Annotated in this window: 41 protein-coding genes and 2 tRNA genes (1 of these 43 running past the window's edge); 25 read left to right on the top strand and 18 right to left on the bottom strand. The window is 64.3% G+C overall.

The features are described 5' to 3' along the window. Positions 1 to 604, bottom strand: the start of a protein-coding gene (gene clpB / locus ABWP89_RS07790; protein WP_353228394.1) for an ATP-dependent chaperone ClpB. The gene continues 1,976 nt to the left of window position 1, outside the view; only the first 604 of its 2,580 coding nucleotides appear in the window; the start codon lies at positions 602 to 604; its stop codon lies off the left edge, out of view. Between the two features lie 160 nt (positions 605 to 764). Here clpB and ABWP89_RS07795 point away from each other — a divergent pair, with 160 nt between their 5' ends. The 4 genes from ABWP89_RS07795 to ABWP89_RS07810 are packed head-to-tail and all read left to right on the top strand — an operon-like array spanning position 765 to position 3,178. Next, positions 765 to 2,153: a phenylacetate--CoA ligase family protein gene (locus ABWP89_RS07795; protein ID WP_353228395.1), complete on the top strand. Its 1,389-nt coding sequence runs from the start codon at positions 765 to 767 to the stop codon at positions 2,151 to 2,153. Next, positions 2,150 to 2,512, top strand: a complete 363-nt coding sequence (locus ABWP89_RS07800) for a hypothetical protein (RefSeq protein WP_353228396.1) — start codon at positions 2,150 to 2,152, stop codon at positions 2,510 to 2,512. Before ABWP89_RS07795 ends, ABWP89_RS07800 begins: the two co-directional genes overlap by 4 nt. Continuing rightward, positions 2,509 to 3,027 (top strand): hypothetical protein, encoded by a 519-nt coding sequence (locus ABWP89_RS07805; protein ID WP_353228397.1) that lies wholly within the window; start codon positions 2,509 to 2,511, stop codon positions 3,025 to 3,027. The genes ABWP89_RS07800 and ABWP89_RS07805 overlap by 4 nt, the downstream gene beginning before the upstream one ends. Next, the gene (locus tag ABWP89_RS07810; protein WP_353228399.1) at positions 2,972 to 3,178 is read left to right on the top strand and encodes a hypothetical protein; all 207 of its coding nucleotides are present in this window, start codon (positions 2,972 to 2,974) and stop codon (positions 3,176 to 3,178) included. The genes ABWP89_RS07805 and ABWP89_RS07810 overlap by 56 nt, the downstream gene beginning before the upstream one ends. Before the next feature lie 27 nt (positions 3,179 to 3,205). Here ABWP89_RS07810 and ABWP89_RS07815 read toward each other — a convergent pair whose 3' ends face one another. Next, on the bottom strand, positions 3,206 to 4,855 hold the full coding sequence (locus ABWP89_RS07815; RefSeq protein ID WP_353228400.1) for a M28 family metallopeptidase: 1,650 nt from the start codon (positions 4,853 to 4,855) through the stop codon (positions 3,206 to 3,208). 177 nt (positions 4,856 to 5,032) lie between these two features. On the opposite strand from ABWP89_RS07815, the gene ABWP89_RS07820 reads away from it, so the two are divergent. After that, entirely contained in the window at positions 5,033 to 7,882 is a 2,850-nt protein-coding gene (locus ABWP89_RS07820; RefSeq protein WP_353228401.1) for a M16 family metallopeptidase, read from the top strand. Here ABWP89_RS07820 and ABWP89_RS07825 read toward each other — a convergent pair. Next, positions 7,866 to 8,588, bottom strand: a complete 723-nt coding sequence (locus ABWP89_RS07825; protein WP_353228403.1) for an arylesterase — start codon at positions 8,586 to 8,588, stop codon at positions 7,866 to 7,868. The genes ABWP89_RS07820 and ABWP89_RS07825 overlap by 17 nt on opposite strands. A gap of 81 nt (positions 8,589 to 8,669) precedes the next feature. On the opposite strand from ABWP89_RS07825, the gene ABWP89_RS07830 reads away from it, so the two are divergent. The 4 genes from ABWP89_RS07830 to ABWP89_RS07845 are packed head-to-tail and all read left to right on the top strand — an operon-like array spanning position 8,670 to position 12,570. Further along, positions 8,670 to 9,362 (top strand): ABC transporter ATP-binding protein, encoded by a 693-nt coding sequence (locus ABWP89_RS07830; RefSeq protein ID WP_353228404.1) that lies wholly within the window; start codon positions 8,670 to 8,672, stop codon positions 9,360 to 9,362. Continuing rightward, on the top strand, positions 9,359 to 11,926 hold the full coding sequence (locus ABWP89_RS07835) for an ABC transporter permease (RefSeq protein ID WP_353228405.1): 2,568 nt from the start codon (positions 9,359 to 9,361) through the stop codon (positions 11,924 to 11,926). Before ABWP89_RS07830 ends, ABWP89_RS07835 begins: the two co-directional genes overlap by 4 nt. Positions 11,927 to 11,950: 24 nt before the next feature. Beyond that, a complete protein-coding gene (locus tag ABWP89_RS07840) occupies positions 11,951 to 12,268 on the top strand; it encodes a type II toxin-antitoxin system ParD family antitoxin (protein WP_502915260.1) in 318 nt (105 codons plus the stop codon). Then, a complete protein-coding gene (locus ABWP89_RS07845; RefSeq protein WP_353228406.1) occupies positions 12,265 to 12,570 on the top strand; it encodes a type II toxin-antitoxin system RelE/ParE family toxin in 306 nt (101 codons plus the stop codon). Before ABWP89_RS07840 ends, ABWP89_RS07845 begins: the two co-directional genes overlap by 4 nt. Positions 12,571 to 12,576: 6 nt before the next feature. On the opposite strand, the gene ABWP89_RS07850 is transcribed toward ABWP89_RS07845, so the two are convergent. Next, on the bottom strand, positions 12,577 to 12,996 hold the full coding sequence (locus ABWP89_RS07850; RefSeq protein WP_353228408.1) for a DUF805 domain-containing protein: 420 nt from the start codon (positions 12,994 to 12,996) through the stop codon (positions 12,577 to 12,579). Between the two features lie 15 nt (positions 12,997 to 13,011). Then, complete coding sequence (locus ABWP89_RS07855; protein WP_353228409.1) at positions 13,012 to 13,440, bottom strand: DUF805 domain-containing protein; 429 nt, start codon at positions 13,438 to 13,440, stop codon at positions 13,012 to 13,014. Positions 13,441 to 13,743: 303 nt separating this feature from the next. On the opposite strand from ABWP89_RS07855, the gene typA reads away from it, so the two are divergent. The 4 genes from typA (at position 13,744) to ABWP89_RS07875 (ending at position 20,770) form a co-directional block, all read left to right on the top strand. Continuing rightward, entirely contained in the window at positions 13,744 to 15,588 is a 1,845-nt protein-coding gene (typA, locus tag ABWP89_RS07860; RefSeq protein WP_353228411.1) for a translational GTPase TypA, read from the top strand. Between the two features lie 212 nt (positions 15,589 to 15,800). Next, the gene (locus tag ABWP89_RS07865) at positions 15,801 to 16,766 is read left to right on the top strand and encodes a CsgG/HfaB family protein (protein WP_353228412.1); all 966 of its coding nucleotides are present in this window, start codon (positions 15,801 to 15,803) and stop codon (positions 16,764 to 16,766) included. A gap of 263 nt (positions 16,767 to 17,029) precedes the next feature. Then, positions 17,030 to 19,372, top strand: coding sequence for a TonB-dependent receptor (locus ABWP89_RS07870; RefSeq protein ID WP_353228414.1), 2,343 nt, complete (start codon positions 17,030 to 17,032; stop codon positions 19,370 to 19,372). 144 nt (positions 19,373 to 19,516) lie between these two features. Beyond that, positions 19,517 to 20,770 (top strand): glycosyltransferase family 4 protein, encoded by a 1,254-nt coding sequence (locus tag ABWP89_RS07875; protein WP_353228415.1) that lies wholly within the window; start codon positions 19,517 to 19,519, stop codon positions 20,768 to 20,770. Between the two features lie 32 nt (positions 20,771 to 20,802). Here ABWP89_RS07875 and ABWP89_RS07880 read toward each other — a convergent pair whose 3' ends face one another. Next, on the bottom strand, positions 20,803 to 21,414 hold the full coding sequence (locus tag ABWP89_RS07880; protein WP_353228417.1) for a PadR family transcriptional regulator: 612 nt from the start codon (positions 21,412 to 21,414) through the stop codon (positions 20,803 to 20,805). Positions 21,415 to 21,590: 176 nt separating this feature from the next. On the opposite strand from ABWP89_RS07880, the gene ABWP89_RS07885 reads away from it, so the two are divergent. The 4 genes from ABWP89_RS07885 (at position 21,591) to ABWP89_RS07900 (ending at position 24,809) form a co-directional block, all read left to right on the top strand. After that, positions 21,591 to 22,922, top strand: a complete 1,332-nt coding sequence (locus ABWP89_RS07885) for a replication-associated recombination protein A (RefSeq protein WP_353228418.1) — start codon at positions 21,591 to 21,593, stop codon at positions 22,920 to 22,922. After that, a complete protein-coding gene (locus ABWP89_RS07890; protein ID WP_353228419.1) occupies positions 22,919 to 23,791 on the top strand; it encodes a hypothetical protein in 873 nt (290 codons plus the stop codon). The genes ABWP89_RS07885 and ABWP89_RS07890 overlap by 4 nt, the downstream gene beginning before the upstream one ends. A gap of 24 nt (positions 23,792 to 23,815) precedes the next feature. Then, positions 23,816 to 23,891 (top strand) — tRNA-Thr (locus tag ABWP89_RS07895). A gap of 204 nt (positions 23,892 to 24,095) precedes the next feature. Beyond that, positions 24,096 to 24,809, top strand: coding sequence for a M35 family metalloendopeptidase (locus ABWP89_RS07900; protein WP_353228421.1), 714 nt, complete (start codon positions 24,096 to 24,098; stop codon positions 24,807 to 24,809). 70 nt (positions 24,810 to 24,879) lie between these two features. On the opposite strand, the gene ABWP89_RS07905 is transcribed toward ABWP89_RS07900, so the two are convergent. The 5 genes from ABWP89_RS07905 to aspS all read right to left on the bottom strand — a co-directional run bounded on the left by ABWP89_RS07905 (position 24,880) and on the right by aspS (position 30,466). After that, a complete protein-coding gene (locus ABWP89_RS07905) occupies positions 24,880 to 25,407 on the bottom strand; it encodes a 2'-5' RNA ligase family protein (RefSeq protein ID WP_353228422.1) in 528 nt (175 codons plus the stop codon). Between the two features lie 178 nt (positions 25,408 to 25,585). Further along, entirely contained in the window at positions 25,586 to 26,563 is a 978-nt protein-coding gene (gene mltG / locus ABWP89_RS07910; protein ID WP_353228454.1) for an endolytic transglycosylase MltG, read from the bottom strand. Positions 26,564 to 26,642: 79 nt separating this feature from the next. After that, the gene (fabF, locus tag ABWP89_RS07915; RefSeq protein WP_353228423.1) at positions 26,643 to 27,899 is read right to left on the bottom strand and encodes a beta-ketoacyl-ACP synthase II; all 1,257 of its coding nucleotides are present in this window, start codon (positions 27,897 to 27,899) and stop codon (positions 26,643 to 26,645) included. A gap of 273 nt (positions 27,900 to 28,172) precedes the next feature. Beyond that, on the bottom strand, positions 28,173 to 28,409 hold the full coding sequence (locus ABWP89_RS07920) for an acyl carrier protein (RefSeq protein ID WP_008071537.1): 237 nt from the start codon (positions 28,407 to 28,409) through the stop codon (positions 28,173 to 28,175). A gap of 275 nt (positions 28,410 to 28,684) precedes the next feature. Then, entirely contained in the window at positions 28,685 to 30,466 is a 1,782-nt protein-coding gene (gene aspS, locus ABWP89_RS07925; protein WP_353228424.1) for an aspartate--tRNA ligase, read from the bottom strand. Positions 30,467 to 30,625: 159 nt separating this feature from the next. Between aspS and rnd the strand changes: the two genes are divergently transcribed. Both rnd and ABWP89_RS07935 read left to right on the top strand, forming a co-directional pair. Further along, complete coding sequence (rnd, locus tag ABWP89_RS07930) at positions 30,626 to 31,894, top strand: ribonuclease D (protein ID WP_353228425.1); 1,269 nt, start codon at positions 30,626 to 30,628, stop codon at positions 31,892 to 31,894. Beyond that, positions 31,891 to 32,787: a hydrogen peroxide-inducible genes activator gene (locus ABWP89_RS07935; protein WP_353228426.1), complete on the top strand. Its 897-nt coding sequence runs from the start codon at positions 31,891 to 31,893 to the stop codon at positions 32,785 to 32,787. The genes rnd and ABWP89_RS07935 overlap by 4 nt, the downstream gene beginning before the upstream one ends. Positions 32,788 to 32,927: 140 nt before the next feature. Here the strand turns inward: ABWP89_RS07935 and pgsA are convergent, their stop codons facing one another. Further along, positions 32,928 to 33,521 carry a CDP-diacylglycerol--glycerol-3-phosphate 3-phosphatidyltransferase gene (gene pgsA / locus ABWP89_RS07940; RefSeq protein WP_353228428.1) on the bottom strand — a complete coding sequence of 198 codons (594 nt, stop codon included), beginning with the start codon at positions 33,519 to 33,521 and terminating at the stop codon, positions 32,928 to 32,930. Positions 33,522 to 33,652: 131 nt separating this feature from the next. On the opposite strand from pgsA, the gene ABWP89_RS07945 reads away from it, so the two are divergent. Next, positions 33,653 to 34,978 (top strand): MFS transporter, encoded by a 1,326-nt coding sequence (locus ABWP89_RS07945; protein ID WP_353228430.1) that lies wholly within the window; start codon positions 33,653 to 33,655, stop codon positions 34,976 to 34,978. 21 nt (positions 34,979 to 34,999) lie between these two features. Here the strand turns inward: ABWP89_RS07945 and ABWP89_RS07950 are convergent, their stop codons facing one another. Together ABWP89_RS07950 and ABWP89_RS07955 are read right to left on the bottom strand one after the other, a co-directional pair. Next, positions 35,000 to 35,263 carry a hypothetical protein gene (locus ABWP89_RS07950; RefSeq protein ID WP_353228432.1) on the bottom strand — a complete coding sequence of 88 codons (264 nt, stop codon included), beginning with the start codon at positions 35,261 to 35,263 and terminating at the stop codon, positions 35,000 to 35,002. A 65-nt stretch (positions 35,264 to 35,328) separates the two neighbouring features. Beyond that, positions 35,329 to 35,784 carry an EVE domain-containing protein gene (locus ABWP89_RS07955; protein WP_353228456.1) on the bottom strand — a complete coding sequence of 152 codons (456 nt, stop codon included), beginning with the start codon at positions 35,782 to 35,784 and terminating at the stop codon, positions 35,329 to 35,331. A 37-nt stretch (positions 35,785 to 35,821) separates the two neighbouring features. Between ABWP89_RS07955 and ABWP89_RS07960 the strand changes: the two genes are divergently transcribed. Beyond that, positions 35,822 to 36,772 carry an isopenicillin N synthase family dioxygenase gene (locus tag ABWP89_RS07960; RefSeq protein ID WP_353228434.1) on the top strand — a complete coding sequence of 317 codons (951 nt, stop codon included), beginning with the start codon at positions 35,822 to 35,824 and terminating at the stop codon, positions 36,770 to 36,772. A gap of 3 nt (positions 36,773 to 36,775) precedes the next feature. Here ABWP89_RS07960 and ABWP89_RS07965 read toward each other — a convergent pair whose 3' ends face one another. After that, positions 36,776 to 38,830: a M13 family metallopeptidase gene (locus ABWP89_RS07965; protein WP_353228435.1), complete on the bottom strand. Its 2,055-nt coding sequence runs from the start codon at positions 38,828 to 38,830 to the stop codon at positions 36,776 to 36,778. A 105-nt stretch (positions 38,831 to 38,935) separates the two neighbouring features. Continuing rightward, the gene (locus ABWP89_RS07970; RefSeq protein ID WP_353228437.1) at positions 38,936 to 39,694 is read right to left on the bottom strand and encodes an enoyl-CoA hydratase/isomerase family protein; all 759 of its coding nucleotides are present in this window, start codon (positions 39,692 to 39,694) and stop codon (positions 38,936 to 38,938) included. A gap of 104 nt (positions 39,695 to 39,798) precedes the next feature. Here ABWP89_RS07970 and ABWP89_RS07975 point away from each other — a divergent pair, with 104 nt between their 5' ends. Continuing rightward, a complete protein-coding gene (locus ABWP89_RS07975) occupies positions 39,799 to 41,130 on the top strand; it encodes an APC family permease (RefSeq protein ID WP_353228439.1) in 1,332 nt (443 codons plus the stop codon). 18 nt (positions 41,131 to 41,148) lie between these two features. On the opposite strand, the gene ABWP89_RS07980 is transcribed toward ABWP89_RS07975, so the two are convergent. Next, positions 41,149 to 41,224: transfer RNA gene (locus ABWP89_RS07980), tRNA-Ala, on the bottom strand. Positions 41,225 to 41,421: 197 nt separating this feature from the next. After that, positions 41,422 to 41,739, bottom strand: a complete 318-nt coding sequence (locus ABWP89_RS07985) for an FYDLN acid domain-containing protein (RefSeq protein ID WP_353228441.1) — start codon at positions 41,737 to 41,739, stop codon at positions 41,422 to 41,424. 226 nt (positions 41,740 to 41,965) lie between these two features. Between ABWP89_RS07985 and aroA the strand changes: the two genes are divergently transcribed. The 3 genes from aroA to ABWP89_RS08000 all read left to right on the top strand — a co-directional run bounded on the left by aroA (position 41,966) and on the right by ABWP89_RS08000 (position 44,363). Beyond that, on the top strand, positions 41,966 to 43,255 hold the full coding sequence (aroA, locus tag ABWP89_RS07990) for a 3-phosphoshikimate 1-carboxyvinyltransferase (RefSeq protein ID WP_353228443.1): 1,290 nt from the start codon (positions 41,966 to 41,968) through the stop codon (positions 43,253 to 43,255). After that, entirely contained in the window at positions 43,252 to 43,875 is a 624-nt protein-coding gene (locus tag ABWP89_RS07995; protein ID WP_353228445.1) for a (d)CMP kinase, read from the top strand. The genes aroA and ABWP89_RS07995 overlap by 4 nt, the downstream gene beginning before the upstream one ends. A gap of 128 nt (positions 43,876 to 44,003) precedes the next feature. Then, positions 44,004 to 44,363, top strand: a complete 360-nt coding sequence (locus ABWP89_RS08000; protein WP_353228447.1) for a PilZ domain-containing protein — start codon at positions 44,004 to 44,006, stop codon at positions 44,361 to 44,363. The last annotated feature ends 86 nt before the right edge of the window (positions 44,364 to 44,449 follow it).

The raw sequence follows: 44,449 nt of genomic DNA on the forward strand, positions 1-44,449 counted from the left end.
TGGTGCGGCGGGCCAGGATCTGGATGGTGCGGCGGATTTCCTCATCACGGCCGATGACCGGATCAAGCTTGCCCGCGCGCGCCGCCTCGGTCAGGTCGCGCGCATATTTCTTCATCGCGTCATAGGCGTTTTCGGCGCCGGCGCTGTCGGCATTGCGCCCGCCGCGCAGCGCGGCAATCGCCGCCTCCAGCGCGGGCGCAGTGACATTGGCGGCCTTCAGCGCGGCACCGGCGGCAGTGGTGGTGGCCAGCGTCAGCGCCACCAGAATGCGTTCGACCGTGACATAGCTGTCGCCCGATTTGGTGGCGATCTGTTCGGCCTGATCCAGCAGGCGCACGGCATCGTTGTCGAGGCCTGGCGAATTTTGCGCGCCCGACCCGCTGACCGCAGGCAGTTTGGCGAGCGCCTTGTCGATTTCGGCCTGCGCGATCGCGGGATTGCCGCCGGCGCGGCTGATCAGCCCGCTGGCCATGCCTTCGCTGTCTTCCAGCAGGACCTTCAACAGATGATCGGGGCCGATCCGCTGGTGGTTCAGCCGGATGGCGAGCGTAAGGGCAGCCTGGATAAAGCCTTTGGCGCGATCGGTGAATTTTTCGAGGTTCATGGGGCGAAACTCCTTCTTTGACCTCCAAAGTAGTGTGGCATTTTCGCCACACAAGGACATAGGTCAAATTTCCCGCCAGAACGTTGTTGCTGGCCGGGCAGAATGTGGGCAGTTTCGGTTTTGCGATTGATGCGGGAAGATCGGGCGGTTGCTGTAAACAATGCAATTTAGATCAGCCATTCCCGCCGCAACGTTCCCCGCCATCCTGACCGGACGCGCGGCAGAATTGATGGCGTTGCAACGTCAGTATGACGAAAGCCAGTTCTGGCCGATCGAACAGATGCAATCGGTGCAGTTCACGCAGCTTTCCGCACTGCTTGACCATTGTGCACACAACGTTCCGTTTTATGCCAAACGGCTGCGCAGCGTCGGGATCGATCCTGCCCGCCCGATAACCGCGCAGGACTGGCGGCGCATGCCGATCCTGACCCGGGTCGACGTGCAGGAATTGGGCGACAGGCTGCATGCGCGTGCCATCCCGCCCGGTTTTGGCCAGGTCTCCACGATTGCCAGCGGGGGTTCAACCGGCGTGCCCGTGCGCGTGCGCAAAACCGCAGTCGATGGCTTGTTGTGGGAATCGATCAATATCCGTGAAGAACTGTGGCACCGTGACCGGCCCGATGCCGATATGGTCCGGCTGCGCGGGGTGCCCGATGGATTGCCAGCGGAAATGGCCGCCGCCGCCCGATCCAGCGACGGGCTGATCCTGCCCGACTATGGCCATCCATCGGTGCAGCTGTGGAAAACCGGGCGGCTGGGGGTGCTGAGCCCAAAGGTGCCGGTTGCCGACCAGGTTGCCTTTTTGAACAAGCTGCAACCCGGCTATATGATGATTTTCCCGTCGTATCTGCGGCTGCTGATATCCTTTATCCGCGACACCGGCACCCCGATCAGCCCGATGCGGGCCGTGTTCACCATGTCCGAACAGGTCAGCGATGAACTGCGCGAAGATTGCCAGTCGGTGTTCGGCTGCAAGATCGTCGACAATTACAGCAGCGCCGAAACCGGCTATATCGCCCTGCAATGCCCGCAGACCACCAATCTGCACGTGCAGTCCGAAATCGTGCTGACAGAGGTGCTCAACAGCGATGGAATGCCGTGCCAGCCCGGCGAAATCGGCAAAGTCGTGCTGACGCCGCTGCACAATTTTGCGATGCCATTGTTGCGCTATGCCATCGGCGATGAGGCAGAGGTGGCAGAACCCTGTGCCTGCGGTCGCGGGCTGCAGACGCTGAAGCGCATTGTCGGTCGCGAAGAAGACTATCTGGTCTATCCCAATGGCGAACGGACGCGCGCGCACCTGTCGCATTATCGCCTGTCCAGAATTCCGCCGGTCCGCGAATTCCGGCTGGTCCAGCGCAGTCATACCGAACTGGTTTTGCAACTGGTGGTGTCACGAGCCCTGACCGATGGCGAACGGTCAGAGATCATGGCGATCATGGCGCTGGCATCCGGCGGCCATTTTGCGACCGACATTGAAATCGTGCCCGAACTGGACCGCACGGCCGTTGGAAAATTGCGTGCCTTCAAATCCGAAATCACCCGGTGAAACGCGGGCCGGTAGCGCCATCACAGCCGTTGTGGGTGATCACATCGTACTACAATCCGGCGCATTATCGCCGGCGGTTGCAGAATTTTCGCGCATTCCGCCGCAATCTGGCGGCGCCCTTGCTGGTGGTCGAACTGGCGCCGGCGGGCCACGGACAGTTGCACGATGACGATGCGGATATGGTCGTGCGCCTGAACGGTGATGATCGCATCTGGCAAAAGGAACGCCTGCTCAACCTGGCCGCGTCGCTGTTGCCGCCGCATGTCGAATATGTCGCCTGGGTCGATGCCGATATCCTGTTTGCCGATCCGCACTGGGCTGACGCTGCGCGCGCGGTGCTGACCGGGACGGCGGGATGATGCAGCTGTTCGACACCGCCGTGCACCTGCCGCCCGACATCGATCCGCAGACCATCACCACCGCACAGTGTGCCGAACACACGCCGCTGCTGAACGGCATTTCGATCGCCCGTGCGGTGCGCGAAGGGCAGATGGAGCGGATGGAGCAGGATTGGGCACGCAAAGGCCGGCGGCTGGAAACAACGGCAGCCAGCTATCACGTGCTCGGCTTTGCCTGGGCGGCGCGGCGCGACACCTTTGTGGCGAGCGGCCTTTACGATGGCAACGTGATCGGCGGCAGCGATTCGGTCGCGGTGTTTGCCACGCTCGGGCAGCTGGAAACCTGCTGGATCAACCGCCCTTATACCGAACCGCACAAGGCGCATGCGCGGGCCTGGGCCGATCGTGCGCGCCGGGCCGGGCTGTTCGCCAGCCTGAACGACCTGCCGCAGACCGCCTGGCACCCTGTGGCACGGCACGATGGCGGATCGCAACTATGCGGGCCGATACCGGATTCTGGTCGATCACGGTTATGATCCGCAGCGCGATCTGGTGCAGGAACCCGGCCAGCCCCTGCGCTGGGCAAAACCCGACCATCCGCTGGCAAAGGCGGTCGGCGACTATTTCTTTGCGCGCCGCGAAGATGGTGAGCCAACAGCGGGCAAAGCCCAATCCACTGGTGGTTAAGCCGTCTTTTCCTGCACTGATACCCCCTTACGGCTTTGGCGCGGTGGGCGCGGCGGCGGCGTATTCGTGGCCAAAGAAATCGCCCTGATACCAGCGCGGGGCCTGATCGGCATTGGCCAATCCCTCCACAATATGGGTGTTGACCCGCGCGAACAGCGCGCCGGCCTGCCAATCGAACGGCAGCGACAGATCATCGCCCGGCTGGTGATAATGGTCCTTCAAAAAGGCGCGGAACTGCTTTTCGCCTTCTCCGGTAAAGCCCGGCACCATGAACACCGATGGAATCCCCTGCTGCACAAAGCGGAAATGGTCGGACCGGGTAAAGATGCCCTCTTCGGGGATCGGATCGGGTGACAGCGCAATGCCGTCGCGCTTTGCCGCTGCCGCAACAATGGGACCCATGCTGGAATGCTGCGCGCCGAACGCCACCACGTCAGAAAAACGGTACAGCAGGATCGGCATGTCGAAATTGACATCGGCGATCATCGTGCCGGCCGCCGGCAGTGGATGGCGCGCCAGATAGTCCGACCCCAGCAAGCCGGATTCCTCTCCGGTCAAGGCCGCAAACAGCACCGAACGGCGCGGATGGCTGGGCGATGCTGCCAGCGCGCGCGCCGATGCCAGCATGGTCGCCACCCCGGCGGCGTTGTCCATCGCGCCGTTATAGATGGCGTCGGCGCCTTTGCCGCCCGCACCCAGGTGGTCCAGATGCGCGCTCAGCACCACGGTTTCCCGCGCCAGCGCGGGATCGCTGCCCGGCAGCAGCGCCACCACGTTTTCGGTATGGATATCGCGCCATTCGTTGATCGAAACGATCTGCGCCGCAGCCTTAAGCTCAAACCCGCGCGGCCGCCCGCCAGCCTGATCTGCCGCAGCCAGCACGCCATCCAGCGGATGCCCGGATGCGGCAAACAGCGCCGTGGCGACATCGGGGTGCAGCGTGACCGAAGCCTTGATCCCGCCCGCCCGCACAAACGCCTGGCCGTCGCTGCCGACCCAGCCGCGCGATGGCCGGCCTGCGGATTCGATCAGGCGTTCCCACGGCATGCGTTTGCGGTCCTGCAGCGTCTGCACGGTGATCACCGCGACCGCGCCACGCTTCATCGCCATGACCGCCTTTTCCGAACCGAGGAACGCCCCCAGTTCGCTGTCCGTGCCCTTGGGAAATCCCGACAGCACCACCACGATCTTGCCGCGCACATCGATCCCGCGATAATCGTCAAAGCCCAGATCGGCGCGGTCCAGGCCATAGCCGGCAAACACCAGCGGCGCTTCGATCATCAGCGCCCGATCAGTCAGGCTGGCGCGCAACAGCGCCTGGTCCGCCGCAATCGGCATGGCCGCCCCACCATACGTCAGCTTTACCGCTGACGCCGCCCCGCGACGCGCCTCTCGCATGACAACCGGCTGGTACCAGCTGCCATCAGGGCCGGCAGGTTTCAGCCCCAGCGCCTGAAACCGCGTGGCAACAAAGCGCGCGGCGATATCAAACCCCGGCGTGCCCGGTTCCCGCCCCAGCAGCAGGTCGTCGGCCAGAAAGGTGACATCGGCCTGCACCGCAGACGCGGGGAATGGCGGTTCTTCGGCACGGAGCGCGGGCGCTCCCAGCAAGGCCAGCGCGGACGCTCCCAGCATGGCCAGCGCGGCTGACAGGACGATCCGGGTGGTGGCAGTCATTCAGGGCCTCGTATCTGCTGTTGGTCGAAAGACCATCGCAAGTCCGGCCCGGCGCTGTCAAACCCCAAGGTTGGTAATCCCTTTGGGGACAATCCACGGGCTGGCACGGTTTGGGCTCTGTTCATTGCCGGTCTGGTCTGAAAGATACCATCCTTCGATCTTGCACACGGGAATTCCATGCGTCGCTCCATCCTGCTTGCCTCCGCCCTGTCCACGGTTTCACTGGCGCTTGCCCCGATCGGCGCCGCGCATGCTGCACCACCCCCGCCAGCCCCGGCACCGGTGGCCGATCTGGTGCGGGGGATCGACATTCCCTATGACCGGTTCACGCTGCCCAACGGGCTGACCGTGCTGGTGCATACCGACCGCAAGGCGCCGGTGGTGGCGATATCGGTGTGGTATGCGGTGGGATCAAAAAACGAACCGCGCGGGCGCACGGGTTTTGCGCACTTGTTCGAACATCTGATGTTCTATGGCTCCGAACATGTGCCCGGCAATTTCATGAACGGGCTGACCGAACTGGGCGCGACCGATTACAACGGTACCACCTGGCTGGACCGCACCAACTATTTCGAGACGGTGCCGACCGTGGCGCTTGACCGCGCGTTGATGATGGAAAGCGACCGCATGGGCTGGCTGCTGCCATCGATGACCCAGGCGCGGGTCGATGCGCAGCGCGCGGTGGTCAAAAACGAAAAGCGCGAAGGCGACAACCAGCCCTATGGCCTGGTGCAATACGAACAGTCGGAAACGCTGTATCCCGCCGGGCACCCCTATCACCATTCCACGATCGGATCGATGGAAGACCTCGACAACGCATCGCTGGACGATGTGAAGGGCTGGTTCCACGACCATTACGGCCCCAACAACGCCATCCTGGTGCTGGCCGGCGACATCGACCTGGCCACTGCCAAGGCCAAGGCCATGACCTGGTTTGGCGCGATCCCGGCCGGGCCGGTGGTGCGGCCGGTCAGCGCGCCAGTGGTGCCGCTGACGGCACCGGTGGTCAAAACCATCCACGATCAGGTTGCCACCACGCGCGTGATGCGGATGTGGGCGGTCCCCGGCCTCGACAATCCGGATTACCTGCCGTTGCAGATCGGCGCGACAGTGCTGGGCGGGCTGTCCAGCTCGCGGCTGGCCGACCAGCTGGTGCACGGGCGTGAACTGGCGAACGACGCCGGCGCCGATACCGAGGTGTTTGCCCAGGGCGCGCAGTTCATCGCCACCGCCGATGTCAAACCGGGTGGCAATGCCGCGGTGGTGGGCGCCGCGCTGGATGGCGAAATCACGCGGCTGATCGACGAAGGCCCGACCGCAGACGAATTGCAGCGGGCGACGATGGCCTATGTCAGCCGCACCATCCGCGCGCTCGAATCGGTCGGTGGTTTCAGCGGCGTGGCGCCGACGCTGGCGCAAGGGCTGCTCTATTCAAACGATCCGGCGCAATACCGCCACGAACTGGAACGCGCGGCGCAGATAACCCCGGCCGACGTGCGCGCGGTGATGGCCAAATGGCTGCGCAACCCGGCCTTTGCGCTGACCATCGTGCCCGGTGCGCGCACCGCAGGCGGCGAAAGCCGCGGTGGCGATGCCGCGTTGCCTGTTAGCACCCCGCCCCCGCCGCCACCGGCAAGCCTGACCGCCAACGGTACCGGCGGCGATCGCACGCATATGCCTGCCGCCGCCGATGTGGCCGCGCTGCCATTTCCGACGATCGAACGCGCGACTTTGTCCAACGGGATAAAGGTGGTGTTTGCCCGGCGCAGCGCGGTGCCGGTGGTTACGGTACGGCTGGCCTTTGATGCCGGCTATGCCGCCGATCCGGTCGATGCGCGCGGGACCGCGGGCCTGCTGCTGAAACTGATGGATGAAGGCACCACCACGCTGACCGCGACCGACCTGGCGCGTGCGCGCGAACGGCTGGGCGCATCGATCAGCGCCACCTCTGGCCCCGACCAGACCGCCTTTCAGCTTGACGCGCTGGTGCCCAACCTGGGGGCGTCGCTGGCGCTGCTGAGCGATGTGGTGCGCCATCCCGGCCTGCGCCCGGCCGATCTTGACCGCGTGCGCGGCCAGCAGTTGTCGGCCATCGATGCCGAAGTGCAGGACCCGGATGGCGCCGGGCTGCGCGTGTTGGGCCCGGCGCTGTATGGCCCGAACAACCCCTATGGCACATCGCCCAGCGGGTCCGGAACAAAGGCAGTGGTGGCCCGCCTGACCCGCGCAGACCTGGAAAACTGGCATCACGCCTGGCTGCGCCCCGATCGTGCCACGCTGCTGGTGGTGGGTGATACGACGCTGGATGCGGTGCGGCCGCTGCTGGAAAAAAGCTTTGGCGACTGGCAGGGCTCGGCTGGCCCGGCGCCGGCCAAATCCTTTGCCGGCGCGCTGCCGCCCCCGCGCGAACGCGTGCTGCTGGTTGACCGGCCGGGCACGCCGCAGGCGCAGATTGCCGGTGGCCAGGTGCTGGACGCCACGGGTTCGGATGATCTGCTGGCGCTGCGCACCGCCAACGATGTGCTGGGCGGAACCCCAGTCGCCCGGTTCAATCAGAACCTGCGCGAAGCCAAAGGCTGGTCCTATGGCGTGTTTACCGGTGTGTCAGAGCGCGAACACAGCGCGACATTCCGCATTTACGCCCCCGTGCAGACCGATCAGGCCGGGCCCTCCATTGCCGAGATGCGCAAGGAAATCAGGGACTATATCGGCGCAAAGGGTACCACGGCGACCGAACTCGGCCTGGCCGCCAAGGGGTCTGCGCGCGGATTGCCGGGCGAGTTTGAAACATCGGGCGCCGTGCTCGATGCAATTGGCAAGATCGTGCAATACCACCGCCCCGATGATTATTACACGCGCCTGCCCGACCGCTATCGCGCGATGACCCCCGCCGATCTTGATACCGCTGTCCGCGCACGGATCGATCCGGCGCGCATCGTGTGGGTGGTGGTGGGTGACGCCGCCAAGATCCGGCCGCAGCTGGCCGCACTTGGCCTGCCGGTCGAAGAGGTCAAGGTGCCGGAATAGGCTTGATCGCCGCCTGCAGCGCGGCGGCCACGGTCGGTTTGGTGGCTTTGACGATCGCGGCCACGCCGGCGCGGTTGGGGTGGATGTGGTCGTCCAATTGCAGCGCATTGTTGCCGACCACCGCGCTCATGAAAAACGGCACCAGCGTTGCATGATGCGCGCGTGCCAATTGCGGCCAGATCGGGTTGAACGCGGCGACATAATCGGCGCCCAGGTTGTGCCCGGCCAGCATGCCGGTCAGCAGCACGGGAATGTGGCGCGCTTCGATACCGGCGATGATCGCGTCAAGATTGGCGCGGGTTTGCGCCGGCGGCAGGCCGCGCAGCATGTCATTGCCGCCCAGCCCGACCATCACCAGCGCCGGCTTTTTGGGCTGGTTGTCCAGCGTGAAGGCCAGCCGTTGCAGCCCGGCGGCAGTGGTATCGCCCGATACCCCGGCGTTGACCACGCGCGCGGGCACGCCATCGGCATTCAATGCCGCCTCCAGCTGCGCGGGATAGCTGTCGTTGGGGTCGAGGCGGTATCCGGCATAGAGGCTGTCGCCGAACGCCAGAATCACCGGGTCATCGGCCGGCACAGGCGTACGCGGGCTGTTGGGCGCCGCTGCGGTCGGATTGCCGACCAGCGCGGCATCGGGCGCCGCGCCCTCTCCCTCTGGCGCGGGCGGCGCGGCGTGGCATGCGGCCAGCGCCAGACAAGCGGTCATCACAATCGACATTCGGGGGGAAAGCATGGGCGGCCTTTGCGGGAACTTGGCGTGGCCACCAATCTATGTCACGAAAGCGCGGTGACAAGCACCCCCCCCATTATCGTCGCCCGCAATCTGTCGCTCGTGCTGGGCGAAGGTGACGGGCAAGTCCAGGTGCTGAACGGCATCGACCTGACCGTTTCCAGTGGCGAAACGCTGGCGCTGCTGGGCCCGTCGGGATCGGGCAAATCATCGCTGCTGGCAATCATGGCCGGGCTGGAACGCGCCAGCGGCGGCACGCTGCAAGTGGCGGGCGCGGATTTTGTGGGCATGGACGAGGACGGCCTGGCTACCGCGCGGCGCGGCCGGATCGGCGTGGTGCTGCAGGCGTTTCATCTGTTGCCGACGATGACCGCGCTGGAAAATGTCGCCACCCCGCTGGAACTGGCCGGCATGCCCGATGCCATGGCGCGCGCGCAGGCACAGCTGTTGGCGGTCGGGCTGGGTGCGCGGTTGCACCATTACCCGGCGCAATTGTCGGGCGGCGAACAACAGCGCGTGGCGATCGCGCGCGCGCTGGCCCCGGCCCCGGCGCTGCTGTTTGCCGATGAACCGACCGGCAATCTGGACCACACCAATGGTGCGGCGGTGGCCGACCTGCTGTTTGCGCGCGCCGCCGATGCCGGCGCGACGCTGGTGATGGTCACCCATGACGAGGCGCTGGCGCGCCGCTGTGGCCGGATCGTGCGGCTGGCCGACGGGCATATCGTCAGCGACGACAGCACAGTATGAGAGCGTCTGAACCCGCCCGGCTGGGCTGGGCGATGGCCTGGCGCATCGCCCGGCGCGGGCTGGACTGGCGGTTTCAGGGCCTGCGCCTGCTGGTGGTGTGCCTGGTGCTGGGCGCGGCGGCGCTGTCGGCGATCGGCACACTGACCGGGGCGATCGACCATGAACTGGCCACGCGCGGCCGCATGATGCTGGGTGGGGATGTCGAATTCACGCTGGCCGCCCGCCCCGCGACCGGCCGCGAATATGCCGCGATTGCGCGCGCGGGCACGGTGTCCGCCGGGGTGCGCATGCAGGCCATGGCGCAGACCGCGCGCGGCGATGGCGTGGCGGTGCCGGTGGAATTGAAGGCGGTGGATGCGCATTGGCCGCTGTACGGCAGTTTTACGCTGGCCACCCCCGACGGCAAAGGCCGCAGCGCGGGTGCACCGGCAGGCATGGCCGCGTGGATTGCACCCGGAGTGGCCGACCGGCTGGGGGTCGGCCCGGGTGATCATCTGCGCATTGGCGCGGCCGATCTGGTGATCGGCGGGGTGATCGCCAACGAACCGGACCGGCTGGGCGAAGGGTTTGCACTGGGGCCGACGGTGATCATCAGCACCGCCGCACTGACCCAGACCGGGCTGGTTTCCACCGGCGCGATGGCGCGGTGGAAATACCGCGTGCGGATGGGCGCCGATGCCGCACCACAGGATGTTATCGCCGCGTTCAAGCGCGCGTTTCCGGCATCGGGGTTCGAATTTCGCGACCGCAGCCGCGCCTCACCCGGGCTGGACCGGTTCGTGTCGCGGATGGGGCAGTTTCTGGTGCTGGTGGCGCTGGCGGCGCTGGCGATTGCCGGGATCGGCATCGGCAACGGCGTGACCGGGTTTCTGGATGCGCGGCGCGGCACGATTGCCACGCTGAAAATTCTGGGCGCGACCAGTGCCGATATTGGCCGCGTGTTCGGCCTGCAGATCGCGGTGACCAGTGTGGCGGCGATCGCGCTGGGGCTGGCGATCGGCCTGCTGAGCACGCCGCTGATCGGCACCGCGCTGAGCGGGGTGCTGCCGGTGGCGGCCGGGCTGGTGTTCGATCCCGTCGCGCTGGCGACCGCGGCTGGTTATGGCCTGTTGATCACCATGACGTTTGCCGCGCCGCCGCTGCTGCGCGCGCGCAGCTTTCCGGCGATGGCGCTGATGCGTGCGCGGATCGTGCCGCTGGCCTTGCCCTGGCGAACGCTGGCGCTGCCGGTGGGCGGCGGGCTGGCCGGGATCGTGGCGCTGGCGGTGCTGCCGGCGGCGCAGCCGTTGCTGGCGCTGGGCTTTCTGGGCGGGGCGGCGGCGTTGTTTGCGCTGCTGGCGCTGCTGGGGTGGGGATTGACGCGGATCGCGGCTCGGGTGCCACGCCCGCGCGGAACGATCGCACGGATGGCACTGGCCAATCTGCATCGCCCCGGCGCGCAGACCCCGGCGCTGGTGGTGGCGCTGGGGTTTGCGCTGGCGGCATTTGTCATGCTGGCTGGCGTCGAATCCAGCCTGGATGGCAATATCGCGCGGCGTGTGCCGGCGCGCGCGCCCGATTATTTCGTGCTCGACGTGCCACGCCCCAGCGAAGCGACGTTCCGCGATCTGGTCACCCGCATTGTGCCCGGCGCGACGGTGCGCACGGTGCCGGCGCTGCGCGGGTCGATCCTGGCTTATGGCGCGCCCGGCCACATGACGCGGGTGGCCGATCTGAAGGCGATCCCCGATGACGCCTGGGCGCTGCGCGGCGATCGCGGGCTGACTTATGCCGACGCGCTGCCGGCGGGCAATGTGCTGACCGCAGGGGCCTGGTGGCCGCGCGGGCTGACCGGGCCGCCACAAGTGTCGATCGATGAAAGCCTGGCCAAAGTGCTGCACCTGCAGCTGGGCGACCGGCTGACGATTTCGCTGCTGGGGGTGGAACGCAGCGCGACGATCACGTCGTTCCGGCGGATCGACTGGGATTCGTTCGGATTCAACTATGTCATGGTGTTCAGCCCCAATGCGATTGCCGATGCGCCGCACAACCTGGCCGCGACGGTGGAATTGCCCGCCGACCGCCGCACCGCGCCAGTTCGCCGCGCGATCCTGACTGCGCTGGTGCGCGCACTGCCATCAAGCTCGGTGATCGAGGTTGGCCCGGTGCTGGCGCAGGCACGGCAGATCCTGTCTGAGGTGGGCGCCGCGGTGCTGGCGGCGGCGTCAGTGGCGGTGCTGGCGGGCCTTGCGGTGCTGGCCGGGGCGATTGCCGCGCAACGCGCCGCGCGCGCCTATGACACGGTCATCCTGCGCGTGCTGGGCGCCAGCCAGCGCCAATTGCTGACGCTGGTACTGGCCGAATACGGGCTGTTGTGCGCGGTGCTGGGCACGGTGGCGCTGGCGCTGGGCCTGGCCATCGCGTGGGGCGTGGTGGTGGTGCTGTTCGGCTTTGCGTGGTTGCCCGATTGGTGGCGGATTGGCGGCGTGCTGGTGCTGGGGCTGACGCTGGTCATGGCGCTGGCGCTGGGCGGATCGCTGTCGGTGTTGCGCACGCGGCCGGCCAAAGTGCTGCGGGAGTTGTGACCAAAGAATTGTTGATGGCAATATATGGCAAAACATGCCATATATTGCCATCAGGAGAACGCCATGGCCTCGATGAATGTGTCCGTGCCCGATACCATGCGCGATTGGGTGCAATCGCGGATCGATAGTGGACGTTATGCCAGCATAAGCGATTATGTGCGGGATCTGATCCGCCGGGATCAGAGTCTGGCTGACCAGGACATAAAGTTTGCGGCACTGGATGATGCGCTAATACGCGGGCTGTCCGATGCCGATGCCGGTCTGGTTTTACCGGCCGACACAGTATTTGACCGGTTGACTGAAAAATACGCTGCCATGGCCGCCACACGCGAAACCCGGTGAAGGTCGTCTTTGCGTTGTCTGCTGTGCAAAGCCTTGAACAGATTGGCGATTATATTGCGCGGGACAATCCGGCGCGGGCACTGTCATTCATAGCGGAACTGCGGAGAGCGGCGCTGACGCTTGGCCAATATCCGCAACGCCATCCACTCGTCCCGCGCTATGAACGGTGGGGAATACGACGGCGCATTCACGGTAAGTATCTGATTTTCTATCGTACAGAGGCCGACCGCGTAGTAATATTGCAAGTTGTACATGGCGCACGCGACTATGCCCGGCTGTTGACGGGTAACGAACCAGCCTGACCCTGATCAGGAAAACACACCGGCGTCCCACGGCTGTTTGAGATCGGGGCCATAGCGGTTGGACCCGCGCGTGCCATCCAGACACAGCAGCACAAACAGCGCAAACCACCCCAGGAACGGGATCAGCCCCAGCAACAACAACAGCCCGCTGCGGTCCTGGTCGTGCAGGCGGCGCACCGCAACGGCCAGGTGCGGGATCAGGCTGACCAGCGCGAACACGCTGCCGATCAACCCAGACCCACCCCTTGTCGCGTAATAGAGCGGCGATTGCGTGCCGCTGACGACCAATTCGTAATGGCCGAACAACGCGGTGAGCACCACGAACACCAGCCAGTAGAACAGCATGAACGACCAGTATTCGCGACGCCGCGACCGCCCGCCAAAATCGGCGAAGCGGCGATAGGGCATGATCATCCATGACAGCATCGGTTGTCGTTCCAATCAGCCGAACACGTCGGCGTTATAGGGATCGCGCGGATCGGGGCCAAACCGGTTGGGCCCGCGCGTGCCTTCCAGACACATGAAAATGATCAGGATCAGGCCACCCAGATAGGGGATGAGCCCCAGCAGCACAAACCAGCCCGATTTGTCCTGATCATGGAACCGCCGTACCTGCACCGCGATGCTGGGGATGAACGCCGCCAGCGAATAGATCACCAGCAAAAACACGCCGATCATCCCCGCCCAGGGGAAAGATGTACTCTGCGAAGAATCACGCATCGCGCCCATCGACGCCAGATAGCCAATGCTCGCGTCGCCCAGGACAACATAGACGATCATGTTGAAAAGGAAAAACATCCAGTATTCCTGCCGGCCCGATCGCCCCGAAAAATCGGCGTATCGGCGAAATGGCAACACCATCGATTCCATGCTTGTTCCCCCTGCATGTGCGATCATCAACGCATAACTGATCCCAATTAGGCCACGGTTGGCGGCCATCGGCAAGCCCTTCGACCGCGCCACGCGATCACTGTCATAAAACCCGCACTTGCCGCAGCGCACACAAAACGGTATGGGCGCGCCAAACCGGGCGTTGGTGCCGGTGATGCGCGATGACCCTGCCCCCCCAATGGCAGCCCCTTCATCCCGCGCATTGCCGGGGCGACTTGCGCCAGACGGTGCCCCGTAAAAATACCGGCCAATCTTGCCGCCACAACAGCGAAAGCCTTTTTGATGTCCAGCGCCCTGCGCAATATCGCGATCATCGCCCACGTCGACCACGGCAAAACCACGCTGGTCGACCAGTTGTTCCGCCAGTCGGGCACGTTCCGCGAAAACCAGCGGATCGAAGAACGCGCGATGGATTCCAACGACCTGGAAAAGGAACGCGGGATCACCATTCTGGCCAAGTGCACCTCGGTCGAATGGGAACACCCGGTCACCGGCGAAACCACGCGGATCAACATCGTCGACACCCCCGGCCACGCCGATTTTGGCGCCGAGGTCGAACGCATTTTGAGCATGGTTGATGGCGTGATCCTGCTGGTCGACAGTTCCGAAGGCGCGATGCCGCAGACCAAGTTCGTGACCGGCAAGGCGCTGGCGCTGGGGCTGAAGCCGATCGTGGTGGTCAACAAGATCGACCGCGCCGATGGCCGCCCGCAGGAAGTGCTGGACGAAGTGTTCGACCTGTTCGTCAACCTGGAAGCGAACGACGCGCAGCTCGAATTTCCGGTGCTCTACGCCTCGGGCCGCAATGGCTATGCCAGCGAAGACGAAGATGCGCGCGAAGGCACGTTGATTCCGCTGTTTGAAAAGATCGTCAGCCACGTGCCCGCACCGGGCCTGGATACCGAAGCGCCGTTCAGCTTTCTGGCGACGCTGCTCGATCGTGACAACTTCATGGGCCGCGTGCTGACCGGGCGCGTGCAATCGGGCACGATCCGCGTCAACCAGCCGATCCATGCGCTCGACCGCGATGGCAAGGTGATCGAGGTGGGCCGCGCGTCGAAACTGATGGCGTTCCAGGGCCTGGAACGCGTGCCGGTTGACGAAGCGCGCGCCGGTGACATCATCGCGCTGGCCGGGCTGGAAAAGGCGACCGTCGCTCACACCATCGCCGACCAGAGCGTGACCACCCCGATCGCATCGCAGCCGATCGATCCGCCGACACTGGCGATGCGCTTTGCCGTCAACGACAGCCCGTTTGCCGGCCGCGAAGGCGACAAGGTGACCAGCCGCATGATCCGCGACCGGCTGTTTCGTGAAGCCGAAACCAATGTCGCGATCCGCGTGACCGAATCTGCCGACAAGGACAGCTTTGAAGTGGCCGGGCGCGGCGAATTGCAGCTGGGTGTGGTGATCGAAACCATGCGCCGCGAAGGGTTTGAACTGGGCATCAGCCGCCCGCGCGTGCTGTTTGGCACCGACGAAGCGGGCAACCGCACTGAACCGTATGAAACCCTGCTGATCGACGTTGATGACGAATATGCCGGCACGGTTGTCGAAAAGATGCAGCGTCGCAAGGCGGAACTGACCGACATGCGCCCGTCGGGTGCGGGCAAGACGCGCATCACCTTTTCCGCACCGTCACGCGGCCTGATCGGCTATCACGGCGAATTCCTGTCCGACACGCGCGGCACCGGGATCATGAACCGGCTGTTCGAAAAATACGGTCCGCACCGCGGCGCGATCGAAGGACGCCAGAACGGCGTGCTGATTTCGAATTCCACCGGCGAAGCGGTGGGTTATGCGCTCAACAGCCTGGAAGAACGCGGCATTCTGTTCGTGTCCCCCCAGGAAAAAGTGTACGAAGGCATGATTATCGGCGAAAACGCCAAGCCCGATGATCTGGAAGTGAACCCGCTGAAATCGAAGCAGCTGACCAACTTCCGCTCGACCGGCAAGGATGACGCCATCCGCCTGACCCCGCCAAAGGTGATGACGCTGGAACAGGCCATCGCCTATATCGACGATGACGAAATGGTTGAGGTGACCCCGCAGTCGATCCGTCTGCGCAAGGCACTGCTCGACCCGAACGAGCGCAAAAAGGCCGGCCGCAAAAAAGTCGCGGCCTGATTTTCGCCGGCTTGACCGCCGGCCCCGCCCAACGCTGACGGCGCGGACACCATGGTGTTCGCGCCGCTTCGTTATGCGCCATCGCCACGGCTTGCACCGGCTGCGACACCGGCCTATTCCTGCATGATAAGCATTCAGGTCCGGGTCTCGCACACATCACCGCACGGCACACAGCCGGCGGCACACTTCTGTTGGCAGAATAGGGGCAGACAATGAAACGACTGGTGGCAAGTGTGGCGGTATTGGCCACGATCTGGACAACCACGGCGGCCATTGCGCAATCAACGCCGGCAAAACCATCGAACGGCCAGAAAATGCAGACCCGGGCAGAGGCCGATGTGCCGCATTGCGTGCGCAAGCTGGGCACGATTTCGATCGTCGATGGCGATGATCCCTATGGCTGGACGCAATACAGCCTTTCATCCCCGCAGAAATTGCTGAAGGTGATGGTGCAGCGGTCAGGCTGTTTCAACCTGGTCGATCGCGGTTCGGGATTGCAGGCGGCGCAGCGGGAACGTGATATCGGCGGCGGGCTGGGGCTGCAACGCGGATCGAACGTCGGTAACGGCCAGATCAAGGCCGCCGATTATGTGCTGCAGGCCGAAATCCAGGGTGCCAACCGCGATGTGCAGGGGTCGGGCGCGGGCGCGGCGGTCGGCGGCATGCTGGGCGGCGCATTTGGTGGCCTGATCGGCGGAATTCATTCGCGCAAGCTGGAGGCCAACACCGTGTTGTCGGTGACCAACGTGCGCACCACCGAAACCGTCGCCACGGTCGAAGGTTATGCCGCCAAGAACGACATCGGGTTTGGCGCCGGGGCGGGCATTTTTGGCGCGATCGGCGGCGGCGTGGTCGGTGGCGGTTATGACAACACCGACATGGGCCGGATTGTCACGCTGGCATTTATCGATGCCTACAGCAAACTGGTCACCGAACTCGGCGGATTGGAACAGGGATCGACCGGCACTGCCGAAGCATCCCCCACCAAGACCTATGCCACCATCGCCCCGGCCACCCTGCGCGCCAAGCCGGCACCCACCGCAGCAGCGATCCGCACCCTGCCCTATGGCGCCAAAGTCTATCCCACCGGCAACCGCGACGGCCTGTGGTGGGAAGTCGCCGACGAAAACGACAATGTCGGCTGGGTGCTCAACACCAAACTGACCCCGGCGCAATAGCATCGCGCGCAGCACTGCGGAGCGGCAGGCGGCAGATGGTGCCGCCCGCAGCTCCGGGTGTTGCGCAAATGTTTCACCGGCAGGCAATCACCGCAATGCAGCATTAAGGCGCATCTAAACTATACCTATTTTTTTCATATACTTAGATGTATTCGTGGGAGTTTCCTGCCGGCCAACATTACCAAGTTGAATCATTCCGAAACATAACCGTCACCCGATTTTGACAGGCGGGCTGGGACAAATTCCAGCAGCAGGGGTCAACCATGTCACGCCATCACATCCGCCAGTGGGCATTTGCCACCAGCACCATTGCGCTGTGCCTTGGGATCGCAGCGCCCGCGCTGGCCGCCGATGCCGCGCCGGCGGCGGCCGATGCCACCGCCGATACCACCATCCGCAACACCGACGACATCGTGGTGACCGGCACCAGGGTCAACCAGGCCACGCCGATCACGTCATCGGTCCACACTTTTGAACCGCAATCGATCGTATCGCGGTCGGTGATCGAAAATGCGATCGCGCCGACCGCCGATTACAGCCAGGTTGTGTTGCTGACGCCGAGCGCGGCATTGCAACCCAGCAGCGGCAATGGCGTGGGCCTGGGCGATGCCAAGATTTCGCTGCGCGGGTTTACCGACGGGCAGTACAACATCACCATCGACGGTATCCCGTTTGGCGATACCAACGACCCGACGCACCATTCGACCTCGTACTTTCCCAATGGCACCTATGACCGCATCATCGTCGATCGCGGCCCCGGCGGCGCCACCGATCTGGGCCAGGCCAGCTATGGCGGCCAGGTGCACATCGTCACCCGTGAAGTGGCCGACAAATTCTTCATCGAAAACCAGGCCGTCTATGGCAGCTTTTCCACCTGGATGGAGCGCCTGACGGTCAACAGCGGCGCGATCAAGGCGCTGGGCGGGCTGAAACTGATCGGCGTGGGCGAATACAAGACCACCAATGGCGCGCTGACCCACGAAAGCGGCGATTGGACCAACCTGTTCATAAAGGGCGAATTGCCGATCGGCAGCAATGCCAAACTGACGCTGGTCAGTGCGTACAACCACAGCCCGTTCCACCAGTCGGACGCCGCCGGCGGTTCAACGCTGGCGCAAGTCGCGCAATTCGGGCTGAATTATGGCGGGATCGACCCCGCCCAGGCCGCCGGATCGGGCTATACCAACGCGCGCACCGACTGGAACTGGCAGATCAAGACTACCGATTTCCAGATTGCGCGTTTGCAGTGGAACGTGGCCAGCAACATCACGATCGACAACAAGGCCTATACCTACTTCTACAAGAACTTCACGATTTCGACCGAAGATTCGACCACGCCGTGCAACGTGCTGTCGACCGCGACGCAGTGCACCGGCGCCGGCTATACCAATGTCAAAGCCATGGGCAGCAAAGTCGGCGGTAGCGGCGGCGCCACCATCCCCGGCGATATTGGCGGCTATACCAAGAACAACCAGTACCGCGTGATGGGCGACATCCTGCAGGCGACCTGGGCCAACCCGCTGGGCGTGCTGAAGGCCGGACTGTGGTACGAACACGCCACCACGCGCCGGTTCCGCTATGACTATGATTTCACCACCGCATCGGCCGCGGGGGGGCTGGGCGATGAATATTTCAACATCGCGATCATGAACAACGGATCGAACTTCAACTGGAAGGAAAAGGCCGGCGGCACGCATGTGGAGGCCGATGGCACCACGCCGATCCCGGCCTATATCAAATACGACGAACATTCCGGCTGGAACCAGGTGCAGTTCTTTGGCGAAATGGCGTTCAAGCTGCTGAATGACAAACTGACGCTGACCCCCGGGGTAAAGGTGCAGACGTTCAGCCGTTTCATCAACACGCCAATCGCATCGCAATCGGCCCGCGTCGGCATCTATGCGCACGAAAACTTTCGCCCGACGCTGCCCTATGCGACGGTCAATTACCTGATCCAGCCCAACCTTTCGGTCTATGCGCAGTTCGCCAAGGGTTTCCTGATCCCGTCGCTCGGGGCCAGCCTGGAAACCGCCGGCGCCAACAATGCGGCGGTGCCGCTGCAACCGGTGCCGACCAAGACCACCAACTGGCAGGGCGGTTTTGTCTATGCCGGTGAACGGCTGAACATCGATGCCGATGTCTATTACATCCTGTCGAGCAATTCGACCTATCTTGACCCGACCACCAATGTCAGCACGATCAACGGCAACCCCGCGCGTTATCAGGGCATCGAAGGCCAGATCAGCTATGTACTGGCCCCGCACCTGACCGCGCTGGCCAATGCCACGATCATGTCGTCAAAGGACGAAGTGACTCACCAGTGGCTGCCACAGGCGCCGCGTGACACCGAAACCGTCGGGCTGTTGTACAACGATGGCGCCTATACCTTCAGCTATATTCACAAGTTCACCGGCGAACAGCCAGGATCAGGTGTTGCTGCCTACAACTATGGCGTGCTGTCGGTCAGTGCCAAGTACAGCAATTATTCGCTGGGCCTGACCGTGACCAATGTGTTCAACAGCCAGCCGGCAGTGGTGATTTCGGGACCGCTGTCGATCTATCAGACCCGCCGCGCGTTCCAGGCGTCGTTCAAGGCGCGGTTCTGACCGCATATCCATCCGTTTGCATGCACCAACGCCCCGGCCGCACCAGCGGGCGGGGCGTTGGTCTGCCCGGCGCCTGCGACAATTTGACGCTGGTCCGGCGTGTCAGGGCGCGACAAAGCCCGCGCATCTGGGTATGGCCACGGAATGAATGTCATTCCGCATGATCCGGGCGCTACGGCCCTGACCAGTCTGGCCGACTCCGAATTGTCTGGCTGCGAACTGTCTGGCCCTGATCTGTCCGGCCCAAATCTGTCCAGCCTGCGCGTGGCGTTGTTCAGCGGTAACTACAATTACGTGCGCGATGGCGCGAACCAGGCGCTTAACCGGCTGGTCGGTTATCTGTTGCGCCATGGCGCGGCGGTGCGGGTCTATTCGCCGGTGGTGGCCACCCCGGCGTTCGCCGCGACCGGTGATCTGGTGGCGTTGCCGGCGATCGCATTGCCGGGGCGCAGCGAATACCGCGTGCCGCTGGCGCTGGGCCCGCGCGCGCGGCGTGATCTGGCGGCGTTTGCGCCCAACGTCGTGCATGTTTCATCGCCCGATCCATCCGGGCATCGCGCGGTATCATGGGCGCGCCGGCGCGGCCTGCCGGTGCTGGCCAGCGTACACACCCGGTTCGATACCTATCCGCGCTATTACAACATGGCGTGGATCGAACCGGTGCTGACCGCGATGCTGCGCCGGTTTTACCGCCGCTGCGACGCGCTGGTCGCGCCGTCTGAATCGATGGCGCAAGTGCTGCGCGATCAGCGCATGAATTACGATATTTCGCTGTGGTCGCGCGGGGTCGATCGCCAGACATTCAACCCCGGCCGCCGCGACATGGCCTGGCGCGGCGCGCTGGGCATTGCCGATGATGCGGTGGTGATCGGGTTTCTGGGCCGGCTGGTGATGGAAAAGGGCCTCGACGTGTTTGCCGACACGATCGATGATCTGGGCCGGCGCGGGTTTGCCCATCGCGTGGTTGTCGTCGGCGAAGGCCCCGCACGCGCGTGGTTTCAGGCCCGATTGCCCGATGCGGTGTTTGTGGGATTTCAGGGCGGCAACGATCTGGGCCGCGCAGTGGCATCGATGGATGTGCTGTTCAACCCATCGGTGACCGAAACATTCGGCAATGTCACGCTGGAGGCGATGGCCTGCGGATTGCCCGTCGTCGCGGCAGAGGCCACCGGCAGCGAAAGCCTGGTGCAGAACCACGTCAACGGCCGGTTGATCCGCCCCGGCGCGATCCACGCCTTTGCCGAAGCGCTGCGCGGCTATGTCACCGATCCGGCCCTGCGCGCCCAACATGGCGCCGCGGGTGAGGCGCGCGCGCACGATTTCAGCTGGGACCGCATCAACCAGACCGTCGCCGAAACCTATCTGCGGCTGATTCGCCAGAAACAGGCGCAGGGGTGATGTCCCCCCCGATCACCGGGGGGGATATGCCATTACAGCCGTTCGATGCTGCGCGCCGCGTCATCCAGGATGTCGGCAATGCGGTGCGCCACGCTTTCGTCAAAGCCGGCGGCAAACACCCTGCCCTTCAGCGCGAGTTTAAGGTTGGCCATCGCGCGCATCACCGGCGGGCTGGCTTCGCGGCTGGTCGCTTCGGCCAGCGCTTTTAACCGGGTGATGATCGCGTCGATTTCGTCGGCGCGCGCCGCGGTTTCGGCACGGCCGGCCTCGGTCGCGACAAACACCTTGCGCGCAGTGTCGCCCGCCGCCTCGGCAATCAGCCCTTCATCGACCAGCAGCGACAGCGTCGGATAGACCACCCCCGGGCTGGGCGCATAGGCCCCGCCGGTCAGGTCCTCGATACCCTTGATCAGGTCATAGCCATGGCGGCTGTCCTGGGTCAGCAGGCTGAGCAGCAGCAGCCGCAATTCCCCCTGGCCAAACATCCGCCCGCCCCGGCCCCGGCCACGACCACCATGGCCGTGCCCACGCCCAAATCCTTCGCCATCGCCGCCCCGACCGGGGCCACCGTGGCGCCCGAACGGCCCGCCCTGACCCATTCCACGCATCATCCCGCGGGCAAACAGCCCGGCGGCGCGGTGCATCCTTCCGCCCATCTTCGGCCCGCAAGTGCCGCCATCCCTGTGGTCGCAACGCGACTCTCTTTTTTCGAAACGCATATATCTCCTTTCGATTCGATGGGTCTACGATATATCTTTTACGCAAATTGACAAGACCGGGATGAAAATTTCTGCGGCATCCGCTATGACGGCCACAGACCATGCCCGATCTGTTTGCCCCACCCCCGGCCGATGGCCCCGCCGCCAGTCCCGGCAGCCATCCCGAACAGGAACCGCTGGCCGAACGGCTGCGGCCCAAACAGCTGGCCGAGGTGATCGGGCAGGACCACGTGACCGGCGCCGATGGCGCAATCGGGCGGATGGTGTCGGCGGCAAAGCTGTCGTCGATGATCCTGTGGGGGCCACCGGGCACCGGCAAGACCAGCATCGCGCGCCTGCTGGCCGATGCCGTGGGCATGCGCTATGTGTCGATCAGCGCGGTATTTTCGGGCGTCGCCGATCTGCGCAAAGCCTTTGCAGAGGCGGAGAGCATGGCCGCGTTGGGGCGGCGCACATTGCTGTTCGTGGATGAAATCCACCGGTTCAACCGCGCGCAGCAGGACGGGTTTCTGCCCTATGTCGAACGCGGCACGGTCACGCTGGTTGGGGCCACCACCGAAAACCCCAGTTTTGCATTGAACGCCGCGCTGCTCAGCCGCGCGACCGTGCTGATTCTGCACCGGCTGGACGCCGCCGCGCTGGAACAATTGCTGACGCGCGCCGAACACGAAACCGGAATACGCCTGCCGCTGACCCCCGCGGCGCGAGAGGCGCTGGTGGCATCGGCCGATGGCGACGGGCGATTTTTGATCAACCAGGCCGAAACGCTGTTCGATGTGTCGCTGCCCGCGCCGCTTGATCCGGCGGGTCTGTCCAAATTCCTGATGCGGCGCATGGCGGTCTATGACAAGGACCGCGATGGCCACTACAACCTGATTTCGGCGCTGCACAAAGCCTTGCGCGGGTCAGACCCGCAGGCCGCGCTGTATTACCTCGCGCGGATGCTGGTGGCGGGCGAAGACCCGCTGTTCGTGCTGCGGCGGCTGGTGCGGTTTGCCAGCGAAGACATCGGCCTGGCCGATCCGCAGGCGCTGATCCAGTGCCTGGCGGCCAAGGATGCCTATGATTTTCTGGGTAGTCCCGAAGGCGAACTGGCGATCGTGCAGGCCGCGCTCTATTGCGCCACCGCGCCCAAATCGAACGCCGCCTATCTGGCGGAAAAAGCCGCCTTTGCCAGCGCGCGCGAAACCGGATCGCTGTCACCCCCGGCCAATATCCTGAACGCGCCGACCAAGCTGATGAAGGATATCGGTTATGGTGCCGGCTATGCCTATGACCACGATGCGCCGGATGGCTTTTCCGGTGCCGATTACTGGCCCGATGGCCTGGCGCCACAGACCTTTTACCGCCCGGTCGAACGCGGGTTTGAACGCGAAGTGCTGCGCCGGCTGGAATGGTGGGACAAACGCCGCAGCGGGCGCAACCCGCCATGACGCGCATCCCGTTCCGCCAGTTCGTCGCGATCGACTGGTCGGGCGCAGCGGGTGAGCGCCAGCGCGGCATAGCCGTTGCACTGTGCGATAACGGCCACGCCGCGCCGCGGCTGGTGCGCCCGGGGCACGTGTGGTCGCGCGCCGATGTGCTGACATGGCTGCGCGATGATCTGCCCGCCGATACGCTGGTGGGCATGGATCTGGGCATATCGCTGCCGTTTGTCGATGCCGGTGCGTTCTTTCCGGGCTGGGACGACAGCCCGGCGCACGCGCGCGCGCTGTGGGCGATGATCGACCGCATGGCCCACGCCGACCCCCACCACGCGGTCGGCAGCTTTGTCGATCACGATGAAATCGCGCGCCATTTTCGCCGCCACGGCGGGCGGCAGGGCGACCGGTTTGAACCCGGACGCGGGCGTATGCGGGTGACCGAACACGCGCAACGGGCAATGGGGTGCCAGCCGACATCGAATTTCAATCTGGTCGGCGCGGCGCAAGTCGGCAAATCCAGCCTGAGCGGCATGCGCGTGCTGCACCGGCTGCGCGGCCATGTGCCGGTCTGGCCGATCGATCCCCTGCCCGCGAGCGGATCGGTAATCTGCGAAATCTACACCACCATCGCCGCCGTGGCCGCCGGGCGCACCCCTGGTCGGTCAAAAATCCGCACCGGCGCAGAACTCGACGGCGCTCTGGCCATGCTGGACAGCGAACCACTGGGCCATTCCGGCGCAATCGATGACCACACCAGCGACGCGGTGATCACCGCCGCCTGGCTGCGCGGCGCCGCGCACGATCGCGCATTGTGGCACCCGCCCGCCCTCACCCCGCAAATTGCCGCAACCGAGGGCTGGACCTTTGGCGCCCGATAAGGCTATGGGCGGTCAGGTTGGAAGGCCGGCTTAGCTCAGTTGGTAGAGCACCTGATTTGTAATCAGGGGGTCACGAGTTCGAATCTTGTAGCCGGCACCATTTTTCAATGACTTATGAGTTGACCCCGAACCTTCATCCAGTTGCGATTAGAGTCCCGGCATCGTTGCGCGCGCCGTCAGGTTCTCTCTTGACCGGGAAGTTGCCGCCGCATAACTTTCACATCGTTTGGCGCCGCTTCGGCGATTTTCAACAGAGAACGAACAAGTCCGCAGCACCGGTACAGAAATTGATGGGAATCGCACCATGTTTGGCAAATGGAGTGAGACATCCAAATCGATCAATTCGGGAAAATCCGTCAATATCGCGCATATCAAGCTGGATGGCGGGCTGACCGGAGAACAACTGACCACCGCGGCGGGCGTGGTGGAACGGGCCCGCGAACTCGTGTCCCTGGCAAAAGTCAAGATTGGCGGAAATTGGGACAGTGCGATGAAGGCCGCCGGGGCGAAATGTTTCAGCCTGGCGCCCGGCGGGCCTGGCAATGCCGACCTTGAAATGATGGGGCTGGTGCTGCGCAAGACGAATTCCGGCATCTCTGGCACGACCACGATCAAGGTCGGCAGCAGCCCGGACGCGAACGGTTACGTGAACGTGCACAACGATTTCATGCACAAGGTGTTTTCATCACATGCGGTAAAGAACCTGAAAACCGGAAAGAAGGAATATATCGGCGGCGCCCATATCGATCGGGAATACATCGTCAATCCGACCCAGAACAACGGGTTTCAACGCGGTGTGCTGACGTTCATTCACGAAGCGACGCATCGCTATGCGGGCACGGTCGATTATGACGATGAGGGTTACATTTCCGCGACGCAGTTTTTTGGCGGCGGCGGGATCCATTTTCGTGACGAAAATCCCGACGGCAGTTGCAAGTTGACGAAAACCCAGTTGCTCACCAACGCCGACAGTTACGCGGTGTTCATCTATGAAATCGCCAGCGCCACGGTGATTTGACCGAACCGCCAAGGGACCATGGCGCGCTGCGGCAGATCACTGTCCCTGGCGGTATTGATGCAGTCGTCCTTTACCGCCGTTGCTGGCGCAACCGCCATACCCCGACCGGGTGCCACGCGCCGTCGATCACGCGATGGACGGCGATGCCCGGGATGGTGGTTTCCACTGCCTGCCAGGTATCGCGCAGTTGCGATTGCAGGATGTGCGCCGTGCGGCGTTCAACCTTGTTCTGTACGGTCACATGCAAACGCGCAGGCACCGCATCACCGCCGGTCAGCAGGCCATGGAACCGGTCGGCCAGGGCTTCGCGCAGCGCAACCAGTTCGGGACTGAACACGCCCAACGCGGTGCCGCCATCCAGATCGATCACCCGGTCGATCCGCGCCGGCATTGGCGGGGTGGTTGCGGCCAGCGTCGCCAGCGTGGCTGTCAGCTCTGCACCGACCATGCCGGGCACCGCATGGAACAGCGTGCAATGCGCCGGCACCCGGTTGCGTTCGGGCGGGTAATGCGCGCGGCGCAGGGCATCCAGCCGCGCCTGCACCGCATCGGGCAGCAGTGCCAGCACAATCAGCGGCGTGCGATCAGGCGCGGTCATGCGGGGAAAGGTGCGGGAACACTCGGCCAAGCCGGAATGCCGTTGATGGAACCTTCGGCAAAGGTCGGAATGTTCCCGCGACGCAAGGCTGAACCAAATATGGCCCAGGCCTGCGAGACAATACGTAGCGGACAATTGCCTGGCAAATCGTTAACGCCAGGTCCGGCGCCCGGCCCCATCACATGTCGCCACGCGCGCGGCGGATGGCGAACCATTTGGCAACATTGGCGTTGTGCTGTGCCAGCGTGTCGGCAAACACATGTCCGCCGGTGCCATCGGCCACCATGTACAGCGCGCCCGTATCGGCGGGGTTCAGCACCGCGGCGATGCTGGCGCGGCCGGGGTTGGTGATCGGCCCGTGGGGCAACCCGACCATCGCATAGGTGTTGTACGCATTGACGCTGCGGATTTCGGATTCGCGGATGCGGCGGCCCAATGGTCGGCCCTGCGTGATCGGATAGATAATCGTGGGATCAGCCTGCAGTTTCATGCCCTGGCGCAACCGGTTGGAATAGAGCCCGGCCACCATGCGGCGTTCGGCCGGCTTGCCGGTTTCCTTTTCGACGATCGAGGCCAGGATCACTGCCTCTGCCGGGGTGCGCGCCACCGTGCGCGACGATCGTTTCGACCACAGATCGGCCAGCGTCTGCGCCATCGCCTTTTGCATCCGCGCCACCATATCGGCGCGCGGTTCGCCGCGCTGGTAATCATAGCTGTCGGGCAGGATCGATCCTTCGGGCGGGACGGTGACTTTGCCGGTCAGCATCGGTTGGGCCAGCAGCTTTTCGGTCACCAGCACCGATGGCATGCCTTCGGGCACGGTGAACAGCCGCCGCATCACGCCTTCGCGCCCTTGCAGGATGGCCAGCACTTGCGCCCCGCTGGCATGCGCGGGGATCGTGAATTCGCCCGCTTTCAGCCCCGCACGCTGGCCCAGCAGGCGCACGCGCGCACGGAATGTGGATGCCGACGCAACCGCGCCCTGGGCCTCCAGATCCTGCGAAACGCTGGTCATGCCCGCGCCTTCGGCCACCACGAACGCAGTGTCATGCACCAGCGGGCCGGGCCCGTACCAGCCCCACAGGAAATGCACGCCATAGCCCAGCACCAGCGCCAGCGCCGCCAGCAGCGCCAGTTGCCGCCGGCCGAGCCGCATGAGTCGGGCGATCAAACCCCCTCGCCGTGATCGGTTGCGCGCCATGGTTCCACCTTTCGCATCATCCGTCGCGACAAGGTCAGATCGCCTTGACGATCAGGCTGGCGTTGGTGCCGCCAAAACCGAACGAATTGTTCAGCGCGGCCCGCACCACCCGCCGTTTGGCGACATGCGGCACCAGATCGACGCCGGCGCAGCCTTCGTCGGGATTGTCGAGGTTGAGCGTGGGCGGCACGATCTGATCGCGGATCGCCAGGATGCAGAAAATCGTTTCGACCGCGCCCGCACCGCCCAGCAAATGGCCGATCGCGGATTTGGTGCTGCTCATCGATGCACCGGTCAGGTCGTCACCCAGCACGCGTTTGACCGCGGCCAGTTCGATCGTGTCGGCCATGGTCGAGGTGCCATGGGCGTTGACATAATCGATGTCACCGGGAACCATTCCGGCCTTTTTCAGCGCCATGCGGATCGCAAGTTCGGCGCCCTTACCCTCAGGGTGGGGTGCCGTGACGTGATAGGCATCGCCCGACAGGCCATAACCGACCACCTCGGCATAGATTTTCGCGCCGCGCGCCTTGGCATGTTCGTATTCTTCGAGCACGACCACGCCGGCGCCTTCGCCCATGACAAACCCGTCGCGGTCGCGATCATAGGGCCGGCTGGCCTGTTCGGGACGGTCATTGTAAGAACAATTCAGCGCGCGCGCCTGGGCAAACCCGGCGACGCCGAGCGGATTGACGGTCGATTCCGATCCGCCCGCCAGCATGATATCGGCATCATCGTCGCGGATCATCCGCGCCGCATCGCCAATCGAATGCGCGCCGGTCGAACAGGCGGTGACCACCGCGTGATTCGGCCCCATCAGCCCGTATTTGATGCTGACCTGCCCGGAAATCAGATTGATCAGCCGGCCGTGCACGAAATGAGGGCTGACGCGGCCCGGCCCCTTTTCATGGAGCACGATCGATTCGCTTTCGATGCCGGGCAAACCGCCGATGCCCGAACCGATCGAACAGCCGGTGCGCAGTTTCAGTTCCTCGTCCATGCCGACCAATCCGGCGTCTTCAAACGCCTGGCTGGCAGCATCGATGCCATAGACGATGAACGGATCGACCTGCCGCTGCACCTTGTGATCCACCCGCAACGACGGATCGAACCCATAGGGATGGTCGGCCGGCTTTACCTCGCAGGCGATGCGGCATTTATAGCCGCTGGCATCGAACCGCGTAATCGGCCCTGCGCCCGATTTGCCGGCGAGCAGATTGGCCCACACGGTTTCAACGTCTGCCCCCAGCGGGGTGACCAGGCCAAGCCCGGTGACAACGACACGACGCATTGCTTTGCTCCGGATCAGGGTGCAGCGGCGCGATGAATGGCCATCACACCCCTGCCCCAAACATTTGGTATTTCGGCATTTAAGAATTCACCGGCACGGTATTCAAGATGGCGTGCCGGATAAGAAAACAGGCCCAGCCCAGTATCCGGGCCGAGCCTGCCTTTATTCTCCCGCCCGGCCAGCAGCCACCGATTGCGCCGCTTGCGGCAGGTCCGGTGGAAACACGCCTGCCGTCCGGGCATGGGCCCGGCCAGCGTGGGGAGCTTCGGGTGATCAGCCCTTGTTTTCGTCGATATATTTGATCGCATCGGCGACCGTGGCGATCTTTTCCGCCGCGTCGTCGGGAATCTCGACACCAAATTCTTCTTCAAACGCCATCACCAGTTCGACGATGTCGAGCGAATCGGCACCCAGATCGTCGATGAAGCTGGCATCTTCGGTAACCTTGTCGGCTTCGACGCCAAGGTGCTCGACAACGATCTTTTTAACGCGGTCGGCGGTGTCGCTCATTAGATAGGTCCCTTCAGACGAAACAAAGGATGGTTATGGCTTTCAGAGTTTGTTTCGAAAGTCGCCAAAAAGCGACTTTGTGCCACCCACCGCCCCGCACCCCCGGCCCAACCACCCACAGGGTACCTTAAATGGGCGGTTGGGCCGGGGGTGCGGGGCGGTGGGTGGCACTTTCGAAACGAACTCTCAGCAAAACGCCCTAATAGGCACAAGCGTCGCTGGCAAGTGGCAGACACCGGTCGCATCGGCACAAGCAGGCGCCGATGTCAGAAAATTCATGTCCGCGCCGGCTCGACCACGCGAATCGACAGTTCACGCAGCTGCCGCGGCTCGGCCGGGGTGGGTGCGCCCATCAGCAGGTCTTCGGCGCGCTGGTTCATCGGGAACAGCGACACTTCACGCAAATTCTGCGCCCCGCAGACCAGCATCACCACCCGGTCGACCCCGGCGGCCATCCCGCCGTGCGGCGGCGCCCCGTACTGAAACGCGCGGTACAGCCCGCCAAAGCGTTCCTCCACATCGGCCTGCGACAGCCCGACCAGTTCGAACGCCCGCACCATCGTCGCCGGGTCCTGGTTGCGGATCGACCCCGATGCAATTTCAAAGCCGTTGCACACCAGATCGTACTGATAGGCCTTGATCGTCAGCGGGTCAGCCTCGTTCAACGCGGTCAACCCGCCCTGCGGCATCGAAAACGGGTTGTGTGCGAATTCGACCTTTTTGCTGTCTTCGTCCCATTCGTAAAACGGGAAATCGACGATCCAGCACAGACGAAACGCCCCGGCCTCGATCAGGCCAAGCTGTTCAGCCACCCGCGTGCGCGCCACCCCGGCCAGCTTTGCCGCCTGGTCCACTTTGCCCGCAGCAAAGAACAGGCCATCGTCGGCGCCCAGGCCCAGTTCGGCATAGAGCGCCGCCATACCCTCGGCTCCGTGATTCTTGGCGATCGGCCCGCCAAATTCGCCCGCCTTGCGCGTGACATAGCCCAGCCCGGCATAGCCTTCGGCGCGGGCCCATTCGTTCATTTCGTCAAAGAACTTGCGGCTTTTGTCGGCGGTGCCCGGCGCCGGGATGGCGCGCACGACATCGCCGCCCGCGACGATGCGTTCGAACAGGCCAAAGCCAGAGGTTTTGAAATGGTGCGACACATCGCTGATGATCAGCGGGTTGCGCAGATCGGGTTTGTCCGACCCGTATTTGAGCATCGCCTCATCATGGGCAATGCGCGGGAAACTGCCGCTGGGGGTCACGCTGCGGCCATCGGCAAATTCTTCGAAAATGCCGGCCATCACTGGCTCCATCGTGTCCCACACTTCTTCCTGGGTGACGAAGCTCATTTCCAGGTCGAGTTGATAGAATTCGCCCGGCAGGCGGTCGGCGCGCGGGTCTTCATCGCGAAAACACGGCGCGATCTGAAAATAGCGGTCGAATCCGGCGACCATCAGCAGCTGTTTGTACTGCTGCGGCGCCTGCGGCAGCGCATAGAACTTGCCCGCATGAATCCGGCTGGGAACCAGAAAATCGCGCGCGCCTTCGGGGCTGGATGCGGTCAGAATGGGGGTGGAATATTCCGTAAAACCAATTGCCTCCATCCGGCGACGCATCGCCGAAATGACCTTGGTGCGGCGCACGATATTGGCGTGCAGCGTGTCGCGCCGCAAATCGAGAAAGCGATAGCGCAGGCGGATATCTTCGGGATATTCCTGTTCGCCGGCCACCGGCATCGGCAGTTCGTCGGCCGCCGACAGCACGGTGGCGCCGCGCGCATAGACCTCGATCGCGCCGGTGGCCAGATTGGCGTTGATGGTAGTGGCGCCGCGCGCCTTTACCAAACCATCGATGGTCACCACGCTTTCCACGCGGGCCGCTTCGAGCACCGCCAGCGCCGGACTGTCGACATCGGCGACAATCTGCGTGAGGCCATAATGGTCGCGCAAATCGACAAACAGCACGCCACCATGGTCGCGCTTGCGATGCACCCAGCCCGACAGTCGAACGGTCTGGCCGACATGATCGTGCGACAGCGCGCCGCAGGTGTGGGTACGATAGGGATGCATCGAAGGACTTTCCATTCTTGCCGCAATCGGGCAGGGATTTGCATGCGGGCAAAAGGCGTTCAGCGCCTTTTTGTCAAGCCGAAGCCCCTGGACGGGGCACCCCATGGGCCGTGTTTGCCATTGTTGGCGCAATATGCGGGCCATAACGAAAAAAGAACGATGAAGATCCATCCGCTGATCACCACCACCGCCGCGCTGACCGACATTTGTGAACGCCTGTCACAGGCCGATTTCATCACCGTCGACACCGAATTCATGCGCGAAAACACCTTTTGGCCGGAACTGTGCCTGGTGCAGATCGCCGATGACAAAGAGGCCGCCGCAATCGACCCGATGGCCCCGGGGATCGACCTGACCCCGCTGTTGAACCTGCTGGTCGACAACGAAAACGTGCTGAAGGTGTTTCACGCCGGCGGGCAGGATGTGGAAATCATCTACAACCTGACCGGGCGCACCCCGCATCCGATTTTCGACACCCAGATTGCGATGATGGCGATCAGCCAGTCCGAACAGATCGGCTATTCCAACCTGGTCGAAGCGTGGCTGGGCTTTTCGGTCGACAAAGGCGCGCGCTTTACCGATTGGTCGCGCCGCCCGCTGACCGAACGCCAGATCGAATATGCGATCGGCGACGTGACGCATCTGTCCAAGATTTTCCCGCGCATGCTGAAACGCCTGATCAAGACCGGGCGCGGTGAATGGCTGGATATCGAAATGGAAAAGCTGGCCGATCCGGCCAATTATCGCAGCGATCCCGACAGCGTGTGGCTGCGGATCAAAGCCCCCAGCCGCAACCCGGCGGTGCTGGGCCGGTTGAAGGCGCTGGCCGCCTGGCGCGAGACCGAGGCGATGGACAAGAACATCCCGCGCGGGCGGATCATGCGCGATGAAACGCTGGCCGACCTGGCCAGCCAGCCGCCGCGCGAACAGCCAGACCTGGCCAAAGTGCGCGGGCTGTCGGCCGGGTGGCGCGACAACGAAATCGGGCGCCGGCTGATGCAATGCCTGGCCGATGCCAAACCGCTGACCGAGGCCGAAATGCCGCCGCGCGCGCCGCGTGGCGCGCCGCTGGGCAAAGAGGGCGCGCTGGTGGCCGACCTGTTGAAATTGCTGCTGAAAATCCGCAGCCGCGAAATCGACATCGCCGCGCGCCTGCTGGCCCGCAGCGATGATCTTGAGGCGCTGGCCGCCGGGCAGCGCAAGGGGTTGGCGATTCTGGAAAGCTGGCGGTTTGAACAGTTCGGGCGTGACGCGCTCAATCTGGTCGAAGGGCGGATGGCGTTTGCGGTGGCGCGCGGCCGGCTGAAAATGGCGCATATCGACGATATCGGCACCAATGACCCCGAACCGGAACCCGAAATCGAGATCGATCCCGATCTGGAACCGCTGCCGCTGATCATCGACGCCGACGATACCGACGCCGGATGAGCATTTATCTGCCCACGCTCAAACAGTTGCAATACCTGGTCGCGCTGCACGAACATGGGCATTTCGGCCGCGCGGCAGAGGCCAGCTTTGTATCGCAATCAACGCTGTCGGCGGGCCTGCGCGAACTGGAATCGCTGCTGGATGTGACCTTGGTCGAACGCACGCGGCGGGTGGTGCGGTTTACCCCGCTGGGCAACCAGGTGGTGGCCAAGGCGCACCGGCTGTTACGTGAAGCGGAAGAGCTGTCGGCGCTGGTGCAATCGCATGGCGCGCCGCTGACCGGTGAATTGCGGATGAGCGTGATCCCGACCATCGCGCCGTTCCTGTTGCCGCGCATCCTGCCCCGGCTGCGCACCGAACGCCCGCAATTGCGCTTGTTCCTGCGCGAAGAGCCGAGCGCGGCGGCGATCGAATCGCTGCACCACGGCCGCGCCGATTGCGTGCTGCTGGCGCTGCCGTTTGCGACCGGCGATGTTGAAAGCGCGCTGCTGTTTGATGATCCGCTGCGAATCGCGTTTCCGCACGATGATCCGCGTGATCCGCCCGCGCTGGTGGCGCCGGCGGACATTGATGAAAACCGGCTGCTGCTGCTGGAGGACGGTCATTGCCTGAAGGAACATGCGCTGGCCGCGTGCAACCGGCCCGAATTGCGCGCCAGCGCGACGATGATCGGCACATCGCTGCACACGCTGGTGCAGATGGTCGACAATGGACTGGGCCTGACCATGCTGCCGCAAATGGCGATCACCGCGGGCATATTGAACGGCACGCGAATCGTCGCCCGCCCATTGCAAAGCGACCATGCATCGCGCCAAATCGCACTGGCCTGGCGCCGCAATTCGCCACGCGCCGCTGAATTCCAGTTGCTGGCCGACGAACTGCGCGCGGGATAAACCGGCGCAATTGTTTGAATCTAAAGCCCTCCCCCTCAGGTGGAGGGTTGGGAGGGGTTGTCCGGCGCCGATTGAATGCGCAATTAATCGGGAGTTGGACACCCCTCCCCAACCCCTCCCCTTAGGGGAGGGGCTTCAGGCTAATCCATGTGTTTCAGGCCGACGCGCAAGTAATCCCACCCGGTGATCACGGTCAGCGCGGCGGCGGTCCACAGCATGGTCAGGCCGACGGTGTGCGGCACGTTCAGATCGACCCCGCCCGCCAGCGCAGTCCATTCGGGCAAGGCGCGCCCCAGGATCAGCGCGCCCAGCGCCACCATCTGCGCAGTCGTCTTCCATTTCGCGAGCTTTGACACCGGCACCGACACCTGCAGGCTGCCCAGGAATTCGCGCAGGCCCGATACCGCGATTTCGCGCACCAGGATCACCAGTCCGGCAATCACGTGCAGCGACCCGACATAGGGCCCGGTCATCACCCCGCGCGCGGCCAGCACCAGAATCACCGCGGCAATCATGATCTTGTCGGCAATCGGATCGAGGAAAATACCCAGTTTTGATACCGTGCCCTGCGCCCGCGCCAGATAACCGTCAAAATAATCGGTCACCCCCATCAGGCAATAGATGGCAAATGCCAGGCCATAGCCAAACGGCCATTCGGGCCACCACAACAGCCCGACCAGCACCGGAACCGTGAAAATCCGCGACAGCGTCAGGATGTTGGGCAAAGTCAGCATAGCACCCCGGCCATATCCAATCCGGAGACATATGCAAACAGCGCCGGCGACTGCCCACCTAAACCGCTTGCCCGTCACGCACAGGCCGCTAAGGACGTTGGCTTAACGGGACGCCATAAAATCGGGGTTTGATGACCACCAACACCCACCTGCTGCGCCAACGCCGCTTTCTTCCGCTGTTTGTCACCCAGTTGCTCGGGGCCTTCAACGACAACCTGTACAAGAATGCGATGCTGTTGTTCGTGGTTTACAGCGTCTACAATTCAGAGGCGCAGGAAGCGCGGTTTTCCGCGATCGCCTCTGGCTTGTTCATCCTGCCGTTCCTGCTGCTGTCGGCGCTGGCCGGGCAATTGGCCGACATGCGCGACAAGGCGCGGCTGATCCGCATCATCAAACTGTGCGAAGTGGCCATCATGCTGGTCGGTGCCGGCGGGCTGTTGCTGGCCTGGCACCGCATATCGGTAGAAGATGTGGCGATCCCGCTGATGCTGGCCGCGCTGCTGGCGATGGGGGTGCATTCATCGTTTTTCGGCCCGATCAAATATGCCATCCTGCCCCAGCATCTGAAGGGTGAAGAGGTGCTGGCCGGCACCGGGCTGGTGGAGGCCGGCACTTATCTGGCGATCCTGGCGGGCACCGTGCTGGCGGGGTTTATCCCGGTGCAATGGGCCGCGCTGGCGGTGGTGGTGACCGCGCTGGTCGGGCTGGTATCCGCGCAAAGCGTGCCCCCTGCTCCACCGATGATGGCGGCGCAAAAGATTGATTACAATATCGTGCGATCATCGATCCAGCTGGTGCGGATGACCATGAAGCACCCCCGCGTGTTTCTGGCGATCGCGGCGATCAGCGTGTTCTGGTCGGTGGGCGCAGTGCTGTTCATTCAGTTTCCGCCGCTTGCCAAAAACGTGCTGGGCGCGAGCAAGAGCGTCGCCAGCCTGTTTCTGGTGATGTTTTCGATCGGGGTGGCGATCGGGTCGGCATCGATCAACCAGTTGCTGCATGGCAAAGTGTCGGCGCGCTATGCCCCGCTGTCGGTGATGGTGATGGCCGGGTTCATCGTCGCGTTCGACTGGGTGTGCCGGATGTGGCCGCCGCACGGCCGGGACAACCTGCTCGACGTGTGGACGTTTGTGCATCAGCCGCTGGCGCTGCCGCTGCTGGGCACGCTGCTGGGCATTGCCGTGGCCGGGGGCATGTTCGTGGTGCCGCTCTATGCCTTTTTGACGACCGTGGTCGACAAGGCCGAAACATCGCGCACGATCGCTGCCAACAATATCGTCAATTCGTTTGCAATGGTGATCGGATCACTGGTCGCAGTCAGCCTGAGCGCGGCCGGGGTTCCCATCGTTGAACAACTGTTGCTGGGCGCGGGCATGTGCGTCGTGTCGGCGCTGATGGCCTGGCAACTTTATCGCGCAGAACAGGCGCATGCGGGCGAAATCGAACACACTTTCTGAAATACCCTGATCACAGGGTGTTCAGGACAGAAAGGTCTGCAGCGCGATGAAGCACGCGCAATAGGCCAGCAGAAAATCGCGCACATCCTGCCCGGTAATGCGATGCCAGTTAAGCTCGGGCGAACGCACCCCGTCCAGCGCCGCCGCAGCGGTCATTGCCGCCTCCACTTCGGGTTCGGGCCGGGGCATCGGCGCGCGCAGCCGTGCGCGCACCCGGTCGGGCAGATTGCGGCGAAAGGCATGGGGCTGGCCGGGGATGCCCGGCACGACTTGGGCTGTGTTCATGCCACGGCTTTAACGATATATTAACCAGCTTTGCATCCCCCCGCGCCGGTCAATATCGGGGGCGTTCAGGAAAGGGACACCAGCCCGTTTGCCATGGCCAGGATCAGTGCCCATTCGTCTGGCCGCACCATCGACACCGACAGCCGCGACTGGCGCAGCAGGTCCATATTGGCAAGCTCCGGGGTCGCCTTGATGGTCGCCAGCGTGACCGGTTGCGCCAGCCGCGCCACGGGCCGCACCTTTACCGCCGCCCATTTGCCATCCGGGTCGGTTGGATCGGTCAGCCCGGGCACCGATATCGTCGCCACCGCGACAATTTCCTTGCCGATGTTGGAATGATAGAAAAACGCCAGGTCACCAGCCTGCATGCTGCGCAAATTGCGCGCCGCCAGGTGGTTGCGCACGCCGTCCCAGGTGCCTTCGCCCTCGGCCACCAGGGTATCAAAGCTATAGGCATCGGGTTCCGACTTCATCAGCCACAGCTGCTTGCCGGTCACGTCGGGATTGGCCAAAGGTGTCATCGTCATCCACTGCATTGTTCGAAACGGGAAATGCCGCATGTCGCCTGAAACACCGGTTGTGCCAAGCCTTCGCGTCATATCGCTGGCGGACGATGCCGCAAGCCTGCCGGCCGCCTTTGCCGACAGCTTTGCACAATCCGGCTTTGCCATGGTTATCGACCACGGCATCGATCCCGCGCTGGTTGCGCGCGGGTGGGAACTGACCACCCGGCTGTTTGCGCTGCCCGATGCGCACAAACGACACTGGCATATCGCGGGAGGCGGCGGTGCGCGCGGCTATACCCCGTTCGGCACCGAAATCGCCAAGGGCGCCGATATGCACGATCTGAAGGAATTCTGGCATGTCGGCCGTGATCTGGCGCCTGGTCATCCGCTGACGGCGACCATGGCGCCCAATGTGTGGCCCGATCAGCCAGAAGGATTTCAGGAAACGTTTCGCGCGCTCTATGCCGCGCTCGATGCGGTTGGCGCGCGCGTGCTGTCACACCTCGCGATTGCGCTGGGCCTGCCCGCGGGCTGGTTCGCGCCTGCGATCGCCGATGGCAATTCGGTGCTGCGCCTGCTGCATTATCCGCCGATCGCGGATGCCCCGGCCGGCGCGATCCGCGCCGGCGCGCACGAAGATATCAACCTGATCACGCTGCTGCTGGGCGCAGAGGAAGCCGGGCTGGAACTGCTGACCCGCGACGGGCAGTGGCAGGAGGTTACCCCGCCGCCCGGCGCGCTGGTGATCAACATCGGCGACATGCTGCAACGGCTGACCAACCATGTGCTGCCATCGACCACCCACCGTGTGCGCAACCCGGTGGGCACGCGGTCGGCCTTCAGCCGCTATTCGATGCCGTTTTTCCTGCATCTGCGCAGCGATTTCGTGATTCGCACGCTGCCCGGCTGTGTCACGCCCGCCAACCCGGATCGGTATCCCGAACCGATTACCGCTGACGCCTATCTGCAGCAGCGGTTGCGCGAAATCGGGCTGATCGCCTGATACTTACCAGACTTTGACGCGTGCTTCGGGCGGCAGATACAGCTTTGCATCCGGCTTCACGTCAAAGGTCGTGTACCACGGGTCAAAATTGCGCACGATGCCGTTAACGCGCAGGTTGTCGGGGCTGTGCGGATCGCCCAGCAGTTGCTGGCGCAGGGTTTCATCGCGCGCCTTGAATTGCCACGACTGCGCATAGCCCAGAAAAAACCGCTGATCGCCGGTCAGTCCGTCGATCACCGCAGGTTCCCCATGGCGGACCAGGTAGCGGTGATAGGCGGCATAGGCTGCCTCCAGCCCGCCCAGATCGGCAAGGTTTTCGCCCAGCGTCAGCGCGCCTTTGACATGCACCCCGGGGATCGGCTCATAGGCGTCGAACTGTTTGACCAGCGCATCGGCGTGGACCTTGAACTTTGCCGCGGTCGCCGGCGTCCACCAGTTTTTCAGCCGTCCCTGCCCGTCGTACTGGCGCCCTTCGTCATCAAACCCGTGCCCCATTTCGTGGCCAATGGTGGCGCCGGCGCCACCATAATTGACCGCCGGATCGGCATTGGGATCAAAGAACGGCGGCAGCAGTTCCGCCGCCGGAAAAGTCACCTGGTTGGTGTTCGGGCTGTAATAGGCATTCACCGTCTGCGGGTTCATCCACCATTCGCTGCGATCGACCGGCGCGGCAAAGCGTTTGACGCGGCGTGCCCAGTCAAACCGTTCGGATTCCATGGCGTTGGCCAGGGGATCGTTGCTGGCGTGAAAATCGCTGTAATCCAGGGGATTTTTCGGCCCGGCCACGCGCGCTTCAAACAGGTTGAGCTTGGCCAGCGCGGCGGTGCGAGTGGGCGCATCCATCCACGCGGCCTGGGCGATGCGTTCGGCATAGGCGGCCCGCAGATCGTCGATCAGTTCGCCCATCTGGGCATCAGCCTCGGCCGACCAGTGGGTTTTCAGATAAATCTGCCCGACATCTTTGCCCAGCTGGTGGTTCAACACTTCTACGCCGCGTTTCCAGCGCGGTTTCTGTTCGGTCACCCCGCGCAGCACTTTGCCGTAAAAGCCAAAATGGGCATCATCGAACGCGGCCGGCAGATTTTCGGCATGATCGCTGATCAGGCGGAAAATCAGATAATCCTGCCACAGCGCAATCGGGTCGCGCGCCAGATGCTGGCCGATCGCGCGCACCGCGCTGGGTTCGCCGACGATGACCGTTTTGACCTGCGGCAGGCCCATACGGGCCAGCATGGTGTCCCACGTCACCCCGGGGGCAAAGGCATAGAGTTTGGCGCGCGCGACCGGGTTGTAGGTCGCCACCGGATCGCGCAGCCGTTCGGGCGCCCAATCCTCTTTGGCCAGCGCGGTTTCCAGCGTCATGATCGCATCGGCGCGGGTGGCCGCATCCGACACCCCGGCCAACGTGAATATCTGCGCGATATATTCGACATAGGCCTTGCGCACCGCGTCGTATTTTTCGCCCTGTTCCAGGTAATAGTCGCGCGCAGGCAGGCCCAGCCCGCCCTGGTTCGCCTCCAGCGTATAGCGCGTCGGTTCCCTGGCATCGACCGAAATGGAAAAATCGATTGCGCCGGCAAAGCCGGGCTCGGCCATCAGCGCCATCAGATCACCGCGCGTCTTGATATCCGCGATCCGTGCCACCAGCGGTTGCAGACTGGATACCCCGCGCGCGGCAATCGCGGATTCGTCCATCCACGCGGCCCACACCGCGGCGATGCGCTGTGCCGCCGGGGTATCGGGATGGGCCACCGCGTTTTCGGCGATCGCGCGGACATCTTCGGCGACTTTGTCTTCCAGATCGTAGTTGTACCCGATCACCGACTTGTCGGCCGGGATCGAGGTGTGATCGACCCAGTTGCCCTCCATAAAGGCATAGAAATCATCGCCGGGCACCACATCACGGTTCATGTTGCCGGTTTCCAGCCCCATGCTGCCGATCTGCGGCCGATCGGCATCCTGCGCGGCGGCAAAGGAGAGCGGAACAACAGTGGCAAAGGTCGCTGTGGTCAGCGCCAAGCCGGCGCGTATTACGCGCGAAAACCGGGTGGTGGTCATCATGCCCTCATGGAATGTCTGCGTGCGTGCCGGTGCAAACCGGTCTGGTTGGCCCAGCGCATAGCATGCCTGCCGCCAAATGACAGGCTCCACTGAAACGCAGTATTAACCAGAATTGCCAAACCGGCCCGCGCGGCGTTCGCGGAATGCCGCCAATCCTTCGCGAAAATCCGCCCCGTCAAACGCCGCATCAAACGCATGATCGAGCGCCGGATCATGGCCCAATGGGGCATGTGCCACCGCCAGTTTGAGCGCGGACAGGCTGGCGGGTGACAGTGCCGCCATCGTTTCGGCCTGTGCCATGGCCGCCGCCAGCGCATCGTCTGCGCGCATTTCCACCAGGCGAATGCGCAACGCTTCATCGGCATCGACCCGCGCGGCGCTATACAACAACCGTGCCGCCACCCCCGGCCCGACCAGCGCGACCAGCCGCGCCACATCCTCTTGCGGATAAGTGATGCCCAATTTGGCGGGGGTAATCGCAAACACCGCGCGCGGCCCCGCCACGCGCAGATCGGCCGCCAGCGCCAGCGCCACGCCCGCGCCAAAACAATCGCCATCAATCGCGGCAATCACCGGGCATGGCAGCCGCGCCAGCGGTTCCAGCGCATCACGCATCGCCAGCCGAAACGGCGCGCGCCGCGCCGGATCATCGGCCAGCGCAGCGATTTCGCGGATGTCCGATCCCGAACAGAACATGCCTGCCGTGCCGCCGCGCAGCACCAGCGCGCGCGGATGCCGCGCCGCCACCGCACCCACGGCGTCGGCCAGTGCGTGCCACCCGGCCAGCGGCAGCGCGTTGCGCGTGGCGGGGGCATCGAGCGTGATCGTGGCGATGCCGTCGGTGATGTCGTGGGTTATCATGCCGCCGCTCCTATCGGCAGCGCAGGTCCCCAACAACCCCGTTTACCATGTGCGCAACCGCTGGACGCGGCCAGCAAAGGCCTTATCCAGAATGGATGGACAGCATGGCAACCGACCCTGACACCCCCGCACCGCGCCCGCACCTGCCGGTGGTCGCGGCCACGCTGGTGGCGCTGGGCATGGTGATGTCGACCGATTCGCTGAAAACTGCGCCGACCGTGGCGCTGAATGTCGCGCCCGAACAGTTCCTGTGGCTGTGGGTCGGGGGTGGGCTGATCACGCTGGTGGGCGCGCTGTCCTATGTGGAAATGGCCTGTGCCTTTCCCGATGCGGGCGGCGAATACAGCTTTCTGACCCGGGCCTGGGGCCCGCGCATGGGCGCACTGTATGCGTGGTCGCGCTTTGCGGTGATGCACACCGGGTGGATTGCGCTGATGGCGCATCTGCTGGCCGATTATGCCAGCGCGCTGGTGCCGATGGGTGCCGCCGTGCGCACGCTGTTTGCGCTGGGCATCGTCGCCACGCTGGCGCTGATCAATTGCATTCACGTGCGGCTGGGGTTTCTGACCCAGGCGCTGCTGGTGGCGCTGGTCGCGCTGGGTTTTACCGCGGTGACCGTTGCCGGGTTTGCCGTCAGCCCCGCTGCGTCGGCTGCCCCGGCGCTGGTGGCAGAGCCGCGCCATCTGGGCGTCGCGCTGATCTATGTGTTTCTGGCCTATGGCGGATGGAGCGACATGGCCACGCTGTCAGCCGAGCTGAAAGCGGGCCCGCGTGGCATGGCGGTGGTGACGATCGGCGCCATCGTCCTGCTGGTCGCGATCTATGTCGCGCTGAACGCCGCGATGGCGCACGGACTGGGGCTGGCGGCGCTGGCGCACAGCACCGCGCCAGGTGCAGAGGTCGCGCGCGCCGCGTTCGGCCCGGCCGGCGCGGTGCTGGTAGTGACGGTGGTGACGGTGTCGGCGCTGGCCAGCATCAATTCGACACTGATCGTCGGCGCGAGGGTAACCTGGGCAGCGTCGCGCAATATCCCCGCGCTGCGGCGCATCGCCGGCTGGCACGCCGGGCGCGGCACGCCGATCGCGGCAGTGCTGGCGGTGGGAGGATTTTCCGGGCTGCTGGTGGTGCTGGCCGGGCTGGCGGGCAATGGCTTTGGCGCGATGGTCGATTACATGACGCCGGTCTATTGGGTGTTCATCGCGCTGGGCATGGGTGCGGCGATCCGCCTGCGCCGGGGGCACGATGCCGCCACATTCCCGGTGCGCACGCCGCTGTTCCCGCTGTTTCCGTTGAGCTTTGCCGGGCTGGCGGTGGTCATGCTGTGGTCATCGCTGACCGAACTGGGCCCGGGCGCGTTGGTCGGTGCGGGGGTGATGGCCGCCGGCGTGGTGCTGGAACGGCTGGGCCGACCGCGCGCGCAAACCGCAGCAGCGTGATCGGCGAAAAGGGGAACCTGGTGGAGCCAAGCGGGATCGAACCGCTGACCTCTACAATGCCATTGTAGCGCTCTCCCAGCTGAGCTATGGCCCCACGTTGGTTTCCTGACCCAGCCCCTGGGAGGCGCTGGCGGCAGATGTCTGCCGGGAGCCGGGCCTTTAAGGGAGGCCCGACACGCTGACAAGACCAAATAGTCCGCCATGCGATTTTTTGGCGCAAGATTTTTTTGGCCACCGCATTTGCGGCGGCGCAACAGGCGGCACCAGACCGGCGCCGCCTGTCCAATCCAATCAGACTTCTTCGTCTTCGCCGTCGTGACCGGGCACGCCCAGGTCATCGTCGCCACCCAGATCGACATCGTTGTCGGGCGAATCGCCGTCCTCATCGATGTCCAGATCTTCATCCGCCAGATCGACGTCGGCCACGACCTCAACCTTGGCCTTCTGAATTTCCTCGTACGGGATCGGCTGTTTGGATTTCAACACGGGGTCCGGATGCCAGGCATGCTTGCATTCGACGCAAGTGACCGGGTCACCATTGCCCATATCATAAAAGCGGGTGCCGCACTTTGAGCACGTGTGCTTGGCGCCCCATTCCGGCTTTACCATGAAGTTTCCTTTAGCGAATCGCGAATCAGCGTGGGCCATGACCGTTCATCTGCGCGCTGGCAAGCCGGTCATGCTCTGCTCAAGATGGGCGCGCCTTGCCATAGGCGCGCGGCGCTGTCAAAAGCCGCGCGATTTTTGCCGGTTTGCCCAGTTACAAAAGGCCTTTCCCCGCGTGTCAGCATCACCACTATCCCCCCTGCCCCGCTGCTTTGTGGCAAAGGCGCCGTTGACTGGCCGCATCCGTGTGCCGGGCGACAAATCGATCAGCCACCGGTCGATCATGCTGGGCGCGCTCGCGGTGGGCGAAACCCGCGTGTCGGGCCTGCTGGAAGGCGAGGACGTGCTGGCCACCGCCGCCGCGATGCGGGCGATGGGCGCCACGATCGAACGCCAAGCCGATGGTGACTGGGTGGTGGCCGGCGTCGGCGTGGGCGGTCTGATGCAGCCCGCAGGCGCGCTCGATATGGGCAATTCGGGCACATCGACCCGGCTGCTGCTGGGGCTGGTTGCCAGCCATGCGCTGACGGTGTGCTTTACCGGTGATGCCAGCCTGTCCAAACGCCCGATGGGCCGGGTGATCACGCCGCTGAGCCAGGTCGGCGCGCAGTTCACCACCTATCCCGGCGGGCGGCTGCCGCTGATCATCACCGGCACGGCGACCCCGGTGCCGATCCGCTATCGCCTGCCGGTCGCCTCGGCCCAGGTGAAATCGGCGGTGCTGCTGGCCGGGCTGAACACGCCGGGGGTGACCACGGTGATCGAACCGGTGCCGACGCGCGACCATTCCGAACGCATGTTGCGCGGGTTTGGCGCGGCACTGAGCGTGGATATGGATGATAACGGCGCGCGCGTGATCAGCCTGAGCGGTCAGCCCGAATTGCGCCCGCAGACGATCGTGGTACCGGGTGACCCATCATCGGCGGCGTTTTTCGTGGTGGCGGCGCTGATCGTGCCGGGGTCGGATCTGGTGCTGGAAAACGTCGGGCTGAACCCCACCCGCGCCGCGCTGTTTGACGTGTTGCGGCAGATGGGCGGCCAGATCGACGCGATCAACCCGCGCGAGGTTGGCGGCGAGCCGGTCGCCGATCTGCATGTGCGCGCCAGCGAACTGCACGGCATCACCGTCGATCCGGCGGTGGTGCCGGCGATGGTCGATGAATTTCCGGTGCTGTTCGTCGCCGCCGCGCTGGCGCATGGCCGCACCGTCACCTCTGGCCTCGACGAATTGCGGGTGAAGGAATCCGACCGCATCAGCGCCATGCACGCGGCGCTGACGATGGCCGGCGCGACCGTTACCGAAACCGCCGATGGCCTGATCATCGATGGCAGCGGCGGGAAGGCGCTGGCTGGCAGCGGTGAGGCGGCGATCACCACGCATCTGGATCATCGCATTGCCATGGCGATGGCGGTGGCGGGCCTGGCCAGCGAACGCGGCGTGACGGTGGATGACACCCGCCCGATCGCCACCAGCTTTCCGCTGTTCGAACGCCTGCTGGCCGATCTGGGCGCGGCATGATCATCGCCGTCGACGGTCCGACCGCATCGGGCAAAGGGACCATTGCCCGCGCGCTGGCGGCGCATTTCGGCCTGCCGCATCTGGATACCGGGCTGCTGTACCGCGCGGTCGGGCAACAGGTTGCGCGCCACGGCGGTGATCCCGATGTGGCCGCCGATGCGCTGGCGGCAACCGCGTTCGATGATGCGCTGCTGGCCGATCCGGCGCTGCGCAGCGAAACGGTTGGCGCGCTGGCCAGCCGGGTTTCGGTGCATCCGGCGGTGCGCGACGCGCTGTTGCAGCGCCAGCGCGATTTTGCCGCGCAACCCGGCGGCGCGGTGCTGGACGGGCGCGATATTGCCACGGTGATTGTGCCGAACGCCGATGCCAAATTGTTCGTCACCGCCAGCCTGGCCGCGCGGAGTTTGCGCCGTTATCTGGAGATGAAGGCACGTGGTGAGGATGTCGGCCGCGCCGCGATCGAGGCCGATCTGGCCGCGCGCGATGCGCGGGACACGGAACGCGCGGTGGCCCCGCTGGCGCGTGCCGACGGCGCGGCGCTGCTCGACACATCATCGTTACCGATTGCCGCAGCGATAGCCTCTGCCATCGCGCTGATTGAGAAACAGACAAGATCCTGACGGTTAATATCCGCATTCATGCGGATGCGCGCCATGCCGGACTGAAACCGGCCGACGCGCATACGTTCTGACAGCATGCTGCAAATCCCCGGGCGCTTTGCCCCTGGCGCGGCAAAGGACTGTTCGCCATGACCAACAACACCCATACACTGCCGGTGAAGCGCCGGGCGCCGCGCATCGGATTTGAACTGATGGTGCGCTGTTCGCACGGCCCGACCCGCACCACCGTCATGCTGAAAGACATGACCAGGTTCGGCGCGCGGATCGAAGGGCTGGCCTCGCCCGAAATGGGTGAGGCGATCACGCTGATGCTGCCCGGGGAACCGCCGCGCATGGCATTCGTGATGTGGACGCGCGATCGCACATCCGGGCTGGAATTCGCCGATGCGCTGCGGGTGGAAAGCTTTGAAGCGATGATCCGCGATTTCGCCATCGGCCGCCAGCCCGCGCCCCAGCCCCCGGCCGACCCGCACCGCGTTGCCGCCTGACAGGCTTTGTCAGGTCGCGCTTCGCGCGACGCAGACCTCCCGCCCCGCCTCCCCACCCGACCACCACAGCATGATGGTATCATTGG

It is taken from the genome of Novosphingobium sp. (assembly GCF_040398825.1).
In the GTDB taxonomy this organism is placed as follows: domain Bacteria; phylum Pseudomonadota; class Alphaproteobacteria; order Sphingomonadales; family Sphingomonadaceae; genus Novosphingobium.

Bases quoted from the DNA above. Each gene is read 5' to 3' on its own strand.
- ABWP89_RS07795 (WP_353228395.1), top strand. From the start codon at position 765: ATGCAATTTAGATCAGCCATTCCCGCCGCAACGTTCCCCGCCATCCTG.
- ABWP89_RS07805 (WP_353228397.1), top strand. From the start codon at position 2,509: ATGATGCAGCTGTTCGACACCGCCGTGCACCTGCCGCCCGACATCGAT.
- ABWP89_RS07810 (WP_353228399.1), top strand. From the start codon at position 2,972: ATGGCGGATCGCAACTATGCGGGCCGATACCGGATTCTGGTCGATCAC.
- ABWP89_RS07815 (WP_353228400.1), bottom strand. From the start codon at position 4,855: ATGACTGCCACCACCCGGATCGTCCTGTCAGCCGCGCTGGCCATGCTG.
- ABWP89_RS07820 (WP_353228401.1), top strand. From the start codon at position 5,033: ATGCGTCGCTCCATCCTGCTTGCCTCCGCCCTGTCCACGGTTTCACTG.
- ABWP89_RS07825 (WP_353228403.1), bottom strand. From the start codon at position 8,588: ATGACCGCTTGTCTGGCGCTGGCCGCATGCCACGCCGCGCCGCCCGCG.
- ABWP89_RS07835 (WP_353228405.1), top strand. From the start codon at position 9,359: ATGAGAGCGTCTGAACCCGCCCGGCTGGGCTGGGCGATGGCCTGGCGC.
- ABWP89_RS07840 (WP_502915260.1), top strand. From the start codon at position 11,951: ATGGCAAAACATGCCATATATTGCCATCAGGAGAACGCCATGGCCTCG.
- ABWP89_RS07850 (WP_353228408.1), bottom strand. From the start codon at position 12,996: ATGCTGTCATGGATGATCATGCCCTATCGCCGCTTCGCCGATTTTGGC.
- ABWP89_RS07855 (WP_353228409.1), bottom strand. From the start codon at position 13,440: ATGGAATCGATGGTGTTGCCATTTCGCCGATACGCCGATTTTTCGGGG.
- typA (WP_353228411.1), top strand. From the start codon at position 13,744: ATGTCCAGCGCCCTGCGCAATATCGCGATCATCGCCCACGTCGACCAC.
- ABWP89_RS07865 (WP_353228412.1), top strand. From the start codon at position 15,801: ATGAAACGACTGGTGGCAAGTGTGGCGGTATTGGCCACGATCTGGACA.
- ABWP89_RS07870 (WP_353228414.1), top strand. From the start codon at position 17,030: ATGTCACGCCATCACATCCGCCAGTGGGCATTTGCCACCAGCACCATT.
- ABWP89_RS07875 (WP_353228415.1), top strand. From the start codon at position 19,517: ATGAATGTCATTCCGCATGATCCGGGCGCTACGGCCCTGACCAGTCTG.
- ABWP89_RS07880 (WP_353228417.1), bottom strand. From the start codon at position 21,414: ATGCACCGCGCCGCCGGGCTGTTTGCCCGCGGGATGATGCGTGGAATG.
- ABWP89_RS07885 (WP_353228418.1), top strand. From the start codon at position 21,591: ATGCCCGATCTGTTTGCCCCACCCCCGGCCGATGGCCCCGCCGCCAGT.
- ABWP89_RS07890 (WP_353228419.1), top strand. From the start codon at position 22,919: ATGACGCGCATCCCGTTCCGCCAGTTCGTCGCGATCGACTGGTCGGGC.
- ABWP89_RS07900 (WP_353228421.1), top strand. From the start codon at position 24,096: ATGTTTGGCAAATGGAGTGAGACATCCAAATCGATCAATTCGGGAAAA.
- ABWP89_RS07905 (WP_353228422.1), bottom strand. From the start codon at position 25,407: ATGACCGCGCCTGATCGCACGCCGCTGATTGTGCTGGCACTGCTGCCC.
- mltG (WP_353228454.1), bottom strand. From the start codon at position 26,563: ATGCGGCTCGGCCGGCGGCAACTGGCGCTGCTGGCGGCGCTGGCGCTG.
- fabF (WP_353228423.1), bottom strand. From the start codon at position 27,899: ATGCGTCGTGTCGTTGTCACCGGGCTTGGCCTGGTCACCCCGCTGGGG.
- ABWP89_RS07920 (WP_008071537.1), bottom strand. From the start codon at position 28,409: ATGAGCGACACCGCCGACCGCGTTAAAAAGATCGTTGTCGAGCACCTT.
- aspS (WP_353228424.1), bottom strand. From the start codon at position 30,466: ATGCATCCCTATCGTACCCACACCTGCGGCGCGCTGTCGCACGATCAT.
- rnd (WP_353228425.1), top strand. From the start codon at position 30,626: ATGAAGATCCATCCGCTGATCACCACCACCGCCGCGCTGACCGACATT.
- ABWP89_RS07935 (WP_353228426.1), top strand. From the start codon at position 31,891: ATGAGCATTTATCTGCCCACGCTCAAACAGTTGCAATACCTGGTCGCG.
- pgsA (WP_353228428.1), bottom strand. From the start codon at position 33,521: ATGCTGACTTTGCCCAACATCCTGACGCTGTCGCGGATTTTCACGGTT.
- ABWP89_RS07945 (WP_353228430.1), top strand. From the start codon at position 33,653: ATGACCACCAACACCCACCTGCTGCGCCAACGCCGCTTTCTTCCGCTG.
- ABWP89_RS07950 (WP_353228432.1), bottom strand. From the start codon at position 35,263: ATGAACACAGCCCAAGTCGTGCCGGGCATCCCCGGCCAGCCCCATGCC.
- ABWP89_RS07955 (WP_353228456.1), bottom strand. From the start codon at position 35,784: ATGACACCTTTGGCCAATCCCGACGTGACCGGCAAGCAGCTGTGGCTG.
- ABWP89_RS07960 (WP_353228434.1), top strand. From the start codon at position 35,822: ATGTCGCCTGAAACACCGGTTGTGCCAAGCCTTCGCGTCATATCGCTG.
- ABWP89_RS07965 (WP_353228435.1), bottom strand. From the start codon at position 38,830: ATGACCACCACCCGGTTTTCGCGCGTAATACGCGCCGGCTTGGCGCTG.
- ABWP89_RS07970 (WP_353228437.1), bottom strand. From the start codon at position 39,694: ATGATAACCCACGACATCACCGACGGCATCGCCACGATCACGCTCGAT.
- ABWP89_RS07975 (WP_353228439.1), top strand. From the start codon at position 39,799: ATGGCAACCGACCCTGACACCCCCGCACCGCGCCCGCACCTGCCGGTG.
- ABWP89_RS07985 (WP_353228441.1), bottom strand. From the start codon at position 41,739: ATGGTAAAGCCGGAATGGGGCGCCAAGCACACGTGCTCAAAGTGCGGC.
- ABWP89_RS07995 (WP_353228445.1), top strand. From the start codon at position 43,252: ATGATCATCGCCGTCGACGGTCCGACCGCATCGGGCAAAGGGACCATT.
- ABWP89_RS08000 (WP_353228447.1), top strand. From the start codon at position 44,004: ATGACCAACAACACCCATACACTGCCGGTGAAGCGCCGGGCGCCGCGC.